This window comes from Bacillus sp. FJAT-49711, from assembly GCF_018343715.1.
GTDB lineage: Bacteria > Bacillota > Bacilli > Bacillales > Bacillaceae_C > Lederbergia.
Map to the genome: position 1 here is coordinate 1 of NZ_JAGYPL010000003.1, position 57671 is coordinate 57671.

Here is a 57671-nt window from a genome sequence, read left to right on the forward strand (position 1 = left end):
ATAACCGTCTTTCAACCTTTCCCCATGCAGGGAAAGAAGTTATCCGGTATTAGCTCCGGTTTCCCGAAGTTATCCCAGTCTTACAGGCAGGTTGCCCACGTGTTACTCACCCGTCCGCCGCTAATCTTTAGGAGCAAGCTCCTAAAGATCCGCTCGACTTGCATGTATTAGGCACGCCGCCAGCGTTCGTCCTGAGCCAGGATCAAACTCTCATATAAGTAGTTGATTTAGCTCATTAGCTGGTCTTGCAAAAAAATAATTTTTGACGTTTTGTTTCGTTCAGTTTTCAAAGATCAAACATATTTGGAGCGGGTGAAGGGAATCGAACCCTCATCAACAGCTTGGAAGGCTGTGGTTTTACCACTAAACTACACCCGCATTATATAAAATGGCGCGCCCGAGAGGAGTCGAACCCCTAACCTTTTGATCCGTAGTCAAACGCTCTATCCAATTGAGCTACGGGCGCATTTATAGGAAGTTAATTACTTTCTCTTTAATATGGAAAGTTATTTTGCCGGAGGCATTAAAGGTAGGTTATTTTCGCTGTTGCGAAAAAACCTTAGTGCGGTCGAGAGGACTTGAACCTCCACGGGGTTAACCCCCACTAGGCCCTCAACCTAGCGCGTCTGCCATTCCGCCACGACCGCATTTTTCAAAAGCGCATGATCTATCTTATCATCACAACAAATGCTTGTCAACATTTTTTTATTATACATTTGGCTGGGCTAGCTGGATTCGAACCAACGAATGACGGAGTCAAAGTCCGTTGCCTTACCGCTTGGCTATAGCCCAATCATTCACTTTTCGAACAATAAAAATAGAATCGAAGGTTATTATAATAACATACTTTGGATTCTATGTAAAAGGAAAAGTCTTCTTTTTTTAATGGCGGTCCCGACGGGAATCGAACCCGCGATCTCCTGCGTGACAGGCAGGCATGTTAACCGCTACACCACGGGACCATTAAATGGAAAGATAGTTAAAGCAATAATACAAATGACCCCTACGGGATTCGAACCCGTGTTACCGCCGTGAAAGGGCGGTGTCTTAACCGCTTGACCAAGGGGCCAAAATTAATAATGTAAGTATGGCGGAGAAGGAGGGATTTGAACCCTCGCGCCGCTTACGCGACCTATACCCTTAGCAGGGGCACCTCTTCAGCCACTTGAGTACTTCCCCATTTGTCCAGCTTCAAAGCCCAGCCCCTCGAGATTACGAAGGACAGGATGTCCTAGTGCAGGCGAAGCGACAGGCCGTCGCTGGTTGAGCCTGCCAAGTCAATTCCCTGTGGTGGTTAAAGTACTACCTCCTCGGGAATGTCAGGGCTAAACGGGCTTTTCCGCTTTTCCACCAACTCCGCAGGTAGGATTCGAACCTACGACCGATCGGTTAACAGCCGATAGCTCTACCACTGAGCTACTGCGGATTAATGACTCTTCCGATTATAATAAGGGATGTACTAACTGTCAATAGTTCTAAAACAAAAAAATTCATTTAAATAAAACTACTTCCTTATAGGAACGAAAACTATTCGGCTTTTTTCATAACTTCTTCTAACTTTCCACTACATTTACCACAGACATAACGATTCGTATTGACCCTTCGCTGTCTACGATAACCTTGACCGCAGCTCATACATTTATAAAAATATGTTTTCAATGAAGTTTGTCTTTTTTCACCCTGACTCAATGGCGAGCAATGCCTCGGTGCTCCTACCTGCTGCATTAAAGCCCGAAAATCCTTATCGCCGTGCTTATAGCCTTTTCCTTCTATATGTAAATGATAATGGCATAATTCATGTTTTACGATGCCTACCAATTCATCAAAACCATGTTCATCATAATAATGACGATTTATTTCAATATTATGGGAAGAAAGCATATATCGCCCACCTGTGGTACGGAGCCGAGGGTTAAAAAACGCAGAATGTTTAAAAGGCTTTCGAAAAAACCTTGCTGAAATTTCTTCAGTCAATGACTGAAGTTCTTCATTTGTCATTTTTCCCCCTCCAATATTATTCGAACGAGACAATCCATTTTACCATACAATATGGGGAAACGAATATTCAATAGGAGGATTATTCGTATGCCTACTTGGTTTCAAAGTCAGATTCAAAAAGCGTTTCTCGAAAAAAATAGATATCAAATTAAATTACTTAATCAATGCTGGTTTTTTTATAGAAAAAACACTGCTAATTGAGAATAGCAGTGTTTTCTTTTGTACCCTAGAACTTAAACTATGCGCCTATTACTTCACCTATTTTTTGAGCATGGTGAGTGAAAGCCTTCCTTTTTTCACATCTACATTTTCAACCCATACTGTTACGATATCCCCTAGAGAAACTACATCTAAAGGATGTTTTACAAAGCGGTTGCTTAGTTTGGAAATGTGTACAAGTCCGTCTTCTTTCACACCAACGTCAACAAACGCTCCAAAATCAACGACATTTCGAACGGTTCCTTGCAATTCCATCCCAGGCTTTAAATCTTCCAGTTTAAGTAAATCCTTCTTTAAAAGCGGCTTTGGCAACTCATCGCGCAGATCACGTCCCGGTTTCATTAACGCATCTACAATATCTTGAAGTGTTAAAACTCCAAGTCCTAACTCTTCCGAAATAACGCTCATGTCCATTTCTTTCAATGAATTCCCAAGCTCTTCAGTTCCGATATCACTTGTTGAAAAACCAAGCCTTTTTAAAAGTTTTTTCACGCTATTATAGTTTTCAGGATGAATCGGTGTTAAATCTAGCGGCTCCTCGCCGTCTAAAATTCTCATAAATCCGATAGCCTGTTCATATGTTTTGGCTCCAAGGCGAGGAATACCTGATAATTGCTTACGATTGTTAAACTTACCGTTGTCTTCTCTAAATTTCACAATATTATTAGCGACCGTTTTGCTCAATCCAGAAACATATTGCAAAAGGGAGGAAGAAGCAGTGTTTACATTAACTCCAACTTGGTTTACGGCGGTTTCTACCACAAACGTTAACGATTCATTTAATTTTTTCTGAGAAACGTCATGTTGATATTGACCAACACCGACTGACTTTGGATCAATTTTCACTAATTCTGCCAATGGATCTTGCAATCTTCTCGCGATTGAAACGGCACTTCTTTCCTCTACTTGTAAAGCAGGAAACTCTTCCCTTGCTAGATCAGATGCGGAGTAGACACTCGCTCCAGCTTCATTCACAATGATATACGCAATATCCAGTTCGTTCTCTTTAAGCACGTCAACTGTAAACTGTTCGGTCTCTTGTGAAGCAGTTCCATTCCCGATGGCGATGAGCTCCACACCAAATTTCCGAATAACATTTAGCACTTTTTCCTTTGCTTCAGCAAGTTTAGCCTTTGGTGGGTGTGGATAGATGACATCGATATAAAGCATCTTGCCTGTTTCATCGACTACAGCCAATTTGCAGCCGGTTCGATAAGCGGGATCGACCCCAAGGACGACTTTTCCTTTTAATGGGGGCTGCAATAGTAACTTTCTTAAGTTTTCCGAAAAAATATGAATGGCTTGATTTTCCGCTGCCTCAGTTAATTCATTTCGTATTTCTCTCTCAATAGCTGGTTCAATTAATCGTTTATATCCATCCTCGATTGCTTCTTTAATTTCCGCTGCGGCAATTGAATTTTCTTTTTCAAGCACACTTTTATGTAGAAATGAAAAAATTCGTTCCGTATTCGATTGGATAGAAACACGAAGTATGTCTTCTTTTTCCCCACGGTTTAAAGCAAGCACACGATGTGGAACGATTCGTTTAACTGGTTCTTCGTAATCATAATAGTTTTCAAAAACCTTTTTTTCATCTTTTTCTTCGTTTTTTACAACCGCAATGATTTTTCCATTTTGAAATGTTTCTTTTCGAATCCATTCACGAAATGAAGCATCATCAGAAACCTGCTCGGCAATAATATCCTGTGCCCCTTTTACGGCATCCAAACTAGATAATATCTGCTTTTCCTCTGAAATGTATTTTTCAGCCTCAGCTTCCATACTTCCACTGACAGGAAAACTTAGCATCCATTCTGCTAATGGTTCAAGCCCTTTTTCCTTCGCAATCGTTGCTCTTGTACGTCGCTTTTGTTTGTATGGTCTATACAGATCCTCGACTAACTGAAGTTTATCCGCCTTATTAATTTGAAGTTTTAAATCGTCCGTTAACTTACCTTGTTCTTCAATTAATCTGATCACGTCTTCTTTTCGCTGCTCTAAATTTTGCAAATACGTCCAACTGTCCATAATCTCTTTAATTTGCACCTCATCAAGTGCACCGGTCATTTCTTTACGGTAGCGGGCAATGAAAGGTACAGTATTGCCTTCTTCTAGTAATTGAATCACACTGTTAATTTGTTTTTTAGTTAATTGAAGCTCCCCTGCTATTTTTCGAAGCAAAGTCTCTTCTTTATTTGCCATTTCAATCACGGTCTTCCCTCATTTCTTTCTTGTCTTACTCTATATTAACATAACGGTCTAAAAGCAAAAAACCCTGCTCATTAGAGCAAGGTTCCAACAATAAACGACATATCGTCCGATGTATTCACTTGTTTTGCTTTCAAATGAGCAACCAAAGCGGGGATAGATTGACAGCCGTTAAGTAAATCTTTTGTATTCACATTGACAAATCCATCCGTATGGATCAAAAACTTGGACTTTGATTCATACGAATATTTTTGTGTCCGATATTTTTGCGGTCTACCTGACAAGTAGCCAGTGACGGGCATTGGATATATAAGTTTTCCAGCAGGCGTGTACATATAGAAACGTATATTGCCTACACAACTGTATTCAAACTCTTTTTTCTTAAAATCCACTTTAAAAATAGCAACAGCAGCTCCACGTTTTCTTAGCAGTACTTTATTACAAAAATCCATTAGAGTGTCGACACTTTCCTCCGGATTTGACCTAACTACAGATACTGCCGCCTGAGAAGCTTCGTGGGCATACTTGCCACTCCCTAGCCCGTCGGCAAGTGCACAAAGAACGTAATCTTCATTCAATGTTAGATAAAAGCTATCGCCGCATAACACGTTACTATCCTTTGCAGTTTGGAAGGCATGCACTTCTGAATATTCATTTTCAAGATGAATCATAAGGGAAAGCTCTCCGTATTTAAGGATTCTGCATAAATAGCTTCTCGCAATTTCTTTATGGCCCGTCTTTGCAGTCGTGATACATGCATCTGCGAGATATCAAGCATATCGCCTGCCTCTTTCTGGCTCATATTTTCCAGATACGTATATTGAATGATCATTCTTTCCCTGTCCGATAATACATGGAGAACTTTATCAAGGACAAGTCTTTGATTGACTTTCTCGTAACCTTCGTCGACATTTCCGACAATGTCTAATAATGTTACGGTACTCCCGTCCGCATCCGCCTCAATTGAGTGATCTACAGATAAGGCCTGGTAGCTTTTCCCCATCTCCATTGCTTCCAAAATCTCCTCTTCGGAGACCTCCAAGTATTCTGCAATTTCATGAATTTGTGGTGATCGCTGCAGCCTTATCGTAAGTTCTTCAACTGTTGATTTTATTTTTGGACCTAGTTCCTTAATGCGGCGCGGCACGTGAACACTCCACGTTTTATCTCTTAAAAAGCGTTTTATTTCACCAATAATCGTTGGGATGGCAAATGCTTCAAAGGTCTTCCCATATGACTCGTCATACCGACGTATTGCACCAAGCAGGCCAATAATTCCTACTTGAAAAATATCTTCATGAAAGGATTTTCCTTTTGAATATTTACGAGCAATGGATTCAACCAAATTTTTATAGTGAAGAACTAGGTTATTTTGTGCTTCCTCATCTTCGTGAAGTTGATATGCCTTAATCCATTTATTGACTTGAATTTTCACCTGATCAGGTTGAGATTGTTTCGACATTCCTCTCCACCTGCTCTCCTTCGAGGTATTTGGTCATAAACACCGTTACCCCTTCGTTATGATGAATTTTTACCTCATCCATTAAACTTTCGATTAAATAAAGTCCTAGACCCCCTTCACGAAGAAATTCTATTTGGCTGTTCTCGTTGTAAGGACCCATTTCATCACGTGCTTTATTCAAATCAAAGCTTTTGCCCGAATCGGCTACCATCACTTCCAGTCTATCCTGATACAGGCCGAAGCCAACGACAATTTCCCCGCCCTCGTCCTTTTTATATGCATGCTGTACAGCATTCGTAATTGCCTCGCTTACAGCGATTTTCAAATCATCTATTAAATCATATGTAAACCCCATTCGGCTTGCAATTCCAGACAATGTTAACCGAATTACGCCTACATACTCTGGCATTGCGGGTATCTTCATTTCGATGTAGTCAAAAGCTTCCCTCATTACACTCCACCCTCTACCTCGGTATTGATGTTCATCACATCAGCTAATCCAGTTATTTCAAATAACCGTTTTAAACGATCAGACAATCCTGTTAAAATTAAATCCCCATTTACTGACTTCAATGTTTTAAACAAACCGACAAACACGCCTAGGCCCGTACTATCCATATAGGAAACGTCTGTTAAATCGACAAACATTTTGACCTCAGCTTTTTCCGCGTAGGGTTGAAGAGATTCCTTCACTTTAGGAGCAGTATAAGCATCTATTTCTCCTTCTAGTTTTGCGTGTAGTGCACTCCCTGTATCGGTTAAACTTATCGAAATATTCACAAACATCCACCCCTTTTAAAACATTTATATTGCTTTATTATACATACCCTCTTAAATAGCAATAAAACATTTTATTCCGTTCTTTTTAAAATAATGAGTGTAAAATCATCTCTTAGCTCAAATTCCTGAAGTCGTTCAAAATCCTTATAAATATTTGTTGCCATTTCTTGTGAAGGCAAATGTATGTATTTTTCAATATACCCGAGTAAATCCTCACGCTCTATAAATTTTTCTTTTGTACGGCATTCAGTCACTCCATCAGAAAGAAGAATGATCATATCACCTTTAGAAACGTTTAATTCATATTCCTTGTATTTTGTTTTCTTATCAATCCCGAGAAGCAAGCCTTTACCACCTAAATCTTGAAAATTCTGATTCTCTGATGAGTAAAATAGTCCAGGTTCATGTCCCGCAGATGCGTAAAGAAATTTATGATACCATGGATTATAGACTCCATAACACATTGTAATAAACATACTAGGGTCGACATTTTGTTCAACTACTCGGTTGAGACTTTCTAGTATTGCACCTGGGCTGTGTCGATTTTCCGGAAGACTGTCCATCGCATATTTTATCATCGACATCGATAACGCGGCCGGAATCCCCTTCCCGATTACGTCTGCGATCGCAATCCCTAAACATTGATTTTCATCTTTCACAAAATGATGATAATCACCATTCATCTGTCTTGCCGGCACACTAATAGAACCAATATCAAGCCCATCAACTTTTGGGATAGATGTTCCAAGTAAAGTTTGCTGCATACTAGCCGCGACTTCAATCTCACTTTTCAAAGCCATTTGTTCTGTTCGAAGGCTTTGATGTTCTCGATAAGACAAGCCATATCCAATCATGACTTCTAGTAAAATATCGAAGGAATCACTAAAGGTTTTTTGAGTAAGGATGTTTTCCATCATTATCGTTTTATGAAGACTAATAATTTCTTCCGGAGCGATATGATGTTCAATTAATTTCCTGCTTAATTTTTGTGCTTGATAAAGACTCTGTTCATTTTGATCCTTTAAGTAGTTATTCATGATGTCTTTATATTTCGATTGAATCGTATCCCTGAAATCCATACCAATCCACTCCTTCTAACGGAGCCATTTGACTGCAATTATTTCAGTGCCCTCATTTAGTTTTGATTGAATATCAAATTCATCCATCAGGCGTTTAACACCAGGCAGTCCGGCTCCCAAACCTCCAGATGTTGTGTAACCATCTTCCATAACTCTACGAATATCAGCTATTCCGGGACCGTTGTCCTTCGCAATAATTTTCAACCCGTTTTTGCTGTTTTGCTGCTCTTTAATAATACATACCTCGCCTTGACCGGCATAAAGGAATATATTACGGGCCAATTCGCTAATCGCAGTCGTGATTCTCGCCTGGTCCACTGTCCCAAATCCAAGCTCTTTAGCCACATTTCTGCCTAATTGGCGAACTGCTACGATGTCCCATTCATTTAATATTTTTACGCAGGACTGCAGTTCCATAGGCTAGTCCCCCAATTCCTGTTCTAATTTATCCAAACCATTTTCTAAATCGAGGGCCGTGACAACATCCTCCAAGCGAATGCCTAATTCAATTAGAGTGATCGCAACAGCTGGCTGAATGCCCGTAATGACAACTTTTGCTCCCATTAACTTGGACATATTAATTACATCACCTAATACCTTAGCAATGAATGAATCGATAAAATCAATAGATGTAATATCGATTACTACACCACGGGCACTTGTTTGATGAATTTTATGCAATAGATCCTCTTGAAACTGCAAAGCTGTCTGATCATCCAATTCCCATTGGATTGAAACGAGCAAGCAGTCTCGAAGCTTTAAAATTGGTATTCTCAAGCTGACCCCTCCACCGTCACCATTTTTCTATTTGTAAAACCGAGTGCCTTTTCAATGCCTTTCCGCAATGTACTTGTCGTAATGATCTGATCTAGATCAATTCCTAAGTTTACAATCGTCTGGGCTATTTCAGGCCTAATTCCGACAATCATGCACTTAGCTCCTACAAGTCTAACGGCATCAGCTGCTTGTATAATATGATGTGCCACCATCGTATCTACAACAGGGACACCGGTAATATCAATGAGCACAACATCCGCTCTATGTTTAACAACGCCAGTTAGCAAGTTCTCCATTATCAATCTTGCTCTTTCCGTATCAATTGTTCCGACAAGCGGCATAATGGAAATCTTTTCAAAAACAGGAATTAACGGAGCTGACAATTCTTGCAATGCAATTTTTTGCAATGAAAAAGTTCTTTCCCATGTTGTTGAATATGTTTCAATCATTTCATCGTAAATTGGCGTTAACCATTTATCTAAACCAATTAGCAATTCATTTGCTTGCTCATGGTTTAAATTACTTTCCGATACCATTTTTTCATACAAAATATTGCTTAATGTTCTTAGACCCTTTGTTAAAAAGGTTAAGGGCCAGCCAATTCGCACAACATTTTCCGCAAAGTTCCCAATTTTATCATAGTATTTTTCATTTGAATCTAAAATACTCGAAATGAGAAGTTCCAAAAATTCTTTACTAGTATTATAGAATACTTGATCAGAGATAATATTAATTGCTCGCTCATCACTAATATTTTTCATCTCATCCATCCATAATTCTAGAATATCATCTTCTCGTTTTTTAATAAAATTTACAATTTCCTTATTCAATACCCCATCTCCTTTTTGTCGATTGAGTTTTGTATTCAATTTTATCAATAGTTGGCGTATAAAGACAATTACTGTCACTTACATCTTACATAATTAGGTAAAAAGATATAGGCAATTCGAAAATATTGTATGAAAAAAGCGCATCTGCCAAAAACAGAGCGCTTAAAAATCTATGAGTCCAAGACTAATTTGCAGGGCCTCATCCACCTTTTCCATCATTTCTTCATCCAGATGAGTGATTTTATCTGTTAAACGTTGCTTATCAATCGTTCTGATTTGTTCAAGCAAAAGGACTGAGTCTCTTTCAAATCCGTATTTTTTAGCATTAATTTCCACATGGGTAGGCAGCTTTGCTTTTTGAATCTGCGCTGTTATGGCAGCAACAATTACAGTGGGACTAAACCGGTTGCCAATGTCATTTTGGATAACTAGTACAGGTCGGACACCGCCTTGCTCCGATCCTACCACTGGAGATAAATCGGCGAAATACACGTCACCACGTTTAACGGCCAAGGACTTATCCCCCGCTGACGAGACGTTCAACTGTGTTTTCTGCCTCATATTCCGCCTGAATTGCTTCCGACGCAATCGCCAAATTAATTTTGGCCATTTCCATGTAGCCGCGCCTCATCGACTCAACAATTTGGCGCTTTCTTCTTTCACGAAGATACATTTTTGTAGCACGATAAATAAATTCATTGCGATTTACATTTTCCATTTCTGCAAAACCGTCCATTTCAGCAATCAATTGCTGCGGCAATCGAATAATAATTTCCGTTGTTGCGCTGGATTCAGACAACGACTACACCTCCACCATCACTACAAGCCATTTCATTCATTGATTATCATACCATCAAACACGTTCCCTGCAAAGAGTAAATTAGCCTTCCTTCCTCTTTAAGACACATACACTTTTCTTAGTATCCTCCTAGAAAACGATTACTAATACATACTTTTCTCCATTTTCCGTAAAACTCCTGCTTTTTTTCGATAAATTTTTAAAATGTTCGCAAAGAGAGTGCTAAGCACCGAAATAATTACCGAACAATTCAGACTTGTTCCGAAGTTGTTTGAGTGCCTGGCACTCAAACAACTCTCATACAACTCTCATACAACTTTCATACAACTTTCAAACGATTCCCCGGCCTTTGTATATGCGAGGGACGCGGTTGGTGATTGTGCAGGTGATTTCGTAGTTGATGGTTTCGAGTTTTTTTGCTACGTCGTCTACGGAATTGAAGTGGTTTTTTTGTTTTCCGATTAGGGTGACTTGTGTTCCGACTGGCATTTTTCTTGGAAGTTTGATCATTGTCTGGTCCATGCAGATTTTTCCAACAATGGGTACCAGTTCTCCATCAGCTATGACTTTGAAGCCTCTAAGTTTACGTATCCATCCATCAGCATATCCAATTGGGATAGTGGCAATCCATTCATCTTCGCTAGCTGTATAATCTGCACCATAACCAACTTTTTCCCCTGCTTGAAGTTTTTTCACATGCACAATTTTAGTGTGGAGAGAAAATACCTCTTTTCTCGTAAAAGGAAGAAGATCTTTTATTTCTTCGGAAGGAGTTAATCCATACATAGCAATTCCTATTCTCGCCGTATTAAAAAAAGAATCCGCATGACAGAGCGCCGCCGCGCTATTCGCAGCATGGATATAAGGAGGAAGTGCCTCGAGACAATGTAAAAAATACTTGAAACGGGAAAGTTGTTTATTGTAATAAGCTTCATCAAGCTGATCCGCGGTGGCAAAGTGTGTAAAAATACCTTCTAAAATAAACTGGCTTGATTGACGCAGCAAAGCATCTATTTGGCGAAGCTCATCTTCTTCCGTTACTCCTATCCGTCCCATTCCAGTATCACATTTTATATGAACGCGAAGTTTGCACTCAGGAGGAATTACCTTTTCCGCTTCTTTAATCCAGTCTTTTTGAAAAACAGTAAGTGAAATATTATGAATAGCAGCTATCCCTGCATCTGCCGCTCTCGTAGCTCCTAATACTAGGATTGGAGCTGTAATTCCTGCTTCTCTAATCGCTATTGCTTCATCTAAAAAAGCGACAGCTAAACCGTGAACACCTGCAGCCAGCACTGTTTTTGCGGTCGCGATAACACCATGACCATAAGCGTTAGCTTTAACAGCCGCAAAAATATTCATGTTCTCAGGAAGATATTCACGAATCTGACTAATATTAGAATGTAAAGCATCTAAATCTATCTCTGCCCAGGTTTCACGATAAAAAATATTCTTTTCTTCCATGACGGTCACTTCCCATACGATGTTCAATAATATTATTGATTATCAAACTCTAATAGGAATATGTCAATATAGAAAAGTGAAAGCGCCTGTTCATCGACGTACCGCCCCACAGGATGCGGGTCCGTCGACGTCGCCAAAGGACGTGGCGGGTTTTAGTCGACGTTCCTTTTCTGGCCCAAGACTTGAGATAAGGGAAACACGATGAGTCAAAGGCGAATAGATGTTGGCTTATCGTAGGGAAAAGGACAAGAAGTTTGCTAGTCGATAGGCACTGGAGCTAGACATAAATGACGCAAAAAGAAAAACAGACCGATTCGGATGGAAAAGGTCTGCCCGAATGCAATTCTTATTTGATAGATCCACCTTGTACTGATTGTGCAACCATAACCATTTCATCCGGTGATAGATCAGAGGAAAGCAGAACATAATTGACGCCATCTTCACTCCATGTAATGGAGTCTTCCGTCATGGCCCCAATGGAAAATCCAAGATCAACCATTTCTCCGCTTATATCGATCATTTCCATAGAGGTTGTCGGAATGACTTCAGCCATTTCTTGTATAAGTGTAAACGACTTTTCGCCACTATAGGTCAGTAAAACCCTTTTACCATTTTCGGTATCGTATGCTGATTCTTCCTCGAAAGTAATTCCAGGAATTTCAGCCATCGAATATTTAACAGTAAATTCACTGTCAGTATTGTTGGACATGACCGGAATTTCCAGTTGTGCACTTGTCATATTCTTTTTCGTATCAAATGCACCTTTATCAAATTTCGGACTAAATTCTACATTGGAAAATTTAACCGTTACTACTGGATTTTGATTCGTGTCCATCACTTTCACACTAACCGGCTCAAGCGATCCCTTTTTAAAAGTAATTTCTTGAGTAGGAAGCATCTTATTATTTTGGTAACGTGTCTTTGTTGTAAATACATAATGATCCTTAGTTGCTTTAAACTTAGCCTCTTTATCCTCTTTTACATCTCTCACTAGAGATTCATACAAATAGGCTTGGCTGCTGTTTTGCGGCCATTCACTTTGGAACCGATAGCTTTTGTTTAAAGCTGGGGTCAAAACATATACACCACTTTTATTACGAAGGATCATCTGACTTTGTTCTTTTTTAGCATTTTTCAAATGAACTCGATAATCACCTGGTTTATTATGCCAAACATCAATCTCGTAGGTTTGTGGTTCATTCCCAACTGTTAGTGTCATTTGAGCTTTTGCCTTGTATCCTTTTAAATCACCTACCTTTTTTTGCAGCCCTTTTGTCACATCCTCCTGCGACTTTGCTCCGCAAGCAGAAAGTACAGCGATGGAAGCGAGCAGCAACCAAAATAGCCGTAACCCCTTTCTCATTCCTTCAACCCCTTTTTTGTCTCATTTGACCATGAAAAGAAGAGAGAAAGCCGGCTGCTGGGAAATTGTCCAGTACCATTGTTTTAATCCGCGAGCCGTTCCGCACAACGTGGCAATCCATCCCACAGCCAAAACCTTGTCTCTCCTAACGCACTAAAAATATATGAGACAAACCCTGACAATAGACCATAGAATTTCATGCATAGATTTTATTCTAGTCTAGTGTTTCAATAATGACTTGCGCAGCTGCATATGATTTTGTATGACTTATGGATAAATGCACGCGACCAAATTCAGGTTTTGTGATAACAGGCTTTCCTTTTTCGTCTGCCACAATTTCAATTTCTAAAAATGAAAGTTCACTTCCGATCCCAGTACCACGAGCTTTAGAGTAAGCTTCTTTTGCAGCAAATCGTCCGGCTAAAAATTCCGGCTTTCTTTTTTCATTTAAGGATTCATAAACATCTAGTTCTGTATTCGTTAAAATTCGCTTTGGAAATCGAGCCTGCTTCATGCGCAGCTGCTCAATCCTGTCTATTTCTACTAGATCCATCCCTATTCCAATGATCATGTCAAACTTCCCTTCTAAAAAAAGTTATATAGCGTATAAATTAATAGTTGCCCTCTATTTGTCATTCGCGTATGTTTAGATTTATATGCTAAAATTAAAAAAGGATATTCTCCAAAAGGAGCGATCGGCATGTTTGTTAGAACTGAAAGTTTCGGGCAATTTCTTAAATTGTATTCGATTGTTTCTGCTATTATCGCAATTCAAATCTTAATATTTATTATTATGCATACACCCATCTTCCCCCACAACTGGATACTAGAATTGCTGGCGGGAGTGAATCTTCTCATTCAACAAGGGGAATATTGGAGACTCATTACCCCTATTTTTGTCCATGTTGGGTTCTCCCATTTATTATTTAATTCGTTTTCACTTGTGTTATTTGGTCCGGCGCTAGAAAAAGCACTTGGTAAATTTATGTTTACCCTTGTCTATTTAGCTAGCGGTGTAGGCGCGAACATTGCGACTCTTTACATTCAACCTCCATACTATACACATATCGGGGCAAGCGGGGCAATATTTGGACTGTTTGGGTTTTATCTAGCTGTTATTATGGTTAAAAAAGATTCTATGCCCATTCAAGGAAGACAAGTCATTCTTCCGATCGCTATCATCAGTGTCATCATGACATTTTTCCAATCAAATATTAATATTACTGGCCATATTTTTGGATTAATAAGCGGATTTCTTATTGGTAGAATCCTACTTCATTATCGCTCCATTCGTTTTTAGCCGGTTGTGCACCTTGTGAATGAAAGCCATAATTGCATAATAAAAAAGCCTTTGGAAGCAATATCACAGCGATCCAAAGGCTTTTCAAGTTTCAACATTTCCACTAAAAGTAAAAGTTCTGGCATCCAACTCTAAATAGCGCCGCGCTGTTTTCTGCTATATCCTGATGCTAATATATCTTTTGATTTTTCCAATAGGTAAGGAGATGAGAGGAGTGGTTATAATTAAAAATATTTATTAGATTCGCGTAACTCCTCATTTCCTGTAAATCAAATGCGATACTTTCTCTTGTTTTGACGAGAAATCAAATGATAGAAAATAAAAGGAGATGCTTGCATGAATTTTTGTAACTATTACTATTTAGCCGGTCGATACCATTCGTAAATTTCTCGTACATCTTCTAAATTCAAATGTTTTACGGTAAAATCAGCAGATCCCCCACTCATAACGGAAGTTTCAATCGTAGCAAGATCCGCTCTTTTTTGAAACCAGTTTGCGGACATGCCTAATGACTGCATGCGATTTTTTCTCATAAATGTCGTATGTTGATCAATTCCCCTGTATCTTAATGCAAGCTGAGTTTCGCTAAGATTCCAGCCCGCAGATTTAAATTGAAGCAAACCTAAAATCCATGCACCACCGACTAATAAAGTGGCTATTAGGCTATATGGCCATAGCCAAATTGATAGTACACCTGTTAAAATGGCAGCAGCAAACATTTTAATAAGGAAGAAACGTCTCTTGGCACGCTTTGGCGCACTAATAAAATCAACATCAAACATATAGTCTGATAGTGTATCTTGCAGTATTCTTCCAATGTTCTTTTTCTTTGCAACGGGGATGATAAGACCTTCCGTATTTTCATCTAAAATAGAGCCCCCTGCATACTCGACGGAGACACTGGCATATCCAAACGGTTGTCTTAGTAGACTTTCCTTTATCGTTACTGCTTGAACTCTTTTAATTGGAATTGTCGTTGTCCTTTTTTCCAATAGACCTCTCGTAATAACAAGATCATCCCCGACTTTTTCCAGTGTAAAATCATTGTATTTTAAATATGCCATTACAACAGATACTAGCCAAGCAAGGAGTAAACCCATTACAACGAGTATGGCGATGATAGTGTATCCAGCTTTTGCAACATGCTCCATCTCTTTAAAAATCTTATCAAATGGAATAAGTTCATCAAACTGGCTGCCAAATCCAAGAACGGCGAATACAACTACGCCGACACGCCCAGAAGTAGATGCAAAAAATAAAAGTTGTTTAGGTGAAATTTTATATAAAATAGATTGCTTTGAAATCTCTTCAACAATTTCATCGGAAGTTTTTTCTCTATTCTTTGATTCTGTTATAATCCTTCTAAGTGCCAATGCGTCTTCTTTTTTGATTGCACTCATTTCAGCTTCCGACTTTTCACTATTTCCCCCTGCCGTTTCCACTTTTACTTTTACAAGTCCAAAAGGGCGATGGAAAATACCTTCAGAAAAGTCTAGACTTTGGATCCGTTCAAAAGGAATATAGCGTTTCTTTTTTACGAATAATCCATGTTCAATCCGGAGTTCCATATCTTCCACTCTATAAGTATAGCGGTACCATTTAATAATTCCTGAGGCTATCATTAATAAAAATATTAATATAAGAATAAGGTACGGAACATACTGCAGCCACGGACCGAATCCTTCAATTTGAATTCCATCTTTCATATCATCCCGAACAATGAAGACAATGAAATAAAAAACGATAGGAATAATCGTTTCTTTCACATTTTTCAAAACCGATAAAACGATTGTTATAGGATGGAGTCGATTTGGATTAGACATCATCTTCAGCCACCCTTGCCAATTTTGAAATGGCATGTCTTAATTCCTCTGCTTCTTCTAAATCAACCGCTGGTATTTCATGCCTTGTTGCCGCAGTGGAAATTTCAATTGTCGCCAAGTTGTATTTTCGTAATATCGGCCCTTGAACTGTATCTACATGTTGAACTCTGACCATTGGTACGAGTGTTCTAGTTATGACAAAGACTCCATGTTGAAGTTCAATTTCTTGTTCCCGCACTTCATATCTCCAACGTTTCCACCGTATGGCCGGAACAATAAAAATATTCATAATCGTTAAAATCAACACTAATATACCAGCTGCAATGGTAATCCAAATTGGCCAATCAAATACATAAACTAATGCTCCTAGTCCAATAGCAACAATCCATAATATTAACGAATATATGAATCCGGTTATTTTCCATACTTTTAACCCTAGTATTGAGATTTGTTTTGCCGGTTGTTTTATATCCATTTAAAAACCCCCTTGTCCCTTTTATTTACGTTTTACATAATAAAGAGTTTCAATTTCATTTTTCCGCAGGTGCCTATAGAGGAAGCATAAGAGCGCAACTTCCTATTGTATGTATTCAGGCAGCGACCTGCCCGCTTCTCCAACAAAATGTATGTCACAGCTCTATCCTATCCCATATTCTGCAGCATTTGAAAAAAGCAAATGTTTTTTTGAAGCAAAAAATTCTGCATTTCTATAGCCTTAGGAATTATACGCCTGCAGCTAAACTTTATCACAGAATGGGGTATTTCCGAGAAAACCATCCACAAGGATCTTATTTATCACTTTCTAAACAAATAAAAAAGCAACCGGCATTTCACGTTTGCACCGATTGCTTTTGGAAAATCATAAGATATGTGAACTTATGATTTCGTATGATCGCTTACGCCTTTTTTAGCGAGTTCTATATGGAAGTCAATCGTAGTTTATGGTCTTCTTCCACTTGGTCTTCGCTGAGGTTTGCGATTTCCTTTGTAAGGCTGCTGTCCAGATTTTCCGCGTCTATTACGGTTGCCGCCACCACTACTATGGCTTCCACCTTTAAATTGGTCGCGTTTTTGTGGCAATGGACGTTCCTCAGTAATATGAACTGGAGTCTTATCAGGCTCTTTCGTCAAAACTTTTAAAGCTGCTGCAATAACCGTTACGGCATCTTCATGCTCCGTAAGCAACTCATTAGCAGTTGCTTTGTACTCATCTAGGTTGCCTTCTTTAATCGTTTCCTCAAGCTTCTCCATCGTAATGCGCTGCTGCCCTTCAAGAGCTTCATCCCAAGTTGGCGGACGCATTGGCTGCATACGTTTCCTTGTTGTTTGTTCTACAATACGAAGATAACCCATTTCACGAGGGCTGACAAACGTAATGGCCATTCCTTCTTTTCCAGCACGACCCGTTCTTCCGATTCTGTGTACATAACTTTCAGGATCTTGTGGAATATCGTAGTTGTAAACATGTGTTACTCCCGAAATATCCAATCCTCTTGCAGCTACATCCGTTGCGACAAGCACATCCACTTTTCCTTCTTTAAATTTCTTTAATACGGATAAGCGTTTTGCTTGGCTAAGATCTCCGTGAATTCCTTCAGCCGTATACCCTCTTACAGTTAAAGCGTTCGAAAGCTCGTCGACTCTACGCTTCGTTCTGCCGAAAACGATGGCTAGCTCAGGTGATTGTGTATCAATCAATCTTGCAAGGACATCAAACTTTTCTTTTTCAGGTACTTTAATAAAAAATTGTTCGATTAAAGGTACTGTCATTTCCTTAGCCTGAACGCGTACAGTTTCAGGAGACTTCATGAAACGTTCTGCAATCCTGCGAATCGGATCCGGCATTGTCGCTGAAAAAAGAAGCGTTTGTCTATCTTCAGGAACCGTTTCTAAAATAGACTCAATATCATCAATGAATCCCATATTAAGCATTTCATCCGCTTCATCCAAAATAAGCGTATGAACATTACCCAATTTCAACGTTCTGCGATTAATATGGTCCAGAATTCTCCCTGGAGTACCAACGATAATATGTGGACCTTTCTTCAAAGCTCTAATTTGACGTTGAATATCGGATCCTCCATAAACTGCCAAAACCCGTGCTCGAGCGTCCATGCCAATCTTATATAATTCTTCAGAAACTTGTATGGCAAGCTCCCGTGTAGGTGCGATAATTATTCCTTGTACATGTGGGGATTTCACATCAAGCTTTTCAATAAGCGGAATTCCAAAAGCAGCTGTTTTCCCCGTACCAGTTTGAGCTTGGCCAATTAAATCCTTACCTTCCATACTTAATGGAATGGTTTTTGCTTGTATAGGTGTTGCTTCTTCAAAGCCCATTCTATTGACTGCTTTTAAAAGAGCAGGGCTTAAATTTAAATCTGCAAACTTCGTCAATGCTACTCAATCTCCTTTGAATACTTCAAATTGAGACTTTTGTCTCTCCCGGATTTTCCCAGGTTATCTGCTTAAAAAGCAATTGTTTCTTAAAAGAACTGCCGTGAAAAATTGTAAACGATGTTGATTATTCTATCATTAAACGTTTTTGAATACAATTGTAGTCTTAACGCTTTAAACGATCTTTTTTATTTTCCTCCATACAGTCGTTCTTTATCCAGACATATTAAACAAGCACAGATTTAACTGCTTCCTCTAGTTTTACACCCCTTGAAGCTTTAAAAACGATAAGTTCATCGCCTTCAATTTTCTCTGTCAATGTGTCAATTAGCTTTCCTTTATCCTCAAATTCGTACACTCTGTTCTCTGGAAAGCGCATTTTTGCACCGGCAGCTATATATTTCCCTAGTGGACCATACGTAAACACATATTTAATTTTATTTGGATCCAAATCTTCCCCAATTTGCTTATGGAATTCCTCTTCCTTTTCACCAAGTTCTAGCATATCGCCTAATACAACAATTTTTTCACGATCCTCGGCCAAATTTTCAACCATAGAAATGACAGCTCTCATGGCAGTTGGGCTAGCATTATACGCATCGTTTAAAATACGCGTTCCTTTTATACCTTCATGCCATTCCATTCTCATATTTGACAATTTTACTGATTTCAAACCTTCTTGAATAGAAGTTAATGGAATCAAAAATTCTTTCGCAGCGAGAATCGCCGCCAGCGCGTTCATTATATTATGCTTTCCTGCAATGGGAAGAAAGAATGTTTCATCAGAAAGTCCAGGAACGATAAAGGAGCTTCCATTCTCTACGATATTGATTTCCTCTGGATATAAATCATTTTCACGTGTTTCACCAAACGTACACGTATGGAACTGTTTAAGACTGCTAATTTTTTTAATCAATAATGGTTCATTGCCGGGATAAATTAATAAACCGTTTTTCGGAAGTCCATCAATAATCTCCAATTTCGCATTGGCAATCGCTTCACGGGAACCCAGATCCTGCAAATGTGCTTCTCCAATATTTGTAATAATGGCTGCGTCTGGCTGTGCAATTTTCGTTAATAATGAAATTTCCCCTTTGCCACTCATCCCCATTTCAAGAATGGCAATTTCAGTTGTTTCATCCATACCTAAAATTGTTAAAGGCAGGCCAATATGATTATTAAAATTCCCATCTGTTTTATGCACTTTGAACGTTTCTGAAAAGACAGCTGCGACAATATCTTTTGTTGTTGTCTTTCCGTTGCTTCCCGTGATCCCTATTACTTTTGCAGCGGTCTGCTTGCGATAGGAATGTGCTAGATCTTGCAGGGAGCGAAGCGTATCTTCAACGATTAAAACAGGCTTATTTAAAGGCGGATTTGGCACATCCTTTTGCCAAAGGACGGCTGCGGCACCTTTGGCAAATGCAGCATCTACATATTTGTGTCCATCATTAGCCTCTCCCTTTAACGGAACAAATAAAGTTCCCTCCATATTCTGCCTAGTATCAAATGACACTCCTCGTATTTCAATATCTTGAAATGGTGCTATATCATTATCCACTTTTATCATTGTTGCCAACTGCTCTATTGTACGCTTTATCATCATAAATCCCCCCAACATTACAGCTGTCCCAAACTCAATTTCACGAATGGGACAGCCTGTATTGAATTTCTTTATTAAATGCCCGCCTTGAGTGCCTATCGACTAGCAAACTGCATGCACTTTACCCTACGATAAGTGAATTTCACCTTTTTCTAATTAAAACGTATGAATAATACTCTGTTTTTCCTTATGGCGCTCAACAGCAAGTTTAACTAAGCGTTCAATCAATTCTGGGTATTCAACTCCTGTATGCTTCCATAAAAGGGGAAACATACTGAACGGAGTGAAACCAGGCATTGTATTTACTTCATTTATAATGATGCGCCCTTCTTCCGTTACAAAAAAGTCAGCTCTAGCAAGTCCAGAGCAATCGAGGGCTTTGAAAGCCTTGATGGCCATTTTCGTTATTTCATTATAATGGTGTTCGGGAATGTCTGCAGGGATAATTAATGCCGTATCACCATCAGAGTATTTAGACTCATAATCATAAAATCCTTTATTTGGAACAATTTCTCCGGCGACTGAGCATTCCGGAAAATCATTTCCGAGAACGCCTACTTCTATTTCTCGGGCCGAGACACCTTCCTCTATAATAATTTTCCGATCAAATTTAAATGCATTTACAAATGCTTCAGCCAATTCATTACGATTTTCACATTTACTTATCCCTACACTGGAACCAAGATTAGCCGGTTTGACAAAACAAGGATAGCCTATTTCCGATTCCACGTGATCATAAGAACTTTCTCGATCCAAATCCCATGAACTGCGAATAAAAGAAACATATTTCACTTGATCTAGACCCGCTTGTGCAAATATATTTTTCATGATGACTTTATCCATGCCTGCTGAGGAAGCAAGGACGCCATTTCCAACATAAGGAATATTTAATAACTCCAACATCCCTTGTACTGTTCCATCTTCACCATTCGGACCATGCAAAAGCGGAAATACGACATCATAGCTCCCTTTATGCGCAGGCGAAATTTTTGTACTTAATGCATTAGGTCCTACTTCTTCTCCTGCATTATGGAATTCTAATTCCTTCACATTATCAACAGGACCATTTAATTCCGGGCCTTTAATCCAATTACCTTCATTTGATATAAAAATAGGATGAATAGCAAATTTATTCGTATCCAAAGCTTTAATAACTGCCTTGGCTGTTTGTAAGGAAACCTCATGTTCTGCCGATTTTCCACCGTATAATAAACAAATATTCGTTTTCATAATAATCCTCCATGAAATGCAGATGTTATTTATTTTACCATGAAGAAGGGACATAATCTAAATGAATTCTTCTGATTTTCTTTTTATAGTATATGGGCGAAAGCTTCATTGGTGCTCTATCAAATAGTCAAGAAAAGCACAAGTATCTGTTCAGCGACGTACAAACTTTTTAAGCTTCTGACGAGATAAAGGAAACACGGCGAGGTTGGAAAAGCGCAAGGCCCCTGGAGTTAAACAATAAAAACTTCCTTCGGCATAAAGATCAAATAAAATTTCATCCTTCCTTTACTAAAAAAAAACGTGGAACCACTGTTCAGTGAGCCCACGCTTTGCCGTTTCCCGTTTACGATGATGAGTACGCCGCAAAAGCTTGCCATTCACCCGTTTTACGATCAAAAACAAGTTTTCCATCAGCTTTTCTTTCACCAAGCATTTCGTATTCCTCGTACATAGCATCCATATCAAAAAAGTCTCCGATTACCCATACTGGAACCTCTATCGTAAACCTATTGCGGACAGCTTTTTCAATAGAAATAACAATTCCTTCTTTCATAAAATCAGCATAAGGATGAAGGATTTCTTTTGGTATTGGAGGAATACTTTTCTTTTTCACTCTAAAAAAGAGAGGCTTTTCCTTTTGATTATTTATTTTACCGACTATTGCTGAGCCTAGCATTGTAAAAAAAGGATCCCAATCCTTATAGTAGGTCTTATTAAACCAACCATCGTCTCCAGCAAGATAGGCAAAGTTATTTCTTAGTTTTCCATAAAAAGGGAGTCTTAAATGTTCTTTACGATGCCCCAAATAAAGGATTTCAGCTATTTCCTGTCCACTTAATAGATTTAAATGTTCCTCATCATTAAAATCTATCCAGCAAAAATCGCCATAACTATGTACATCTTCTTCAAGTAGATTTTCAATCATTTCCTCATCGATATATTCCAACATTGTATGCATATTATAGTGACTATCCTTTACTTTATGACGGATTAATAATGCATTTGGGATTTGATTAGGAATACCGGAAATAAATTCAACAAATTCAATTCCATATGAAAGAACAAAATGGTCATTATTATTCATATGTACATAGATCAATTCGCGATCCGATACATGTTTTTTCAAGAAAAGCCCTCCATTGCTAATCAAAAGGTTGTGTATGGCTCCATCTTTGAAGTTGATTCTATCATAACAGATTTTCACCATTATTTAAGGAATTCCATAATTGTTTTATAAAATTTCGTCTGAAACGATAATTGTTGCCGCTTTGTGGGTAAAGTATGTATATCTTACTGGAATTAATATAGAGAAAACCAACCTATTCAATTCCATTAATAAAGGAAATTTGCTAAGGAGGTGAAGTCCTGCTTCATAGAAAAAATTGAAGCATGGCGCTCCATTGATAGTCATTAATATACTTCTCGTTATTCTTTTAATTGCATTAACTGCCTTTTTCGTTGCATCTGAATTCGCCATTGTCAAAGTTCGCGGTTCACGCATTGACCAACTGATCGCACAAGGTAATAATAAAGCCGTCACAGCGAAACGGCTGCTTTCTAACCTAGATGGATACTTATCGGCCACTCAACTTGGAATTACAGTTACCGCACTAGGATTAGGGTGGTTAGGAGAACCAACTGTTCAAGTACTGCTTACACCCATATTTGAAAAGTTCTCGGTTCCGGAATCACTCGTCAGTATTCTATCTTTTATTATTGCCTTTAGTACAATTACCTTTATTCATGTTGTAGTCGGCGAATTAGCTCCTAAAACATTCGCTATTCACAAAGCAGAAGAAATTACACTTGCAGTAGCAGCTCCTCTCATATTATTTTATAAAATTATGTACCCTTTTATTTGGGCATTGAATGGTACAGCTCGGTTGATTGTAGGATTATTTGGTATAAAACCCGCTTCTGAAAGTGAACTAGCCCATTCAGAAGAAGAATTAAGGATCATACTGTCAGAAAGCTTAAAAAGCGGAGAAATAAACCAATCTGAATATCGATATGTAAATAAAATTTTCGAATTTGATAATCGGATTGCCAAGGAAATCATGGTGCCAAGGATTGAAATCTTAAGTATAGATAAATCCGCTTCGATTGAAGAGATAATTGGCACGATACGGGAGGAAAGGTTTACCCGCTACCCAGTAACAGATGGTGATAAAGATACAATCATCGGAATTGTCAATGTAAAAGAGTTCCTCTCCGATTGCATCGGCGGCAACTGTATGGGGAACGAGCCAATCATGCCTTACGTAAAGCCAGTTATTAGAGTGATTGAAACAATTCCAATCCAAAGCTTACTCGTCAAAATGCAAAAGGAAAGAACACATATGGCAGTTTTATTTGACGAATATGGAGGAACTGCAGGAATCATTACGGTTGAAGACATCCTCGAAGAAATTGTCGGTGATATTAGGGATGAGTTCGACACAGATGAAATACCAAATGTCCGTAAACTATCAGATAATCACTACTTACTCGATGCTAAAATGCTTATTGACGATGTAAATAATCTATTGGGAGTGCATCTATCTGGGGATGATGTCGATACAATTGGTGGTTGGCTCCTGACTCAAAAGTATGATTTGCAAGAAGGGGATACACTTACTGCCGATCAGTATAATTTCCACGTTCATACGATGGAAGGATCACATATTAGTGTAGTGGAAGTAAAGAAGAAGGAATAAAAAAACACTTTAGGATCTTCTCCTTAAGTGTTTTTTCTTCTTTTTTCAACATTTATTTCCCAAGAAATAAACACTATATCCAATCGTACTTTTAAAAGAAATAAAACAAGCCACGCATGCATTCCTGTACATACCTGACTTGTTTGCCTTTAAGAGTGAAGTTCCGAATAATTTTGGATAGACTTGACATCCTCAAGTATCTTGTTAATCTCAAGCCTTGATTTCGTTTTGGAAATCTTAACTCCGATCTCTGTCAGACTACTTATTACTTTCTGAAGCTGATCATGATCTCTTTGCAAGAAAGATCACCTCTTTAAGATTTGACATCTTATTCATATTCTACCTTAAATTCCACTCACTGTATATCGTTTTTGAAGAAGAGTAATCAATTTGTCAACTTTTTTGCTTTACTGTTATTTACTATACCCAGCGATAGAAAGAATAATCCTCTTTTAAAAGAATTTTCCTTTTATGAACATAAGCGGAAGACGTTGGAGCTAGACGTAAACTTATTTCTTAGAAAGCTATCAACAAAGTTTCCAATTTATCATTCATTAACAATAAAAAAAGAAGCAGTCGTCAGTTAGACGACTGCTATCCCTTAATGGTATCTCTTTAAGATAGACTCTAGCCTCAAAGCCAATCCAAGACTTCCTTTTACTTTTAATCTTCCCATCATATAGGCAGTTGTACTGTTTAATCTCCCAGACAGTAACTCTTTAAAATCATTAAAATTCATTATGAGCGTACACGGTGATTCATTGGTCGCTCCTTCCACTACTTCCGCTATTCCATCTTTCAAAATAAGTTGATAAACGCCGTTTTGCTCACCAGCTATTTCGAATTGGTAAACAGCATTAATATCTTGTAAAGGTTCACGTTGTGCATTCATTACTTTAGAAACTCGCTGCAAAATGTCATTTAAGCTTTGATTTTCAAATGTAATTTGCATATTTCCCCTCCAAAAATTGTCATTATTTTCTATTATACCATTTTTAAAAATTCTGACAATATAGAGAGGATTTAATTATTTTTTTCCTGACAAAACAGTAAGCGGACGGAATAAGGCAATCCCTTTTCTTTTCTTTTTATTTCTTGAATTCTCGACCATTTTAAATAATTGCTGGTCCCGTTCTCTCTCTTCTATTTTTTCTGCTAAACTTTCAACTTGTTTTGTCAGTGCCCGATTCATTTCAATCAAAGAGGCTTGTTGCATTTCCAAATCTTTCATTTGCTCAATAAATTCATTTAGATCCTTATTTGTTTCAGTTGCAGGAATTTGCTTTTTAGGAGTAATTCCAACTGCTTTTTCAGCCGCAAGTTCAACAGATAACTCTTCTTTTGTCATCAGATCCATCATATTAGAAATGATTTTTATATCAGCGTGCTTAAAGATTCGACCGTTATTCGTCCCACGTTCAAATCCGTATCCATTGGCCTCCAATAATGCTGCATACTTTCTAATCGTACTAGCCCCAATGCCAAGTGTTTTCGCTGCTTCGGAAGAAAAAATGTGCTGTTCCACCGTATCCCTCCTGTTTACATGTTATTAATACATTTCAACAGGAAAGGATGCATGTCCTTTCACTAATCATGTAGATTGGAAAGAGGTTTTGTCATACTCTTCAAATAAGTTTCGAGCATAATTTCAAATTAAGAAACTTGTAAAGCCTTCGTTACGAAATACAAGAAGCTGCTATTACTCACATTTGATTCTTTTGTAAAAATGATAAAAACCATACGGCATGATTTTGTTCATCTGCCGCTGCTCTGCGAAATAGTTCCTTAATAAAGGGATTTTTGGCCTCATCAGAAATCTCTAAATAAAAGTCTACTGTTTTTTGCTCATCTTCAAATGCAAATTGAAGTCCTGCTAAATAGTGATTCGGACATTCTTCGCTAATATGAGGCTGTGGCTGCTCATTCGTAATTAGCGTGTATATAGCGCAGATTTTATTAAAATGCCGAATTTCGTCATTTCGGATTTCCTGAATACGCTTTTTTTCCTTATCTGTCGACGCCATATCGATTAATTTTGCATAACAGTGGATTGCACTATACTCCCCATTGATTGCCTGGGCTATTTTTTCAGTCAAACCTTTATCTTCTTGGAAATGATTCAATTTAAACACCAGCCTAAGTGATCATTTTAAATTAGACTATGTTTTATTTATTTTTGTGTTCCATTATCTACAGCGAATTAAGAACCTCTTTATTATCATTTTTTGAGCTATTCACAAGGGGATTAACTGAATAGGCTTCCATTTCTTCAGCAGGAAAAGAAATGAGAATTTTTTTCAAATAATATTCATCACTAATTGAACGATCCAGCCATACCTTCTCTGATTCTTTCGTTAAGATTACAGGCATTCGATCATGAACACCTTTTAATACAGCGTTCGCTTCTGTCGTTATGATAGTACATGAATGAATAATCTCTCCATTATTCTCCCATCGATCCCATAGTCCCGCAAAACCAAACGATTCTTTTGATTTTAGCTGGAATCGATACGGTATTTTATTTGTCCCTACTTTTTTCCATTCATAAAATCCATCTGCTGGTATGACGCATCTTCTTCTTTTTAAAAGATTTCTAAAGCTTGGTTTCTGATCGATCGTTTCAGCTCGTGCATTGATCATTTTATAACCAATTTTCGGATCTTTGGCCCATGAAGGCACTAATCCCCATTTTAACATCCCCATCTTATTTCCAGCATCTGATCTCACAATTGCAAGTACATTCTGGCTTGGAGCAATATTATATCGTTCCACCCATTCTATCTCTTCAAAATCCATCAATTCGAATCTAGCTGCCAAATTTTCTCTTGGAGCGAATAAACTGTATCGTCCACACATTTCAATACACTCCATTCATTGATTTTGATCCTCAAGATTTGTTTATAAATAACTATTTGAGGAAATTATACAATATTAGGTCATATTAGTGAAAAGGAGCGATCATTATAATGAAGGTATTAGTAGTGGGCGCAAATGGACATACCGGACGGTTGCTCGTACAATATTTAGCTAACAATAGCGATCATCATCCATATGCGATGGTGAGAAATGAAGACCAGGAAGAAGAACTTATGGAATTAGGAGCAGTTGAAGTGATTGTCGCCGATTTGGAAGCAGATATTAGTCGAGTCACGAACGGGATGGATGCCGTAATTTTTGCAGCAGGCTCTGGATCAAAAACAGGTCCCGACAAAACGATATCTGTTGATCAAGAAGGAGCCATCAAATTGATTGATGCAGCAAAATCAAGCAGTGTAAAACATTTTGTCATGTTAAGCTCCATCGGCGCAGACGATCCGCAAGGGCCCATCGAACACTATTTAACTGCAAAGCGAATAGCGGATGATCATTTAAAGAACAGCGGACTAACTTACACCATTGTAAGACCCGGACGACTAACACATGACAAGGCTACAGGTAAAGTAGAGCTAGCGGAAAAAATTGAACTAATGGATGACCGGTCCATCCCTCGTGCAGACGTTGCTCATGTTCTAGCTGCTTCGCTCGAGATTAATAATGCGGGAAATAAAGTAATGGAGATTTTATCCGGAGATAAGGAAATAGAGTCAGCGATGGAAATGCTGTAAAATGATTAAAATCCCTTACAATTATAAGTGAGGGATTTTATATGTTTTATCGATTATAAAGAAGGTTCTTTTCGTGCCCGTCCTGACTTAATCAGCCATAGATGAACGAAAAACTCAATGACCGTTAGAAGTGCAGCCGTAATTAAGGCACCACCCATCGTAACATCTGCACCCGCAAAGAAATATGATAAAAAATAAATAATGAGGGCGGATATTACAAAATCAACTGTATTACTGATCCAGAAAGTTCCCTTTTGTAAAATAGCGATCTCCATCAAAAAGCCGACTACGGCCAGTGTTAAACCAATGATGATCGGCTGATATACATTTGGAAAATTAACATTTGTTAAAAGGTTAGCCGATATGATTAGAATAATGGGACAAACAATTAATTTCATAATTAGGTTCAGCATCAGACAGGCCTCCAAAATTTCCTATTAAAGAAAGGATGCCAATTATCATAAGAAAATATGCAAATTGGAGTAAATGGAGAAAACAAAAAGCATTTCTGAAAGAACCTTCAGCTCTCTAGAAATACTTATTCCTTACACTCTACTATCATTGATTAGAAAGCAACTTTTTTCTTCTTAAAAAATCTCTAACCTCTTCTTTCTCAAGTCCCATCTTTTTCGCTTCTATGATAAGCGTTAACCATTCTTTATCCATTTCAATTATGTAACTTTTCAATTCTCCCAAGTCCATACCCCCTAATGTAATAAAACACTCTCCCTTAGTACCTATGGCTAACTTGTTTTTTTGATATAGAAATTGTGAAATGTTTACAGTTTTTATATTAGCGATTCCCACGCATTAAAAGTGTTACTTTTTGCCTATTCAAATAAAGTAACGAACGTGCTTTTTCTATGAAAATCGTCACTTTTCAAGGAAATAGCTTAAGATGAGACATCCAAATTTTCTACAAGATGAAAATATTACTAGGATTTTGTGATCCAATCCTACTTTGAGTCGAATATTTTTTGAAAATTCCCATGATACCTTAGACGGATATCTTTACGTTTCCAGAAAAGCATTGCCCCACCAAATAGGATTAATAGTCCACCAAAAAACAAAATATTGTAATTGTTTGTTGCTGTGTTTGGAAGCTTATTAACCATTTTTGGGTCGATCGTTGTTTCAGTAATTGATGTGTCTCCACTATTTGGGGCATTTTCAATCGGTGCAGCTATATCTTTTATACCTTCTGCCAGAAAAGTTATCTCCACCTCAGCTTTAGCACCTTGAAATGAATTATCTAAATGGGTTGGCATTTTCACCTCAAATAATAATGTATCTGAAGACCCTACTGACAATTCCAGTGGAGTAAAACCAGTGAAATCTTTTAATTTCCCTTTGAATAAAGTTTCCGATTCTTTTTGAACGAGTAAATCTAGCTCTTCAAATAGTCCTTTCGTAGACTTTGATTTTCCTATTTTAGCAATATATTTAAAATCTTGTTTTCCATTGTTCGATATTGTGATATTTCTGGGGATCCAGTCTCCGGGTTTTAGATTTTCAGTGTTGAAAAGGATGCCATTGGATGTCGTTTTAATACTAATTTCTTTTCCAGCTGCTGAAATAGATTTAATGCCTATAAAAAGCGGGCATACCATTATGCTTATAAGGAGAATGATTAATCCTATAATATTTAATTTGTTTTTCTTAGACATGGCAATACCTCGCTATTCGTAGATTTAGGAAAAGGCGGGAGAAAGTTCCCGCCTTTTGACTCATTATCTGATTGATCCAGTAGTTTGTTTTGCATCGAATGTCCACTCAAGTTTTAAAGAGTCATCTTGGAAGACGTTTTGATCAGCCTTATTGTCAACAAACTCAAACATAACCGAAAGGGTATCCGATTTTCCAGCTTGCAAACCACTTGATTCCCCACCAAGAAGCCATCCTAATACATCACGTTCTACAACATCTTTTTTACTAAGATTCTTTAAAGTTGTTTCGTGTACTACTTCCGTTCTTTTATCATTGTTAATTAGGAATTTAACTTTAATATGCTCGCCGAAATCTGCACCAGCGTTATCCCCTTTTGCATCTGTTACTGTATACTTGGAAGTCAGTAATACTTTGGATACATCAAGACTTCCAATGTTATTTAGCTTAAACGTTCTTGTCATAATATCTCCAGGCTTTAAGTTACCTACATCAATTATTGCATTATTAGCACCGTTTGCAGTTACATTGATATCTAGAGTACCAGCTGCAAAGCTGCTATTGTTTACTTCCACATCATTAAAGTAAGCAAATGTTCCTCCTCCAACTAAAGACAATCCTAGTGCTGCTGATGCTAATCCTAAACCTAATTTCTTTTTAATACTCATTTCATTTTTCCTCCTTACCCTTTTTGGGTATGTATATTTTTTTATATTGATCCTTGCTGTTTGCAAGGAGGTCAATCATATTAAGCTGATTTCTCTTTGATGTCTTTTTTGCCTACTTTAGGATCTAATTCCCTTAGCGCTGTCAAAATACTGTATCCAGCATAGCCAAGCAACAACACCCCTGGGCCAATCAATAAAATGGCACTGCCCTCTTTTGATTGAGCAAAATTTATGAAATATCCTATATACGGAATGGTGAAATCTGCATATTTTGCAACGACATTATCGGATAAAACTAAGTCCATATCTGCAGCATTGTTGTTATCTCCCTTTGTTTCATACATAACATGTTCGCCGCTCGTATTAACTCCGATGATGCGATGAGTGATTAACATTTCTTCATTTGCTTGGAAGGTTATGATGTCCCCTACTTGAAGATTTGTTCTTGCATCCTCATCCAAAGGTTTTACTGCAATGACGGAGCCGGTCATAAAGGTAGGCTCCATTGAACCGGATAGAACCGTTTTGAGCTGGTAGCCAAACGCCTGTGGTTCCCCACCGGATGCCTTAGATGAAACAACTAGGAAAACCATGACAAGCAAATTCATAAATAAGATCGCGGTAATTATGTTGCTACATATTTTTAATGTTTTTCTCATTTCTCCACCTGCCTATATATCACTATTTTCAGTTTCAGAAGAGGAATCTTCTTTAACAGTATTGTTTTCCTGCTCTTCGACATCTTCCGAATCCTTCGGTTGTTCTTGCTTTACATCAGTTAAAGAATTCTTTGTTTCCTCAGATGTCTCTTCTTGCATAGGTTCTTTTGCTTCTGTTCCTGTTCCTGATGGTTCTACTTCTTCCTGGTTTTCAGATTTTATCTGTTCTTCTTCACTTTTGAGCTTTTTCTCAGTAAGCTTTACAGTGATCGCATCGCTCCATAATATGCCTTTCCCAGGGTGGTCTTTATGTTGATAAGCTTTAAACATATATTTACCTGGCCTATCAGGAGTAAAAGTCAACGCTATTTGTTCTCCCATTTTTAAAGGTTTAAAAGTTAGATTAGATACTACAATTCCTTCTTTAGGATTTCCTTTTTCTTTGAAATAGACTTCATATGAACCAGTTGTTTGCATATCCGATCCAGTATTTTTTATAACAGCTGATATTACTTCTCCGTCATATTGAGCACTTACAAATTCCAAGGAACTGCAATCCCAATCTCCATGGTTGTTACTAGAGCATCCATCTTTATCCTCAGTCTCCCATGTGCCTGCTTGTATCGACCCTTCCAAAGACTTAACATTTGAAAAAAATGCATTCGTTTCTCCGGCAAGGATAGCTGCTATTCCAATGCATAAGTAAACTACAATTACTAGTTTTAATAGAATGCTATAATGCCCAGTCTTCTTCCTATATTTTTCTACTCTGCGCAGTCGTATTGGAATTCCTCCTTTACCGTTCTAGTTCTTTATTGAGTTTATTGTGTTCTTTTTAAAGAACTATTTGATTTGAGTATAGGTCAAAAGAATTAAATTGAAAACCGTCAAATTTCGGCGTATTTTCTTTATAAAGAACATTTAACTTTAAAAACCTCCTTTTATCTCAAGATTCCTCATTATTTGATAAATTATAAAGAACCTTATGTTCTTTATTAAGAATAAACTAAAAAACAAAAAAGCTGCCTCGTTCTTAAGACAGCTTTCTTTTCACTTTTATTTTATTTCACCGAGCTTTTTAAATTCACAATAACGATTTCTGGTCTATTTAAAACCCTAAAAGGAATGATACTATTTCCTAAACCTCGGCTTACAATCATATGCGTGTTTCCTTTTTCGTGAAGCCCCGAAGTATACTTAGGAAACCATCCCTGACCCGGTGCAATGAGACCCCCAATACCCGGGATACGAACTTGCCCTCCGTGAGCGTGGCCAGTAAAAACAACATCTATATGTTTAATCGCATATACATCAAATACTTCTGGCCGATGAGAAAGAAGTAGTTTGAAAGAATCCTTCTGATCATCTAGTAATATCTCATCTAACGATTCGGCTATAGTCTCTTCTGGTGGTGGAATTGCTTTTATTAGCGGATCTTGAACACCAGCAATTAGCAACGATTCGCCCGCCTTTTCTATTTCGACGGTCTCGTCCATTAGAACATGAACTCCTAAATCCATTAACGCCTTTGTAATCTCATCAATTTTATTAACTGCTACTTCGTGATTACCCGTTACATAGAACACATCCGTAAATGGTGTGATTTGCTCTACGAAGTCAAGACTGTTCTGTAAATCATATCGATTACTATCAATAAAGTCACCTGTAATAAAAACAAAATCAGGATTCAGTTTCTTTACTTTTTTCACAAGACGAGCTTGCTTTTCACCAAAAGTAGCATCATGCAAATCTGAGATCTGAACAATTTTTATACCATCAAATTCCTTTGGAATCCGTTCAGATTCAATTTCATACTCAGAAGTTTGCAGCCAATAATTATTTATGTATAAAAAAGCCCATACAAAAGCGATAAAAAGGATTAGTTTCAGTAGTTTACGTTTCATTGTCGCGTTCCTCTCAGGAAAAAATAACTCTAGCCTTATCATAACATTTTATTTCTATGAAAATAGATGTATGACAAAGAAAAGCGGAAGACGCTTAAACAAAAAAACAAGCCCCTCTCTTAAAAGAGAAGGGCCCTGCTTATTTATTCCTGCTGTTCTTCTTTGTTATAATAATCTACTGCATACATCGCGCCTTCCCCTACCATTCTTGTATCGCCCAAATCATGAGGGTCAGGGTTCCCAGCCTTATCTAATAGGTCTTGGCACGCACTAGGGTTTTGGTCACATAAAAAGTCTACCACTCTTTCTTTAGCCGTTCGGTAAAGATCCATCACCTTCTCCCTATTTTCTTGTTTTGATAAATAGGAAGCACCGGCAATTCCAAGTCCTAACAATAACAGTGGATTTATGCTTTTAGACATTAGAGTTGCCTCCTTTTCTGTCTTTGCATTATATTTACCCACTATTTTTAAGGTAAAAACATCAGGAGACGACTGTTCGTTTTTTCGAAGCTGCAATAATATTCTTAATTGCGTCTCTTTCACCTTTGTGCAGCAGATCTACTATTTTACTGCCGACAATTACTCCATCACAATATTCACCTAGTTCCCTTACCTTCTCAGGGGATGATACACCGAATCCAGCGAGTACAGGCACGGAAGAAAACTCTGTTAATTGTTGTAAATATGACGCTAGCCCATCCTCATATTTGTTTCTTACTCCTGTTATCCCTTTAACCGTAACCGCGTAAAGAAATCCTTCAGTTGCTTTAGCTATCTGTTCAATTCTATTGCGGGGGCTTGTGGGTGCAACTAGATGAATTAACGCTAGATCATACTTAGAAAATATTGGCGCAACCATTTCATCTTCTTCAAAAGGTAAATCAGGTATAATTAAACCGTCCACCCCGACTTCCTTGCAACGCTGCGCAAATTTTTCGATTCCATATGAAAAAATCAAATTGAAATAGGTCATGAGGACAATTGGAATTGATCTTTCTTCTTTCCAACCATGCAAACTTTCCAGTACTCCACTCAGTGTCGTCCCGTTTGCCAATGCTCTTAGCCCTGCCTCTTGGATGACAGGACCATCTGCAACTGGATCGGAAAAAGGAATTCCAAGCTCTACTACAGTAGCACCGCTTTTTTCTAGAAATAAAATTTGTTCATGTAAGTTTTCTAAGCCGCCGTCACCAGCCATAATATATGGTACAAATGCTTTATCTCCATTATCTAATACCTTTTTAAAAGCTGCTTCCATTTTTGCTTTACCCATTGCTTACACCTCCAATTACATCTCTAACAGCTTCCACGTCTTTATCTCCTCTTCCGGATAAACATATGACAAGTGTTTCGGATTCTTCCATTTGTTTTGCAAGCTTTAACGCGTAAGCTACTGCATGCGAGCTTTCTAATGCTGGAATAATCCCTTCTGTTTTCGCAAGTAATTGGAATGCTTCTAACGCTTCTTTATCCGTTGCAGATGTATATGTTACGCGTCCAGAATCTTTTAAATAGGCATGTTCAGGCCCTACTCCTGGATAATCAAGACCTGCGGAGATCGAATGGGCGCTTTGAATTTGACCGTGTTTGTCTTGTAAAAGATAGGTTAATGTACCGTGCAACACCCCAGCTTTTCCGTCCGTCAAGACAGCTGCATGCTTCCCTGTTTCAATACCTGATCCAGCTGCTTCCACACCGTATATTTTCACTTCTTTATCTTCAATGAACGGATAAAACATTCCCATTGCGTTGCTTCCTCCGCCAATGCAAGCAACAACAGCGTCTGGAAGTTTGCCTTCTTGTTCGAGCATTTGCTTTTTTGTTTCACTTCCAATAACACTTTGGAAATCTCTTACAATTCTTGGGAAAGGGTGAGGTCCGACAACTGAACCTAAAATATAATGGGTATCTTCTACGTTTGCGACCCAGTAACGAAGTGCTTCGTTAACTGCATCCTTTAGCGTCCCACTTCCTTGTGTAACACTTCGTACTTCAGCTCCTAAAAGCTCCATCCTAAACACATTCAATTGTTGGCGGCGAATATCCTCTTCACCCATGAATACGATGCATTCCAATCCAAGCAACGCACACACAGTTGCTGTTGCCACGCCATGTTGGCCTGCACCAGTTTCCGCTACCACTTTCTTTTTCCCCATGCGAAGTGTAAGAAGCGCTTGGCCAATCGTATTATTGATTTTGTGAGCACCCGTATGATTTAAGTCTTCACGTTTCAAATAAATTTTTGGACCAGCCCCGATCTTCGTTAAATTTTCAGCAAAATATAAAGGGGTTTCTCTACCAATATATTGTTTTAAATAATGATCCATTTCTTTTTGGAATTCCGGATCAGCGATCGCTTTTTCATATTCGTCTTCCAATTCCAATACTGCTGTCATTAAGGTTTCGGGAACAAACCGCCCCCCGAATTGACCGTATCTGCCTTTAATATCTGGTGATGTGTAAACTGCCACTATGTTCACGCTCCTCTAATTTTGCTGCTGCTATAAACTCTTTGATTTTTTCCGAGTCCTTTACTCCGTTTGTTTCAACGCCACTAGAAACATCCACAATGGCTGGTCTGACGTTCGATACTGCTTTTTTTACATTTTCACGATCAAGTCCACCAGCTAAAATGATTTTATCTTTCGGAATAGCTAAATTTTCAAGTAGATTCCAATCAAATGGAATCCCACTTCCGCCACGATATTTTACACCCGGGCTATCTAATAAGAAATAATCGCAATCATATTTTGCTAGTTTATTAAGATCCTTTTGCTCTTTTATAGAAAAAGCCTTAATAACGGGATACGGCAAGCTATTACAAAATTCAGGGTTCTCGTCTCCGTGCAGCTGGATATAATCGAGATTGGCCGTTTTAACAGTACGAATGATATTTTCTTGTGATTCGTTAACGAAAACACCAACTGATTTGACATGTTCCGGCATTTGTTGAATAATGTCTCCAGCTTTTTCAGGTGAAATTTTCCTTTTACTTTCTGCAAAGACAAATCCGAGATAGTCAGCCCCAGCCTCACTTGCAGCCAATGCAGCTTCTTCTGACATAATGCCGCAAATTTTAACTTTCAATTACTTCACCGCCTTCGTAAGCGGAATTCGTATTTCATTCATCGTTTCTGTGATATTCGCTGATTTCATTAACGTTTCCCCAACTAAAATCGCTTTTGCTCCAGCTTGAGAAACTTGTTCTACATCTTCCTTCGTGCGAATTCCACTTTCACTTACAAGGAGACAATTTTCACCTTTTAATACTGTGGCTACTCGCTCCGTCACTCCGAGATCAACCTCAAATGTTTTTAAATTACGATTATTAATCCCAATAATTCGTGCGCCAATTCGAAGGGCCATCTCTGCTTCTTTTTCATCATGAACCTCGAATAAAACATCTAGTTGTTTAGATCTTGCATAATGATATAGTTCACGCAGCCTCTCTTCTGGAAGCGCCGCCGCAATCAGCAGAATGACACTGGCTCCATGGTCCTTCGCAACATCAATTTGTACTTCATCAATCATAAAATCCTTGCAGAGTAAAGGGAGGTCAACCGCTTCTGAAACAGCGGAAAGATCAGCCATCGACCCTTTGAAAAATTGCCGATCTGTTAAAACGGAGATTGCACCGGCACCAGCCCCGGCATACGCTTTAGCCTGAGCAATAGGATCAACTTCATCATTGATCACACCTTTTGAAGGAGAAGCCCTCTTCACTTCAGCAATGACGCTGATCTTATCGAGATTTTTAAAGCTTTCATATAAGGAAGGTCTTCTTTTTTCATTGATTGATTGTTGTACACTATAGATTACTTTTAACTCCTGGACTTCTATCTTCTTCTGTTCAATGATTTTTTCTAAAATCGTCAATTTATAGCACTCCTTGCTTCGTATGTTGACTTCTTTCAATGAGGTATTCTAATTTGGATAAGGCAGCTCCGGAATCAAGGCTTTCCTTTGCCTTTTCGATTCCTGATTGAATGGAATCTACATTTCCATTTGCATAAATTCCTATTCCTGCATTTAACAATACTGTATCGCGAAATGGTCCATCATCTCCGCGAAGGACGCTCATCATAATATGCGCATTTCGTTCAGCATCCCCACCCATAATTTCCTCATTGGAATAAGTCGGGAGACCTACATGCTTTGGAAGTAAGGTAACAGAGCTTAACTCTCCATTTTCAAGAATCACGAGATGATTTTCACCAGATAGTGAGGCCTCGTCTAAATATCCCGCCCCATTGATGACGACCGCTCTTTTTCTTCCAAGCTGTTTTAAAACTTCACCCATCAGCATCAACTTATCACGGCGATAAATTCCTAATAACTGCGTATCCAATTCAACTGGGTTCGTCAATGGACCAATCAAATTAAAAATCGTTGGAACTCGAAGATCGCGTCTAACTTTCATAACAGCCTTCATAGCTGGATGTACGTGGGGAGCGAATAAAAAGGCAATCCCGTTTTCGGCAAGAAGTTCCTCCGTTTCTTCGGGTCTATTATCGAGGGAGACCCCCAAATATTCCAATACATCTGCACTTCCTGTTTGACTAGAAACACTTCTATTTCCATGCTTCGCAACCTTGATTCCAGCACCAGCGATGACAAAAGCTGAAGTCGTACTAATGTTAAAGCTGCTTGAACCGTCTCCACCTGTTCCGCAATTATCCATTACTCTGTCCTTCATCGATAAAATAGCCGGTGATTTTTCTCGCAAAGCATGGACCAATCCTGCTATTTCATCTGCCGTCTCACCCTTTAAGGCGAGTAGTCCAAGCAATGCTCCTGCCTCGCTTTCGGAAATTTCTCCCGAAAAAAGCTTTCTCGCCGCTTCTGTCATTTCCGTTATCGTTAAATGTTCTCCGACCATCAATTTTTGTAAATATTGTTTCATGTCCATGCTCCTCTCAAAATTGAATATAAAAAAGCCCTCTGCAAACACATAAAAACTTTGTGTTTACAGAGGGCGATCAGTCGCGGTGCCACCTCTATTGAAGATTTCATCTTCATCTCATCAAGTACAGGATTGTAAAAAGTGATATGAATTGCCCACTTTTAAAAAAAAGATCCGATACTTTATCCTTTTAACGGAGGAAACCGGATTTCCCTACTACTGAATTCAGGAAATCTCTCTTAAGCCCATTCCACAAGGCCGCTCGTACCGGATTCCCACCATCACCGGCTCTCTTTTACTAACGTTCCAAGTGTACTCTTCTTAATCAACGATTTACATTTTTCTTTTAAAAAGGTTATTTTCTTAAAAGCCCAAGAGCCGGCTTTTACAGTTCTGCAGTTCTTATTAAGCTAATAGCTCTTTCCCATTTAATTATCCTTCAGGTTAAGATCTGTTATCTAGATTTACATCAGGGAAAAGAAGCTTTTAAAAAAATACAAAAAGGGCCCTCATCCAAAGGACGAGGAACCCGTGGTACCACCTTCATTAGCCAAAAAAATCAGCTCACTTTACAGCAACAAGCAGACATGCTTATCACCTGTCTTACTAACGCGAAGACCTAGCGCCAAAGCCTACTTACTTTTTGTAAAAGTTTCGGTTTGGAGGCTCAGAAGCCCATTCACCATTTCTGCACACTGGTTTGCACCTACCACCAGCTCTCTAAAGTGCGACAAAACAGCTACTCTTCTTCGTCACTGCCTGAAATATTCATGTAGTTTGAATTATTTATCATCTTAGCTGTTTAAAAAAAGAATGTCAAGATATTATTTAAAAATTTAATTTTTGATTTTTGAAATAAAAGCTGTGAATGGAATTTATTATGATCTAAACTTTGAGACAATATCAACATAACTGTGGCCGCCTCTTTTACTAATTAAAGGCTCGATGGTTGTTTAATCGTGACCGTGCGCACCTCTTTTTCTGGATTGAGGTCACGATAAACAGTTAATCGTGACCATGCACATCCCTTTTTAATATTTAAAGGCACAATTAACGACTAATCGTGACCTTTGGAACTGCTTTTTCACATTTGAGGGCACGATTACCTATTTAAAATAACCTGGCCATCACTTTTTTCACGATTGGTGTATGATTGGGACTTTCAACCGGATAGGGTGAGAAATTATCATAAAGCAAAAGGACCCTTCATTGCACTATCATCATAATTCTTTTGAGGACTTCGATCCCCTTTTATCCTGCTCATTTTTTTCTCGTTCTTCGACAAGCTCGTCCGATATATCATCGATTGGCATGAGCAATTGATCACGCTGGGCCTGCTTTTCTGAATCTCCCTTGAATGCCTTGTCTTTATCATTCCGTTCATCCAGCGTCTTCGCTCTATCAATTTTGTTTTGAGTTGGCTCGTGACTCATCTTCATCCCTCCACTTTTACTCTTCCTTTTTCCTACATAAGTGGGAATGAAACATTTACTTTTGAGGGGGTTCTACTTCTATTTCGCCGCCAAACAACTTTTCTTTTGAAAAACCCCTGCCAAGTATTTCAGATGCGTTTAGAAAAATAACAAAAGAAGTCGGTTCTTGTTCTTGAAGAACTTTCTTTAAATACACAGCTTCCGACTGCTCAACAACGCATAAAATCATCGTTCTTTCCTTATTCGTGTATCCACCAAGGGATTTCACTTTCGTTAGGCCACGATCTATCTCTTCGCGAATAATGCGTTGAATCATTTCTTCTTTTTCCGTTATGATCAGCACGAGTTTAGTAGGAGATGTTTGCAACTGAACAAAATCAATGACTTTACTTGTCACATATATAGATATCATTGCAAATAAAGCAAGCTCCAGATTGAATATAAATGCTGATGCGGTGACCACAATTCCATCGACGAGCAGCTGAGAAAAACCGCTCGATAACCCTGTGTATTTTTTTAATAACTGCGCTATCATCGCTGTTCCGCCAGTAGAGCCCCCACCACGATAAACTATTCCGAGGCCGACTCCAAGCATAATCCCCCCATAAATCGCACCCAGCATAGGTTCTTTAATATGAAGATCCATCCCTTGCGATAACCAAATGGAAAACGGAACAAAAACAGTGCCTACTAATGTCTTAGCACTAAAATCCTTCCCCAAAATGAGCAGACCAATAATAAATAAAGGTAAATTAATGCTAATCTGCACGAGTGCAGGGTTCCAGCGAAATACTTCAAATAAAAGGGTACTGATACCTGAAACGCCGCCAGCCGCCAGCTTAGATGGAAGTAAAAACATATTATATGAAAGACCTACGAGGGTTGCCCCAAACATGATTTGCACATATTCCCATACTCTCATATTTCGAGATTTTCTCTTCATCACTTTTACACCTCTCTCTTGATTGCCATATTAATTTTAGCAAAAAAGAGAGGATTTACCCTTTTTCTAAAAAGCAAGATATTTTAGATTCGATAAAAGAGTTTCGTATTTTCATATAATCTTTTATACATGAATGAAAGGTCTTCATTTTTAAGCTTTGAAATCATCTTAACTGATTCATGAATCATAGCTGGGTGGGTCATCTTTCCAGAAAATTCCCCTTCAAAGCGCCACGGTCCATCCGTTTCTACCATCATTTGCTTCAATGAATAATTGATTACGAGCTGCTTGATTTCTTCTTCGTATAAAACATCGGGCGTAACGGAGATAAAATAGCCATTTTTCAACATACGTTCAATCGTAAGCGGATCCCCTTTAAACCAATGGAAATGAGCCCTCTTAATATTATGCTTTTCCAAAAGATCACATACGACGGGGGCATCATCGTAAACTGCATGAAGTACGACAGGCTTGTCCCATTTTTTTGCAAATTTTAAAAACTCATTTAGTAAGTCTATGTAAGGTTCTAGTGATATCGTGGGATTCTCGCTACGCAAATAATACGGCAAACCAATTTCTCCGACAGCTGCCATCTCATCTCGGTTTTCTGACATCCAGTCTAAAAGTGCAGCCACATCACGATCTGAAGGTATTTCCTGTTCAGGGTGAAAACCAAATGTTGGCTTCACTTGAGAATATTGTTTCGCCAACTCCAAATTTTTCTTGCAAGACTCCAAATCAAAAGAAACAGATATCAGATTAGAACAATGAGTTTGGTCCAATTCCTCCATGATCAAACTGATTTCTTCTTCCTTATAGTGGTCTAAATGAATGTGTGCATCGATAATTCTCTTCATCCTTATGCCCTCCCCACTGCCTGATAAAGTTCTTTTTTCAGCTTTAAAAATTCATCCCTTAATAATAAATCATTCACTCTTGGACGTTTGAAAGGGACGTTTATCTCATGAATGATCTTAGCTGGATTGCTCGATAATACGATAATACGATCTGAAAGAAACAACGCCTCATCGATATTATGTGTCACGAATAAAATCGTCTTTTTAAATTCTGCCCAAATGGACAGAAGCCATTGGTGCATTTCAAGTCGAGTAAAATCATCTAATGCGGAGAATGGCTCATCCAGACATATCAATGATTGAGGACTTAGTAAAGCTCTAATAAATGCGACACGTTGTTTCATCCCGCCTGATAATTCATTTGGCAGCGCATGTTCATAACCGCTTAGACCTGCTCTGGAAATCATGGCCACTGCTTTTTCAACGTCTTTTTTCTCATGTAATTCCTGCCCTAGCAATACATTTTCCAATACGGTTCGCCAAGGAAATAACGCGGGTTGCTGCGGCATATAGCTAATAAACCCACGTTTGCCAGTTATATGTTTTCCGTCAAGCATGATCGAACCTTCATCGGGAGCGAACAAGCCGCCAATTAAGTGAAATAATGTACTTTTTCCACTGCCAGAAGGACCTAAGATTGTGACAAGTTCGCCATCCCGTACTTTTAGGCTCATATCTTCCAATACTTTGCGTCCATTAAAGCTTTTGGATAAGTGATTAATATCTAGAATTCCCACAATGTCACGCCTCCCTTCGCCACTTAACAAGCCATTTCTCACATAAAGAGATGACACCAAAAAACACCAAGCTGAAAATCATAATGATAAAAATAGCAACAAAAACACGCTCCGTGCGAAAGGATGAGGAAGCGAGTGTCATATACACGCCAATACCTTTCTTCGCTCCTAGCCATTCCGAAATTACCGCTCCCATCACACTGTATGTAGCGGATATTTTCAAGCCCGAAAATAAAGAAGGTAGTGAGTTAGGCCATTCCAATTTTGCAAACATTTGTGTTTTAGAAGCACCTGCCATCAGTAAATAATGTTTCATTTCAGGTGGTGTGTTTCGAAAACCTCCGAGTGCGGCTATCGTAACAGGGAAAAAACATACGAGAGTAATGACAATAATTTTTGGCAACATTCCAAAGCCAAACCAAATTACAAGCAAAGGTGCCAATACGATAATTGGTACATTTTGCGAAAGAATTAAGAGTGGATAAACAGCTTCCTGAACTTTAGGAAGTAGGTGCAATAGAATAGCAACAAGCAACCCAACTGAACACCCGATAATAAATCCTCCTATCGAAAGTCTGATAGTAGATAATAAATGCTCAGCGAAACGATCGAATCCGATGATCATTTCTTTCAATATTGCTGTAGGGGCAGGCAATAGCCAACCTGGAATATTGACGATTTTAACAACCATTTCCCAAATAAAGAGTAAAGAAAGGAGCGCCAACGCAGACCTCCATCCTTTCATAAAAGCTCTCATCAGCTGTATTTCTCCGTCAACTGGTTCATCGTAATGCCAGTAGGCTGGTATAAAATTTTCACTTGAGAAATGACATTGCTGCTGCCCATTGCGATCATTCGTTCATTCATTTTTTCTATCACTTTCATTAACTCAGTCAATTCGCCTTCCATCGTCGTTTCGAGAGGATGAACCTCGTATTTTACTCCTGATTCATCAATCACTTTGATTGCTTCATCTACATATGGAATAACACTTTCTCCATTTTTGGTTTTCGGGATGATCTGTATGCTGATTAGTGAGTTTGCCATTTGCACTTCCTCCTATTTGGGTAAAAATTCATTCGTATATGCTTTTTCTACATCCATTTCTTTTTCAAGAAGTCCCTTTTCGAGCATCCAATCCATATAATTTTTCCAGACTTCTTGTTTTTGCTCTCCCCAGCGAGCTGCATCATCCTGATACTTTGAAGCTAGCCATTCCTGACTTTTCTTCACAAGCTCAGGGTCAAGATCAGGAACATCTTTTATTAAAATATCAGCAGCTTCGTCAGGATTATCGATTGCAAATTCATAACCTTTTGAAACAGCGGCCATAAAAGCTTTTACCGTATCTGGATTATTCTCAATCATTTTCTCATTCGTTGAAATAACCGGTGTATAATAATCCAGTTTATCCGAGTAATCTGTCAAATAAATCATATTGATTTTTTCACCGCGAAGTTCAGCTTCGACTCCGGTCCACGCATAATAAATCCATGCAAAATCAATATCTCTTTTAACAGCCGTGAAAAAGTCAGTATCTCCCATATTCACAATTTCCAGCTTGTTAATATCAGCATTTTCTCCATCCATGAGAGACGCGAGCACAGCTTGTTCAACTGGCGCACCCCAACCACCATATGTTTTCCCTTCAAAATCTTTCGGGGAAGAAATATTTTTCTCAACTGGTGAAGCAAACCCTGAAGTATTATGCTGGATGACCGCTCCGATTGACACAATTGGAACATCCTGCACGCGAGCTTCCGTAATACTTTCCTGATAGCTTATCCCAAATTCCGATTTTCCAGATGCAACCAAATTATCGGCACCTGCTTCTCCAGGCATGATAATGTCAACATCCAGCCCTTCATCTTTAAAATATCCTTTTTCTTTTGCCACGTATAAACCCGTATGGTTTGTGTTTGGTGTCCAATCCAACACGACTGTTACCTTTTTCAAACCGGCACTGTCTTCTTTTTTCGCGCCCCCACAGCCTGTGAGCAACATTAAAACAAGCAAACTAGTTAACCATTTTTTCATTCTACTTTTTCCCTCCGTTACTGGAAAGCGAACCTTAAAAACGAAAAAGATGCCCAAGGTTAAGGAACCTGGGCATCTGAAAGAACATTCATTATGTATGAATGAATTCATGTTCCCTTCGCTGGTATGAGCCAGAGCAGGTTCAAAGGGTCAGCATCTAACGGATGCACTCTCAACCGGCCACACCGGTACCCCCACATTCCATATGATTTTTTCATTACTAGTATAGCAGAGTTACTGTTTATCGCAAAATATTTTCCATAGCTTGTTCCAATATAGGATATTCAAATGTGTATCCATTCTGCTCAGCTTTTTGAGGTATCGCACACTGTCCACGTAAAAGCATCTCACTCATTTCACCGAGCAATAATTTCATTGCGAAACTTGGTACTGGCATCCAATGCGGGCGATGAAGCACCCTGCCAATCGTTTTACCAAATTCTTTATTTTTTACTAGATTCGGTGCCGTCACGTTAATAGGACCAGAAATAGATTCGTTTTCAATCGCAAAAAGCAATAATCCTGCCACATCGGCTTGATGTACCCAAGGGATCCATTGATTACCTGTGCCAACAGGACCACCTACTCCCATTTTATAAGGGAGTGCCATAAGGGGAAGTGCGCCTTCTTTTCCAAGAACGACGCCTAACCGAGCAAATACAATACGAACACCTAGCCTTTCTGCTTGTGCAGCTTCTTCTTCCCATTTCCTTACGACGCTAGCTAAAAAATCACTAGCTTGCGACTTTGATTCTTCCGTAAAAGTTTCCACATCTGACATTCCATAATAGCCGACTGCTGATCCGTTTACGAGCACCTTTGGTTTGCGATCTAGTTTTTCTATGAGTGTAACGATTTCTCGTGTAGCATGAATCCGACTTTCAATAATCCGTTTCTTTTTCTCCTTCGTCCATCTGAACCCATTAATGGATTCACCAGCCAAGTTTATGATTGCATCGACATTTTTCATATATATTTCCGGCTCGCTATTTGGATTCAACCATTCTACTGCTCGTAAGCCATTCGATTCAAAAATCTTTTCTTTATTTCTAGTTAGGATCGTTATTTTATGTCCTTCCTTCAAAAGGCGTGCTTGAAGTGCTTTTCCAACAAACCCGCTTCCCCCTGCAATGACAATGTGCATTTCATTTGCACCCTCCCGCTCAATCTCATTACCAAAATCATACAGTATGTATGCGCATTCAACAAGATGAAACAAGATGGAAAATGTATTGGTGATTATAAATATACTTTTATATGAATAAAAATGTACTTGATTTAGGAGAAAACATGTTTTATTATTTACCTAATGATTATTAGGTGGTGAATATTTTGACTAAAGACAAAATTTTGGAAGCGGCGATTCATCAGTATTCGCTACATAACTATCATGGGGCGACGATGGAGAAAATTGCAAAAGAGGTTGGAATCAAACCCGCCTCCATTTACTTTTTCTATAAAAACAAAGAATCGTTATTCGCAGCAGCGTTTCAAAAGTTATTGGAAAGTCATTTCGTACGCATGCAAACTATTTTGGAGGAAGTACGCGAAAAACCAGTCTTGGTCATTTTCGCAACGTTAATGAAAGGGACAGTCGAATACCATAAGAGCAATATGAATGAAACGAATGCGTATATTTCACTCGTCACATCTCCACCGGCAGAAATTAAAAAATTCCTTCATGATCATATGATTAAGTTTGACACGTGGATGATCGAATCTTTACATCACCTAATTAAACGGGACTTTCCCGAAATATCTGATAAAGAAACGATTAACTTAACAAGACAATTTATTTTATTACTGGACGGAATTTTTTGGGAAATTAATTTATACGATGATGACGAATTGTCTATGCAAATTGAACAAGCTTTACACATTTTAGAGATATTATTAGGGGGAAATAAAAATGCAAAATGATTACGCAAGAGAAGCAGTCCCTGAGAGTGAAAGAAAAAAATGGTTATCCATCAGTCTCGTCTGGATTGCAGTAGGAATTGACTTATCTGCCATGCTATTTGGGGCAGAGCTTGGAAATGGAATGAATTTTAATGACGCGTTGCTGTCAGTCATAATCGGGTCTGCCATATTGGGAGTACTCGCAGCTTTTTGTGCTTACGTAGGTGCCGTTACGGGACTTTCCACTTCGATGATTTCGAGGTTTACATTCGGAATTTCCGGAGCAAAATTTGTTTCCTTCTTTATCGCAATTTCATTATTGGGCTGGTTTGGAGTTCAAGCCGGATTTTTCGCTGAGAACGCATCTGCAGCGATTAAAGGGGCATTGGGTTTAGAACTTCCTATGCCACTGCTTGCTGGGATTGGCGGGATCTTAATGATGACGACCGCCATTATTGGATACCGTGCGATTGAAAAACTTAGCTCTTGGTCCGTCCCTTTACTATTAATTCTTGTTATTTTAGCTGTTATTTTAGCTATTAAACAATTTGGTCTTAGTGAGCTAAAAGCACCTGTCGATAATGTATTTTCATTTGGTATGGCGATTTCTCTTGTTATTAGTATTTTTGTAACAGGGGCAGTCATTTCTCCAGACGTCTCCAGATGGGCAAAAACAAAGAAAGATGCCGTGTTAGCTTCCTTCTTTGGCTTCTTCTTCGGAAATAGCTTCATGATTATTGTAGCAATGATTTTATCTAGAATTATGGACGAAAGCAGTTTAACGACGATTATGATTACAGTCGGACTAGGAATACCAGGAATATTAGTACTCATTCTTGCACAATGGACAACAAATACGAGCAATGCTTATTCTTCCGGATTAAGTCTTTCTGTCATTTTTACTCGTACAAATAAAGCAGTCCTTACCTTAATTGCAGGTTTAATTGGAACATTTCTCGCTGTACTTGGAATTTATGATTATTTTATTAATTTCTTAAGCATCATGACATTGTTTATCGCTCCGATTGGTGGAGTTTATACAGCCTATTACTATATTGGCGGAGCAAAGCTTTTTGATACTTTAAACGACAAAGCATTTAAATTCCTGCCGTTAACGGCTTGGGCTCTTGGTACATTGATCAGCTGGTTTACAACAGAAGCCCCAATAGGTCTGGAGCTTTTCACGTTTACAACGATCCCATCCTTGGACAGCTTTGTAATTGCATTTATCTTCCAAGCAATTTTCATACTAATCTTTAAACAACGTGGACAGAAAGGTGCGATCTAACATGAAGTGGTTGAATGAAGAAGATATTGAGAATATTGCTATCGGCGCCGCGGTTCTTGGAACGGGCGGCGGAGGAGATCCGTATATCGGAAAAATGATGGCTCTCTCTGCCATTAAAAAATATGGTCCTGTACAAGTGATTACTGTTGACGAATTAACAGATGACCAATGGGTGCTTCCTGCATCAGGAATGGGTTCGCCAAGCGTTTTAGTTGAAAAAATCCCTTCATTTGAACAATTGGCCGCTCCTTTAAAAGCTTTTGAAAAAGTAACTGGTAAGAAAACAGATGTTGTAATGCCGATTGAAATTGGTGGAGTTAATTCACTCATCCCTGTTGCGGTAGCTGCTATGAACGGCATTCCCATTTTAGACGGAGATGCGATGGGACGAGCTTTTCCTGAAGCGCAGATGGTTACCTTCCATTTAGATGGATTAAAGCCGGAATTTGTGACAATTGCGGACGAACAAGGAAATACAGTAACAATTGAACCTGCAGATGGATATTGGAGTGAAAAGTTATCTAGAAATGTAACAATTTCAATGGGTGGATCCTCTATTGTTTGTGATTACGGAATTTCTGGAAAGCAAGCGAAGAAAAGCGTCATCCCTGGAACGTTATCATTAGCTAGACAAATCGGTGCACTTTTGAAAGAACAGCGGACCGCTTCTGTTCACCCTATCGTTCAGATGTTGGATATTCTCGGCGGATTTAAGCTTTTCAAAGGAAAAGCCATGCATATAGAGCGTGGAATTCAAGGTGGTTTTACTCGTGGTGAAGCCCATTTTGAAGGTATTGATGAAAATGCAAATCAGTCCTGCACGTTGTTCTTCCAAAACGAGCATCTTCTTGCAGAAGTGGACGGAAAACCAATTGCGATGGCACCGGATTTAATTGCCGTGTTGGATGAGGAAACAGGAATGCCGATTACGACGGAAGGATTGAAGTATGGCGCCAGAGCGGTCATCGTCGCTTTCCCTTCACATGAAAAATGGCGTACTCCGATTGGGATTGAAACGGCCGGGCCGCGTTATTTCAAATACCCATACGATTATATTCCTCTAGAAACACTAGTAAAGGAGCATTCATCCAAATGATTAGACTCGGAATAGATGTAGGCGGAACGAATACTGATGGCGTCATTTTAAATAGCGAAAATAAAGTACTTGGAAGTTCCAAAACAGCAACAACAAAAGATATTTTCACTGGAATCCAAAAAACTATCAAAGCACTTTTGGAAACAACACATATCAATGCTGATGAAATAAAAGTAGCGACACTAGGGACAACTCATTGCACGAATGCGATTGTTGAAAGAAAAGCTTTAAACAAAGTTGGGATCGTCCGAATTTGTTTACCCTCTGGATCAACGGTTCCTCCACTATTAGGCTGGCCGGAAGATTTAGTTGAGAAGCTTGAAGCCGTGACAGTGCTTGTCCACGGAGGATATGAATTTAACGGGTCACCGATTTCTCAGCTTAACTTTGATGAATTAAACCAAGTTGCAGAACAATTTCGCGGAAAAGTTGATTCCATCGCAATTTCAGGTGTATTTTCTCCTGTTTTGGGTGATCAAGAAAAAGAAGTTGCAGCCTTCTTCGAAAAAGAATTGTCAGGTATTCCAATTTCTTTATCTAGTGAAATTGGGACAATTGGGTTGATTGAAAGAGAAAATGCGACTATTTTAAATGCCGCTTTAATGTCTACCATTAGCCATGTGACAAAAGGTTTTGAACGAGCATTAAACGACGAGGGAATCAACGCAAGCATTTATCTCGGACAAAATGACGGTACATTAATGACGAATAGTTTTGCCCAGAAGTACCCTATTTTCACAATTGCTTGTGGACCAACTAACTCGATTAGAGGTGCAGCACACTTATCCCAAGAGCCGAATGCGATTGTTGTGGATATTGGTGGTACAACGACGGATATTGGTGTTTTATCTAATAGTTTCCCACGTCAAACTTCATTAGCTGTAGAAGTAGGCGGCGTCAGAACAAACTACAGGATGCCGGATATTTACTCCATCGGTTTCGGCGGCGGAACTCGTGTATTTCTTGAAGGAGATTCATGGAAAATTGGACCTGAAAGTGTCGGATATCAATTGACTGAAAAGGCACTTGTGTTTGGCGGCGATGAATTGACAACAACGGATGTTGCGATTGGCGCTGGGTATATGGAGATTGAAAATACGGATGTTACACGAGTTGCCGATACTCCATGCGATAAGATTTATCCCGACTTCGTGAGCATGGTTGAAAACGCAATTGATCGTATGAAAACTAGCTCCGAAGATCTTCCAGTTGTTTTAGTTGGAGGCGGCGCAGCACTCATGCCTGAAACATTAAAAGGGGCTAGTCGAGTCATTCGTCCTGAACACGCAAGTGTCGCAAATGCCATTGGCGCGGCACTTGGTGATATTAGCGGGACGGTAGAAAGAATTTACACGCTTGAAAACCGAAGTCATCAAGAAATTTTAGAAGAAGCTAAAGCGGAAGCGATTCAAACTGCGATTGATGCTGGAGCTAACCGAGACAAAATTGACATTATCCAATTAGAAGATTTTCCTCTCGCTTATCTGCCAGGAAACGCTATCCTTGTAAGGGTGAAAGCTGCAGGACCACTTTTTGTATAGAAATACGGGGCGTCATCATTTGCGTAATGATGACGCCCCGTTTTTTTATTTAACCAAAAAATAAATCGAGGATATTTAATCCTGTAGATGACTGCTTATTTTGAACCTCTCACGGCTAAAGTCGTAAGATTCCTAGGTACAGAAACCCATTGGCTTCTAATGGATTAGGCTATCCCCACAGTTCCTGCGGTTAATCGCAATGCTTCATTGCGAAGATTGATACTTGCGTTAAGATCACGTTGATGAAGGCATTCGCATGATGGGCAAGTCCACTCACGCAACGCAAGATCCTTAACGGCTTTATGTTTATGACCACAACGAGAACAAAGTTGACTGGAAGCAAAATTCCTTGCAACAAAGACTACTTGTTTTCCGTACCATTTTGCTTTATATTCCAACATCGTTCTGAATTGTGACCACGATACTTCACTGATTGCCTTTGCAAGATGGACATTTTTAAGCATCTTTTTTACAGCTAAATCTTCCATCCCAATCAAGTCGTGGTTTTTGACAAGATGGGTGGAGATTTTATGCAGCATATTCTGCCGTGAATTCGTGATTTTTTCATGGATCTTGGCGACTTTCACTCGTTGTTTATGCCAATTGGTGGAGCCTACTTGTCGCCTGGATAGGACGCGTTGGGCGTTGGCTAACTTTTCCTCTAACGCGCGAAAAAACGTTGGATTTTTGTATACGGTTCCATCTGATAGAGTGGCAAAATCTTTTAATCCAACATCGACCCCTATAGATGAACCTGTTTTGAGTAGGGGCTGTATATCCACTTCAACAAGAATGGAAACAAAATATTTACCAGCAGGGTTCCGCCGGATGGTGGCATTGATGATTCGCCCATGAACTTCTCGACTTTCCGCAAAGCGTACAAGTCCCAGTTTTGGGAGTTTTATATGTTTGCCCAACACGGCAATATTTCCATTTACATATTTCGTTGTGTAGGATTGAACGGGATTTCTTTTTGACTTAAAGCGAGGCTCATCATTTTGCTTTTTGTAATATCTTCTATAGGCTTCATGGACGATTTCAACTGATTTTTGCAGGGCGATGCTGTCTATTTCTTTCAAGAATGGATAGTGTTTCTTCAACTCTGGAAGAGCTTTAATCGACTTGTTTTTGTGGAAGAATTCTCCTTTCCAGTTGTTCCTAGGGAGTTGTCCGTTTTGAACCATTTCCTCAACCATATGCCAATAGGCATCTTTCCCTTTTTGTTTTCCTACAAAATAATTGTAAACAAATCGGCAGCAACCGATGGTTTTGGCGATTAGGACTTCTTGTGTTTTAGTGGGATAGATTCTGAACTTATAGGCTTTGTTCACGATCAAAGGATGCTCACCTCACCTTCTGATTTTGAATGTATTGCCGAATCTGGGTTTCTGTCTGTTCGCTAACGGTTGCGACAAAATAAGAAGGGTTCCAGAGATGACCACCCCAGAGTGTCCCTTTTAACTCAGGGAACTCTTTAAATAGCAATCTAGCTGAAACTCCTTTTAAATGCCTTGACTATCGGTGGGATAGAATGTTGGGGAGTGCAGTCTACTAAGAGATGAAGATGATCTTGATCGCTCTCTATGTCCAATATAGTAAAACCATTATCCGCTGCAATCTTATGAAGAAGTTCTTTTAACCTTACTTCAACATGGTTTACCAATACTTTATGACGATATATTACACACCATACAAGATGATATTGGATCGTGTATACATATCCTCTTGCTTTTTTTATTTCTGCCATATCAGTCACCTCAGATATCAGTGTACCATATGTTAGCACCTTTTTGTGATTGAGTTACGATTATACATGGTCTATATACACTTTGTATTTTTGCATATGTCAAATCGTTAACGTGACATGAGACACGCCCGATGGAAGCCGACTCATCTCATGATTGAAATCACAAGTGTTCTCGGCTATATCATAAAACTCGGAGTAACCACAATTTTTACAAAATACAACAGTGAATTGATTGTGTTGAATATCAAACATTTTAGATAATCCCGTTCCAGTCATGGCGACATCCTTTGTTCCTGCATCATTACTTCCACATTTTATACACCCTTTGCCAGGCATATTTGTTCTCCTCTCCAACCATCCCGTTTTTTGTATATTAATACGGTGAAACTTTGAAAAGGTTTCGGTGGGGAGGTATCAAAAAGAAATATTGGATTCATCGGGATTAGAAATAGTGGTTAGCGTGTATATAATGAATCAGTTTATTTTAAGGAGGAAAGGGAAATTATATTATGAATCGATTTATATATAATCACAGATTAATAGGTTGGATAGCGAGTGTGGCTATCGTAGTATTTGGCGAAGGTGGTGCCAAATACTTTTTTATTTAACTAATATGGGGTTGTGTTTTCCTTCTTGATAACAATCCACATATTTTTACTGTTGGTTTGACAGATCCCGAAACGGGATATAGTAATTTCACAAATACAACTCTCTTTTTAGGTATGATTTTTTATAGTTATTAGTATTAATGTTTGATTTAACATTAAGGAGGGGCTGAAATGGAAGATATGACAATTCCAATTACTTCAAGAAAAGACAAAAAGATGGCACCGCTCCGCCCATCCATTTCCATTCATAACATTTATGGTGATGGATTCATTTACAATTCAAAGTTATATTCGGAGGACTATCAGCATTTTTCAAAAGATATACTGAGCTTAGAAGCGTTGACCGGCAGAGAGATGACCGTTGTCGAAGATACACCGGTTATTTGTCATGAAGCAACAGCTACAAAACCTGCATTACGGTTGCTTGAAAAAGCTGGGCTGCATATTCCAAACAAGCTTTATACCTACCGAACAGAAGACGAATACTTAGCATTGTTGTCTCATCTGCAACACAATCACAAGAAATTAATTTTCCAATATCCTCACCCTAACCATGTAGCATCGTCTGAACTATTTTGGGTGGATCCCAAGATTCTCACTTATTTGTGTGATAAACGGAGTATCCCACATATAGTTCCGGTAGAACATGTACCTAAAAGAAAAATGATGAGTATTAAGGAAATTATGCAAAGGATGCCGAAATTGCCTTTCGTTTTGAAAACAGGTGATGGCCGCCCTACCTCAGGAGGATATGGTGTTTTGCTTGTAACAGAGGAGAAGCAGCTTCATGAACTAGGAAATGAATTTGGGGATTTATCAAATCTTATTGTTGAGGAATTCATTCCTAATGAGAAAAACGTATCTGTCCATTATTTTGTAGACAAGGAAGGGAAAATTAGCTTTCTTGGCAAATCAGAACAAATGGTGAACAAGGACGGCTACTTTCAGGGGAGCTGGATTACAATTGAGAAGGAAGAATATATGGCTCCCATCGTCAGAACGGGATATAAAGTCATGGGAAAATTGGCAGAGAAGGGCTACATTGGTGTTGCGGGTTTCGATGTGCTTATAAGCGATGAAAACTATTATTTTATCGATCTAAATATCCGCTTTAATGCTTCCACCTGCGGGCTCTTACTCTGCAGGGATATTTATCAAAATTACGGCAAGAAAACAGTACGGCTTACAAACCTTGAATGGAACGGCAATTTTGACCAACTGCTCTCTATTGTCGAAAAGTACCTTTTAAGAGAGCAATTTGTACCACTAAGCTTATTGGACGCTTCTTATTTTTCAATAGAAAAAAAGACTTCTAAGGTCGTTGGACTATGTATCGGTCATTCTGCATTAGAAGTAGAAAAGATCCTTAAGGAAATGGAAAAGGACAGCCTATTTTTAAAAGAGTAGAGCAGAGAACTACAAAATTAGCCAATGTTTTATCTTTTTAAGTCGCTTGCCTTTTTCAAAAGAATGTATCTGAAGCTAAAACAGCAAAATGCCTTTAGCTTCAGCCACTCTTTGATTAACTCTTTCTTCATCCATTATAATACAGGACTATATCTTCTAAAAAGATACACCATACTCCAAAGCTGTTTTTTTACTTTTTCTGTTTCGGAACTTCTTTCATGCCAATACCTTTATGATCCAAGTCGTTTTCAGCTACAAACTAGGTGATAGAAAACTCATATACACTCTTATTTAATTCAATACGTTTGACATAACTGCAACTATTTATTTCGGGCCATCTTCATTATTTTCTTAAACACAAAAATTGTCGCTATAATTGTAACCGCAGGAATAAAGACAGGTACTAAAAATATCATTGTCAAAAACGTAGAAACTTTATTTATGAAAATCTTTTTCGACTTCGCCCAACTAGATCCAACCAAAATACCTGCAATAAACAGCAGCCCAATCGTTACAGGATGAACTGTAATATCAAAAATCATTACTGCCCCCTCATTTGACTCGACACCCATCACCTTGTATATAAGGTCATAAAGCAAGTGTCCCTCTGTCGTTAAAGAAGTAGGTATATATATGTAATACAATATACAAAACGCCATTATTACAGGAGTAAATAATAGCATTTTCCATTCAATCTTTTCTTCCTTCTTTGCTGACTCCAGACGTTTCTCCTCCAGCAAAGTGTCAAAGCATCCTTGAGAACAACACTTCGCATATTGATGAACAGCACTTACTGATAGAGCTACCTGGAATTCTTTTTCACAAATTACACATCTCATACTGTCCCCCCGATCAAAGCAATCTCAGTATATTTTTTACGTTCGGGGACCTAAATAGTTTCAGCGAAAAAACTATATAAAGCGAGTCTCTACACTCAATTAAAATACTATCTTATAAAGATGGAATGGGGTATTTAGCAAGGTCCTTCTGTTATCAAGCAAGATCGCATGCTTTATACGAGATAAAAAAGTAAATATAAACGAGTAAATGTTTAAGACACAATATAGCAAAATCCCCGCAAACCTGCGGGGTTGTATTTCTATTGGCAAAGTTTTTCTAATTAAATATTGTTCTTAATGCAGAGTTGTACACTTCTTGAAAAGAGACACCATATTTCAAAGCTGCTTTTTTCACATCTTCATATTCTGGAACTTCCCTAATAACCTCTCCTTTTCTTATGGCCTGTTTAATTCTGATTTGGCCAAATGGTGTTTCAGCAGTTGTTATTTTCCGATCTAAAATACTGCGAAACCACGTATTTTTTCGAACACCTAGTGTTGTCGTTTCATTAAATAAGATTTCAGTCAGTTTTGCCTCAAGGTGCTCCGGTGCAAGGACAGTGATCAATGTTCCTGGGCGATTTTTTTTCATACTTATAGGTGTGTAATAAACATCAAGTGCTCCTTCGTTCAGTAACTTTTCCATTGTATAGCCGAAAGCCTCACCCGTCATATCATCCATATGACATTCGAGTATTGTAATCGTTTCTTGTTTTCCAACGATATGTTCATTTCCATTTCCCTCTAATAATTCGCCAACCATCACTCTTAATACATTCGGACGGCCTGGAATATTCCTTGTACCAGCACCATAACCGATCGAGGATATTTTCATTGCCGGCATTGTCCCGAAGGAATCTGATTGGCTGACAATTATTCCAGCTCCCGTCGGCGTTGTTAATTCGTAAGGTAAATCGCTTGGTGCTATCGGGACATTTTTCATCATGTCGAGTGTAGCTGGTGCCGGAACGGGATATACACCGTGGGATATACGGATTTCCCCTGACCCTAATGGCACATGGGACGTAATAATTCTTTCAATTTCTAATTCTTCTAAAGCGATGGCAGTTGCAATTATATCTACAATTGAATCGACTGCTCCCACTTCATGAAAATGGACATCCTCAATCGACATATTATGTATTTTTGACTCTGACTTCGCAATTGGTGCAAAAATTTGTTTGCTCCGTTCCTTCACCCGGGAAGTTAGCTCCGAATTATCAATAAGCTTAACGATATCCGCATATCGACTGTGATGATGATGGTGCCCGCCGTGTGAATGGTCGTGGCTATTATGGTGGTGTCCGTGATGCGAATCGCCACGATCATGGTGATGATGCCCGTTATCATGACTGTGTTCGTGGTGATGCACATGATTTGTGTGGCCGTGGCCATGTTCATGATGGTGATCGTGATGATGATGTATGTTCCCGTCATTCGTATGATGATGATCTTCATGTGAATGATGATCGTGTTCGTCATGTGAATGTCCATCATGGTGATGTGTGTGTTCATGGTGATGATGGTCATGATCATGGGAATGTTCTTCATCAAGGATTACATCAAATTTTATCGAACTAATTCCCTCTTTTACGACCCTCGTGCACTTAATTTCATAACCAGATACATTGATCTTCTGTAATTCCCTTTCAATTTTTTCAGGAGACGCTCCAGCATCAATCAAAGCACCTACCATCATATCGCCGCTAATCCCTGAAAAACAATCTATATATAAAGCTTTCATCTGATTTCTCCCTTCCCCGTAAACGCCTTTTCAACTGCTGCTTCTATCGTATTTGTTAAGGTCGCAGCAAAATAGCCTGCCCCAAAACCATTATCTATGTTTACTACTGAAACTCCACTTGCACAGCTGCTAAGCATAGCAAGAAGTGCTGCTATCCCGTTCAAACTAGCTCCATATCCAACGCTAGTCGGAACGGCAATGACAGGCTTGGATACAAGTCCGCCAACAACACTTGCCAATGCCCCTTCCATTCCAGCCACGACAATAACAACGTTTGCATTTTCTATTAAACATGCCTTATTTAACAATCGATGAATACCTGCAACACCAATATCATAAATTCGCTCCACTTTATTTCCCATTAGCTCAGCGGTAATGGCCGCTTCCTCAGCAATAGCTAGATCGGAAGTTCCCGCACAGACAACTGCAATATAGCCTTGTTTCCATTTCTCTTGGAATTTCGTATGAATCCAGTGAAAGGTACGTGCCGATTCGTGATAATAAAAAGTTTGATCAGGGTACTTTGAGCGCAGTTTTTCCAATACAAAAGTAGCTTTTTCAAAGCTAACTCTTGTTGCCAATACTTTATCATGGTGTTCCATCAGCTTAGAAAAAATCCCCAAAATTTGTTCACTCGTCTTGCCTTCTCCATATATAACTTCCGGGAACCCCGTTCTCGCCTCTCTCTGCAAGTCCAGTGTGGCATAACCCAATTCTTCTTGGGGTTTCAGTTTTTCCATCGCATCTTGAACGGAAAGTTCGCCGTTTCGTACAGCTTCTAAAATATGTTCCATTGAGTTCTTCATATAGACGCCTTCTCTTTTAAAACTTCATTCATACTTCCTGATCGGTATCCTTGTAAATCAAGGGTCACATAGGAAAAGCCGAATGTCTTTAATGCTCGAACAATTTTTTCGTGTAAGTCGATTACCTTTTTCATATCTTGTTGATCCACTTCGATTCTAGCAATTTGATCGTGATGACGAACACGAACTTGATATAATCCAAGGCCAAGTAGAAAATCCTCCGCTAAATCCAACTGATTGATTTTTTCTTTCGTGATTATCGTTCCATATGGAATTCTTGAAGAAAGACATGCAAAAGATGGCTTGTTCCACGTTCTCAAGTCCATTTCTTTTGAAAGCGTTCTTATTTCTTCTTTATAAAAATTCGCTTCTTGTAGTGGACTGCGAACACCTAATGCTCTTGCAGCTTGCATACCTGGCCGATGCTCTCCTAGATCATCCATAATCGATCCATCAACAATCGTGTAGCGATCACCGAACTCCGTCACTAATTCAAGAAGATGATTATATAATCCGTTTTTACAATGAAAACAACGGTTTGAATCATTTTTTACAAATTCAGCATCTGCCAGTTCATTGACCCGCGTTTCAATATGCTGGACTTGAAGCTCCGCGGCAAGACTTTTCGCCAACTGAAATTCACGATCCGGAAAGGTGTCGGACGCGGCTGTTACGGATAATAGCTTATCACCAAGGGCTTCCTTTGCAATGGCTAAGAGAAATGTACTATCTACTCCACCTGAAAAAGCAACTAATACATTTTCCATATCTCGTAAAATCTTAATAAGATTTTGCTTTTTTTCATATAAAATAGGATCCATACGCATCCTCCCACGCTTCTTTAAATATTTGCAATAATCGTTCATTCTGATTTTATCATTAAATCATGAAAAGAGACCATGTTTAGCATCTAAATGAATAAAACCCGTTCTAATTTCAGAACAGGAGAGTTTATTACTGTTTTAAGAACTTTGGAGCACCATCTGCATTCTTAATCCATATATGCTCATCACCATTTAGACCATCTTTTATCCAGATATCAGCTGTATTCTTCTCCGTGTTTTTACGAAGCCAAGTAAGATGAGGTCTGACAACTTGGGGATCTGCGTCTAGTTCATCCTTTGTTGGGAACGAGATTTGTTGTTGTTCTTTTGATCTTATATTGATTGCATAAAGTGCTGTAAACATCGTTGGAACAGGGCCTACCTTCCATTCCTTATTCTCTTTTGCCCGGGCGACAATTACCTCATCTGAA

The 57671-nt window shown here is 38.7% G+C and carries 63 protein-coding genes, 8 tRNA genes, 1 rRNA gene, 1 pseudogene, 1 riboswitch and 2 other annotated features (1 of these 76 running past the window's edge); of the genes and pseudogenes, 9 read left to right on the forward strand and 64 right to left on the reverse strand.

Features of this window, described 5'->3' with window-relative positions; all coding sequences use genetic code 11:
* From KHA96_RS13970 to KHA96_RS14015, 10 genes are all read right to left on the reverse strand, one after another.
* Positions 1-218 (reverse strand): 16S ribosomal RNA (locus tag KHA96_RS13970); the annotation flags it as partial.
* 86 nt (positions 219-304) lie between these two features.
* A tRNA-Gly gene (locus KHA96_RS13975) sits at positions 305-378 on the reverse strand.
* A gap of 11 nt (positions 379-389) precedes the next feature.
* Positions 390-466: transfer RNA gene (locus KHA96_RS13980), tRNA-Arg, on the reverse strand.
* Positions 467-563: 97 nt separating this feature from the next.
* Positions 564-647, reverse strand: a tRNA-Leu gene (locus KHA96_RS13985).
* Between the two features lie 70 nt (positions 648-717).
* Positions 718-792: transfer RNA gene (locus KHA96_RS13990), tRNA-Gln, on the reverse strand.
* 94 nt (positions 793-886) lie between these two features.
* Positions 887-962: transfer RNA gene (locus KHA96_RS13995), tRNA-Asp, on the reverse strand.
* Positions 963-997: 35 nt separating this feature from the next.
* Positions 998-1069: transfer RNA gene (locus KHA96_RS14000), tRNA-Glu, on the reverse strand.
* A 19-nt stretch (positions 1070-1088) separates the two neighbouring features.
* Positions 1089-1179, reverse strand: a tRNA-Ser gene (locus KHA96_RS14005).
* Between the two features lie 175 nt (positions 1180-1354).
* Positions 1355-1426, reverse strand: a tRNA-Asn gene (locus KHA96_RS14010).
* A 101-nt stretch (positions 1427-1527) separates the two neighbouring features.
* The gene (locus KHA96_RS14015) at positions 1528-1998 is read right to left on the reverse strand and encodes a SprT family protein (RefSeq protein WP_213129971.1); all 471 of its coding nucleotides are present in this window, start codon (positions 1996-1998) and stop codon (positions 1528-1530) included.
* Between the two features lie 87 nt (positions 1999-2085).
* Between KHA96_RS14015 and cmpA the strand changes: the two genes are divergently transcribed.
* A complete protein-coding gene (gene cmpA / locus KHA96_RS14020) occupies positions 2086-2199 on the forward strand; it encodes a cortex morphogenetic protein CmpA (RefSeq protein ID WP_213129972.1) in 114 nt (37 codons plus the stop codon).
* A gap of 57 nt (positions 2200-2256) precedes the next feature.
* On the opposite strand, the gene KHA96_RS14025 is transcribed toward cmpA, so the two are convergent.
* The 14 genes from KHA96_RS14025 to acpS form a co-directional block, all read right to left on the reverse strand.
* Positions 2257-4419, reverse strand: coding sequence for a Tex family protein (locus tag KHA96_RS14025; protein ID WP_213130605.1), 2163 nt, complete (start codon positions 4417-4419; stop codon positions 2257-2259).
* A gap of 80 nt (positions 4420-4499) precedes the next feature.
* Positions 4500-5096, reverse strand: coding sequence for a PP2C family serine/threonine-protein phosphatase (locus KHA96_RS14030; protein WP_213129973.1), 597 nt, complete (start codon positions 5094-5096; stop codon positions 4500-4502).
* Positions 5093-5887, reverse strand: coding sequence for an RNA polymerase sigma factor SigB (gene sigB, locus KHA96_RS14035; RefSeq protein ID WP_213129974.1), 795 nt, complete (start codon positions 5885-5887; stop codon positions 5093-5095). The genes KHA96_RS14030 and sigB overlap by 4 nt, the downstream gene beginning before the upstream one ends.
* Entirely contained in the window at positions 5865-6338 is a 474-nt protein-coding gene (gene rsbW / locus KHA96_RS14040; RefSeq protein WP_213129975.1) for an anti-sigma B factor RsbW, read from the reverse strand. Before rsbW ends, sigB begins: the two co-directional genes overlap by 23 nt.
* Positions 6338-6667, reverse strand: a complete 330-nt coding sequence (locus tag KHA96_RS14045) for an anti-sigma factor antagonist (protein ID WP_481748242.1) — start codon at positions 6665-6667, stop codon at positions 6338-6340. The genes rsbW and KHA96_RS14045 overlap by 1 nt, the downstream gene beginning before the upstream one ends.
* Before the next feature lie 71 nt (positions 6668-6738).
* Entirely contained in the window at positions 6739-7746 is a 1008-nt protein-coding gene (locus KHA96_RS14050; protein ID WP_213129977.1) for a PP2C family protein-serine/threonine phosphatase, read from the reverse strand.
* A gap of 15 nt (positions 7747-7761) precedes the next feature.
* Entirely contained in the window at positions 7762-8163 is a 402-nt protein-coding gene (locus tag KHA96_RS14055) for an anti-sigma regulatory factor (RefSeq protein ID WP_213129978.1), read from the reverse strand.
* 3 nt (positions 8164-8166) lie between these two features.
* Positions 8167-8523, reverse strand: a complete 357-nt coding sequence (locus KHA96_RS14060; RefSeq protein WP_213129979.1) for an STAS domain-containing protein — start codon at positions 8521-8523, stop codon at positions 8167-8169.
* The gene (locus tag KHA96_RS14065; protein ID WP_213129980.1) at positions 8520-9353 is read right to left on the reverse strand and encodes an RsbT co-antagonist protein RsbRA; all 834 of its coding nucleotides are present in this window, start codon (positions 9351-9353) and stop codon (positions 8520-8522) included. Before KHA96_RS14065 ends, KHA96_RS14060 begins: the two co-directional genes overlap by 4 nt.
* A gap of 162 nt (positions 9354-9515) precedes the next feature.
* Positions 9516-9866, reverse strand: a complete 351-nt coding sequence (gene ndoA, locus KHA96_RS14070) for a type II toxin-antitoxin system endoribonuclease NdoA (protein ID WP_213129981.1) — start codon at positions 9864-9866, stop codon at positions 9516-9518.
* 4 nt (positions 9867-9870) lie between these two features.
* Positions 9871-10152, reverse strand: a complete 282-nt coding sequence (locus KHA96_RS14075; protein WP_213126417.1) for a CopG family ribbon-helix-helix protein — start codon at positions 10150-10152, stop codon at positions 9871-9873.
* 330 nt (positions 10153-10482) lie between these two features.
* Positions 10483-11616: an alanine racemase gene (gene alr / locus KHA96_RS14080; RefSeq protein WP_213129982.1), complete on the reverse strand. Its 1134-nt coding sequence runs from the start codon at positions 11614-11616 to the stop codon at positions 10483-10485.
* A 346-nt stretch (positions 11617-11962) separates the two neighbouring features.
* On the reverse strand, positions 11963-12979 hold the full coding sequence (locus tag KHA96_RS14085; RefSeq protein WP_213129983.1) for a LolA family protein: 1017 nt from the start codon (positions 12977-12979) through the stop codon (positions 11963-11965).
* Positions 12980-13193: 214 nt separating this feature from the next.
* On the reverse strand, positions 13194-13550 hold the full coding sequence (gene acpS, locus KHA96_RS14090; RefSeq protein WP_213129984.1) for a holo-ACP synthase: 357 nt from the start codon (positions 13548-13550) through the stop codon (positions 13194-13196).
* A 129-nt stretch (positions 13551-13679) separates the two neighbouring features.
* Here acpS and KHA96_RS14095 point away from each other — a divergent pair, with 129 nt between their 5' ends.
* On the forward strand, positions 13680-14279 hold the full coding sequence (locus KHA96_RS14095; RefSeq protein WP_213129985.1) for a rhomboid family intramembrane serine protease: 600 nt from the start codon (positions 13680-13682) through the stop codon (positions 14277-14279).
* A 356-nt stretch (positions 14280-14635) separates the two neighbouring features.
* Here the strand turns inward: KHA96_RS14095 and KHA96_RS14100 are convergent, their stop codons facing one another.
* The 6 genes from KHA96_RS14100 to KHA96_RS14125 form a co-directional block, all read right to left on the reverse strand.
* Positions 14636-16102: a PH domain-containing protein gene (locus tag KHA96_RS14100; protein WP_213129986.1), complete on the reverse strand. Its 1467-nt coding sequence runs from the start codon at positions 16100-16102 to the stop codon at positions 14636-14638.
* Entirely contained in the window at positions 16095-16577 is a 483-nt protein-coding gene (locus KHA96_RS14105; protein WP_213129987.1) for a PH domain-containing protein, read from the reverse strand. The genes KHA96_RS14100 and KHA96_RS14105 overlap by 8 nt, the downstream gene beginning before the upstream one ends.
* A 464-nt stretch (positions 16578-17041) precedes the next feature.
* A complete protein-coding gene (gene cshA, locus KHA96_RS14110) occupies positions 17042-18499 on the reverse strand; it encodes a degradosome RNA helicase CshA (RefSeq protein ID WP_213129988.1) in 1458 nt (485 codons plus the stop codon).
* A gap of 226 nt (positions 18500-18725) precedes the next feature.
* Positions 18726-20102 (reverse strand): UDP-N-acetylmuramoyl-tripeptide--D-alanyl-D-alanine ligase, encoded by a 1377-nt coding sequence (locus tag KHA96_RS14115; RefSeq protein WP_213129989.1) that lies wholly within the window; start codon positions 20100-20102, stop codon positions 18726-18728.
* 156 nt (positions 20103-20258) lie between these two features.
* Complete coding sequence (locus tag KHA96_RS14120; RefSeq protein ID WP_213129990.1) at positions 20259-21332, reverse strand: D-alanine--D-alanine ligase; 1074 nt, start codon at positions 21330-21332, stop codon at positions 20259-20261.
* A 343-nt stretch (positions 21333-21675) separates the two neighbouring features.
* Positions 21676-22458 carry a hypothetical protein gene (locus KHA96_RS14125; RefSeq protein WP_213129991.1) on the reverse strand — a complete coding sequence of 261 codons (783 nt, stop codon included), beginning with the start codon at positions 22456-22458 and terminating at the stop codon, positions 21676-21678.
* 274 nt (positions 22459-22732) lie between these two features.
* On the opposite strand from KHA96_RS14125, the gene KHA96_RS14130 reads away from it, so the two are divergent.
* Positions 22733-24028, forward strand: coding sequence for a hemolysin family protein (locus tag KHA96_RS14130; RefSeq protein ID WP_213130606.1), 1296 nt, complete (start codon positions 22733-22735; stop codon positions 24026-24028).
* A 149-nt stretch (positions 24029-24177) separates the two neighbouring features.
* Here KHA96_RS14130 and KHA96_RS23070 read toward each other — a convergent pair whose 3' ends face one another.
* From KHA96_RS23070 to KHA96_RS14150, 5 genes are all read right to left on the reverse strand, one after another.
* Positions 24178-24327: an Lmo0850 family protein gene (locus KHA96_RS23070; RefSeq protein WP_249315612.1), complete on the reverse strand. Its 150-nt coding sequence runs from the start codon at positions 24325-24327 to the stop codon at positions 24178-24180.
* Positions 24328-24629: 302 nt separating this feature from the next.
* A complete protein-coding gene (locus KHA96_RS14135; RefSeq protein WP_213129992.1) occupies positions 24630-24980 on the reverse strand; it encodes an SCP2 sterol-binding domain-containing protein in 351 nt (116 codons plus the stop codon).
* A gap of 75 nt (positions 24981-25055) precedes the next feature.
* A complete protein-coding gene (locus tag KHA96_RS14140; protein WP_213129993.1) occupies positions 25056-25553 on the reverse strand; it encodes a hypothetical protein in 498 nt (165 codons plus the stop codon).
* A gap of 178 nt (positions 25554-25731) precedes the next feature.
* On the reverse strand, positions 25732-26160 hold the full coding sequence (locus KHA96_RS14145; RefSeq protein WP_481748243.1) for a ferritin-like domain-containing protein: 429 nt from the start codon (positions 26158-26160) through the stop codon (positions 25732-25734).
* 58 nt (positions 26161-26218) lie between these two features.
* A complete protein-coding gene (locus KHA96_RS14150; RefSeq protein WP_213129994.1) occupies positions 26219-26884 on the reverse strand; it encodes an SOS response-associated peptidase in 666 nt (221 codons plus the stop codon).
* A gap of 110 nt (positions 26885-26994) precedes the next feature.
* Here KHA96_RS14150 and KHA96_RS14155 point away from each other — a divergent pair, with 110 nt between their 5' ends.
* The gene (locus KHA96_RS14155) at positions 26995-27633 is read left to right on the forward strand and encodes an SDR family oxidoreductase (RefSeq protein ID WP_213129995.1); all 639 of its coding nucleotides are present in this window, start codon (positions 26995-26997) and stop codon (positions 27631-27633) included.
* Between the two features lie 53 nt (positions 27634-27686).
* On the opposite strand, the gene KHA96_RS14160 is transcribed toward KHA96_RS14155, so the two are convergent.
* The 21 genes from KHA96_RS14160 to KHA96_RS14255 all read right to left on the reverse strand — a co-directional run bounded on the left by KHA96_RS14160 (position 27687) and on the right by KHA96_RS14255 (position 44585).
* The gene (locus KHA96_RS14160; protein WP_249315616.1) at positions 27687-28046 is read right to left on the reverse strand and encodes a DUF2512 family protein; all 360 of its coding nucleotides are present in this window, start codon (positions 28044-28046) and stop codon (positions 27687-27689) included.
* Positions 28047-28191: 145 nt separating this feature from the next.
* Positions 28192-28329, reverse strand: coding sequence for an anti-repressor SinI family protein (locus KHA96_RS14165; protein WP_481748244.1), 138 nt, complete (start codon positions 28327-28329; stop codon positions 28192-28194).
* Positions 28330-28589: 260 nt separating this feature from the next.
* The gene (locus KHA96_RS14170; RefSeq protein ID WP_213129997.1) at positions 28590-29300 is read right to left on the reverse strand and encodes an LPXTG cell wall anchor domain-containing protein; all 711 of its coding nucleotides are present in this window, start codon (positions 29298-29300) and stop codon (positions 28590-28592) included.
* 63 nt (positions 29301-29363) lie between these two features.
* Positions 29364-29966, reverse strand: a complete 603-nt coding sequence (locus KHA96_RS14175) for a TasA family protein (protein ID WP_213129998.1) — start codon at positions 29964-29966, stop codon at positions 29364-29366.
* Between the two features lie 80 nt (positions 29967-30046).
* Positions 30047-30625 carry a signal peptidase I SipW gene (gene sipW, locus KHA96_RS14180; RefSeq protein WP_213129999.1) on the reverse strand — a complete coding sequence of 193 codons (579 nt, stop codon included), beginning with the start codon at positions 30623-30625 and terminating at the stop codon, positions 30047-30049.
* A gap of 12 nt (positions 30626-30637) precedes the next feature.
* The gene (gene tapA / locus KHA96_RS14185; protein ID WP_213130609.1) at positions 30638-31414 is read right to left on the reverse strand and encodes an amyloid fiber anchoring/assembly protein TapA; all 777 of its coding nucleotides are present in this window, start codon (positions 31412-31414) and stop codon (positions 30638-30640) included.
* Positions 31415-31686: 272 nt separating this feature from the next.
* Positions 31687-32529, reverse strand: coding sequence for a metallophosphoesterase (locus KHA96_RS14190; RefSeq protein WP_213130000.1), 843 nt, complete (start codon positions 32527-32529; stop codon positions 31687-31689).
* Between the two features lie 143 nt (positions 32530-32672).
* On the reverse strand, positions 32673-32951 hold the full coding sequence (locus tag KHA96_RS14195) for a hypothetical protein (protein WP_213130001.1): 279 nt from the start codon (positions 32949-32951) through the stop codon (positions 32673-32675).
* Positions 32952-33012: 61 nt separating this feature from the next.
* Positions 33013-33804: a tryptophan synthase subunit alpha gene (gene trpA / locus KHA96_RS14200; protein WP_213130002.1), complete on the reverse strand. Its 792-nt coding sequence runs from the start codon at positions 33802-33804 to the stop codon at positions 33013-33015.
* Entirely contained in the window at positions 33797-35002 is a 1206-nt protein-coding gene (gene trpB / locus KHA96_RS14205; RefSeq protein WP_213130003.1) for a tryptophan synthase subunit beta, read from the reverse strand. Before trpB ends, trpA begins: the two co-directional genes overlap by 8 nt.
* On the reverse strand, positions 34974-35618 hold the full coding sequence (locus tag KHA96_RS23075; protein WP_249315619.1) for a phosphoribosylanthranilate isomerase: 645 nt from the start codon (positions 35616-35618) through the stop codon (positions 34974-34976). The genes trpB and KHA96_RS23075 overlap by 29 nt, the downstream gene beginning before the upstream one ends.
* Complete coding sequence (gene trpC, locus KHA96_RS23080; protein ID WP_249315620.1) at positions 35619-36407, reverse strand: indole-3-glycerol phosphate synthase TrpC; 789 nt, start codon at positions 36405-36407, stop codon at positions 35619-35621.
* Between the two features lies 1 nt (position 36408).
* Positions 36409-37434 (reverse strand): anthranilate phosphoribosyltransferase, encoded by a 1026-nt coding sequence (trpD, locus tag KHA96_RS14215; protein ID WP_213130004.1) that lies wholly within the window; start codon positions 37432-37434, stop codon positions 36409-36411.
* 65 nt (positions 37435-37499) lie between these two features.
* Positions 37500-37772 (reverse strand) — a binding site (T-box leader).
* Positions 37773-37947: 175 nt separating this feature from the next.
* Positions 37948-38199 (reverse strand) — a binding site (T-box leader).
* A 455-nt stretch (positions 38200-38654) separates the two neighbouring features.
* Positions 38655-38867 carry a hypothetical protein gene (locus KHA96_RS14220; RefSeq protein WP_213130005.1) on the reverse strand — a complete coding sequence of 71 codons (213 nt, stop codon included), beginning with the start codon at positions 38865-38867 and terminating at the stop codon, positions 38655-38657.
* A 55-nt stretch (positions 38868-38922) separates the two neighbouring features.
* Positions 38923-39789 carry a YitT family protein gene (locus KHA96_RS14225; protein WP_249315621.1) on the reverse strand — a complete coding sequence of 289 codons (867 nt, stop codon included), beginning with the start codon at positions 39787-39789 and terminating at the stop codon, positions 38923-38925.
* 104 nt (positions 39790-39893) lie between these two features.
* On the reverse strand, positions 39894-40667 hold the full coding sequence (locus KHA96_RS14230; RefSeq protein WP_213130007.1) for a TatD family hydrolase: 774 nt from the start codon (positions 40665-40667) through the stop codon (positions 39894-39896).
* A gap of 2 nt (positions 40668-40669) precedes the next feature.
* Positions 40670-41404 carry an ABC transporter ATP-binding protein gene (locus KHA96_RS14235; RefSeq protein ID WP_213130008.1) on the reverse strand — a complete coding sequence of 245 codons (735 nt, stop codon included), beginning with the start codon at positions 41402-41404 and terminating at the stop codon, positions 40670-40672.
* A gap of 4 nt (positions 41405-41408) precedes the next feature.
* Positions 41409-42149: an ABC transporter permease gene (locus tag KHA96_RS14240; RefSeq protein WP_249315622.1), complete on the reverse strand. Its 741-nt coding sequence runs from the start codon at positions 42147-42149 to the stop codon at positions 41409-41411.
* 11 nt (positions 42150-42160) lie between these two features.
* Complete coding sequence (locus tag KHA96_RS14245; RefSeq protein WP_213130009.1) at positions 42161-42451, reverse strand: MTH1187 family thiamine-binding protein; 291 nt, start codon at positions 42449-42451, stop codon at positions 42161-42163.
* Between the two features lie 12 nt (positions 42452-42463).
* Positions 42464-43441, reverse strand: a complete 978-nt coding sequence (locus KHA96_RS14250) for an ABC transporter substrate-binding protein (RefSeq protein ID WP_213130010.1) — start codon at positions 43439-43441, stop codon at positions 42464-42466.
* A gap of 96 nt (positions 43442-43537) precedes the next feature.
* A riboswitch (TPP riboswitch) is annotated at positions 43538-43647 on the reverse strand.
* Between the two features lie 35 nt (positions 43648-43682).
* Positions 43683-44585 carry a TIGR01777 family oxidoreductase gene (locus tag KHA96_RS14255; protein WP_213130011.1) on the reverse strand — a complete coding sequence of 301 codons (903 nt, stop codon included), beginning with the start codon at positions 44583-44585 and terminating at the stop codon, positions 43683-43685.
* A 188-nt stretch (positions 44586-44773) separates the two neighbouring features.
* Here KHA96_RS14255 and KHA96_RS14260 point away from each other — a divergent pair, with 188 nt between their 5' ends.
* From KHA96_RS14260 to KHA96_RS14275, 4 genes are read left to right on the forward strand one after another with little or no spacing between them, the layout of a single operon-like run.
* The gene (locus KHA96_RS14260; protein ID WP_213130012.1) at positions 44774-45361 is read left to right on the forward strand and encodes a TetR/AcrR family transcriptional regulator; all 588 of its coding nucleotides are present in this window, start codon (positions 44774-44776) and stop codon (positions 45359-45361) included.
* Entirely contained in the window at positions 45351-46628 is a 1278-nt protein-coding gene (locus KHA96_RS14265; RefSeq protein WP_213130013.1) for a cytosine permease, read from the forward strand. The genes KHA96_RS14260 and KHA96_RS14265 overlap by 11 nt, the downstream gene beginning before the upstream one ends.
* 1 nt (position 46629) lies before the next feature.
* Entirely contained in the window at positions 46630-47724 is a 1095-nt protein-coding gene (locus tag KHA96_RS14270; RefSeq protein ID WP_213130014.1) for a DUF917 domain-containing protein, read from the forward strand.
* Positions 47721-49265 (forward strand): hydantoinase/oxoprolinase family protein, encoded by a 1545-nt coding sequence (locus tag KHA96_RS14275; protein ID WP_213130015.1) that lies wholly within the window; start codon positions 47721-47723, stop codon positions 49263-49265. The genes KHA96_RS14270 and KHA96_RS14275 overlap by 4 nt, the downstream gene beginning before the upstream one ends.
* Before the next feature lie 164 nt (positions 49266-49429).
* Here KHA96_RS14275 and tnpB read toward each other — a convergent pair whose 3' ends face one another.
* From tnpB to KHA96_RS14290, 3 genes and pseudogenes are all read right to left on the reverse strand, one after another.
* Complete coding sequence (gene tnpB, locus KHA96_RS14280; protein WP_213130016.1) at positions 49430-50602, reverse strand: IS200/IS605 family element RNA-guided endonuclease TnpB; 1173 nt, start codon at positions 50600-50602, stop codon at positions 49430-49432.
* Positions 50603-50609: 7 nt separating this feature from the next.
* Positions 50610-51012, reverse strand: a pseudogene (gene tnpA, locus KHA96_RS14285) (IS200/IS605 family transposase).
* Between the two features lie 99 nt (positions 51013-51111).
* Entirely contained in the window at positions 51112-51348 is a 237-nt protein-coding gene (locus tag KHA96_RS14290; RefSeq protein ID WP_213130017.1) for a zinc ribbon domain-containing protein, read from the reverse strand.
* Between the two features lie 443 nt (positions 51349-51791).
* On the opposite strand from KHA96_RS14290, the gene KHA96_RS14295 reads away from it, so the two are divergent.
* The gene (locus KHA96_RS14295; RefSeq protein ID WP_213130018.1) at positions 51792-53027 is read left to right on the forward strand and encodes an ATP-grasp domain-containing protein; all 1236 of its coding nucleotides are present in this window, start codon (positions 51792-51794) and stop codon (positions 53025-53027) included.
* Positions 53028-53347: 320 nt separating this feature from the next.
* On the opposite strand, the gene KHA96_RS14300 is transcribed toward KHA96_RS14295, so the two are convergent.
* The 5 genes from KHA96_RS14300 to KHA96_RS14320 all read right to left on the reverse strand — a co-directional run.
* Complete coding sequence (locus KHA96_RS14300; protein WP_213130019.1) at positions 53348-53866, reverse strand: hypothetical protein; 519 nt, start codon at positions 53864-53866, stop codon at positions 53348-53350.
* Positions 53867-54143: 277 nt separating this feature from the next.
* Complete coding sequence (larC, locus tag KHA96_RS14305) at positions 54144-55610, reverse strand: nickel pincer cofactor biosynthesis protein LarC (protein ID WP_213130020.1); 1467 nt, start codon at positions 55608-55610, stop codon at positions 54144-54146.
* Positions 55607-56416 (reverse strand): nickel pincer cofactor biosynthesis protein LarB, encoded by an 810-nt coding sequence (gene larB / locus KHA96_RS14310; protein ID WP_213130021.1) that lies wholly within the window; start codon positions 56414-56416, stop codon positions 55607-55609. The genes larC and larB overlap by 4 nt, the downstream gene beginning before the upstream one ends.
* Positions 56413-57237 carry an ATP-dependent sacrificial sulfur transferase LarE gene (gene larE / locus KHA96_RS14315; RefSeq protein ID WP_213130022.1) on the reverse strand — a complete coding sequence of 275 codons (825 nt, stop codon included), beginning with the start codon at positions 57235-57237 and terminating at the stop codon, positions 56413-56415. The genes larB and larE overlap by 4 nt, the downstream gene beginning before the upstream one ends.
* 133 nt (positions 57238-57370) lie before the next feature.
* Positions 57371-57671: the 3' end of a translocation protein TolB gene (locus tag KHA96_RS14320; protein ID WP_213130023.1), read on the reverse strand. It continues 914 nt past the right edge of the window; the window shows 301 of its 1215 coding nt (coding positions 915-1215); the start codon falls outside the window, past its right edge; the stop codon is at positions 57371-57373.

Coding starts and splice junctions, on each gene's coding strand:
- KHA96_RS14015 (WP_213129971.1), bottom strand. CDS start 1,998: ATGACAAATGAAGAACTTCAGTCATTGACTGAAGAAATTTCAGCAAGG.
- cmpA (WP_213129972.1), top strand. CDS start 2,086: ATGCCTACTTGGTTTCAAAGTCAGATTCAAAAAGCGTTTCTCGAAAAA.
- KHA96_RS14025 (WP_213130605.1), bottom strand. CDS start 4,419: ATGGCAAATAAAGAAGAGACTTTGCTTCGAAAAATAGCAGGGGAGCTT.
- KHA96_RS14030 (WP_213129973.1), bottom strand. CDS start 5,096: ATGATTCATCTTGAAAATGAATATTCAGAAGTGCATGCCTTCCAAACT.
- sigB (WP_213129974.1), bottom strand. CDS start 5,887: ATGTCGAAACAATCTCAACCTGATCAGGTGAAAATTCAAGTCAATAAA.
- rsbW (WP_213129975.1), bottom strand. CDS start 6,338: ATGAGGGAAGCTTTTGACTACATCGAAATGAAGATACCCGCAATGCCA.
- KHA96_RS14050 (WP_213129977.1), bottom strand. CDS start 7,746: ATGGATTTCAGGGATACGATTCAATCGAAATATAAAGACATCATGAAT.
- KHA96_RS14055 (WP_213129978.1), bottom strand. CDS start 8,163: ATGGAACTGCAGTCCTGCGTAAAAATATTAAATGAATGGGACATCGTA.
- alr (WP_213129982.1), bottom strand. CDS start 11,616: ATGGAAGAAAAGAATATTTTTTATCGTGAAACCTGGGCAGAGATAGAT.
- KHA96_RS14085 (WP_213129983.1), bottom strand. CDS start 12,979: ATGAGAAAGGGGTTACGGCTATTTTGGTTGCTGCTCGCTTCCATCGCT.
- acpS (WP_213129984.1), bottom strand. CDS start 13,550: ATGATCATTGGAATAGGGATGGATCTAGTAGAAATAGACAGGATTGAG.
- KHA96_RS14095 (WP_213129985.1), top strand. CDS start 13,680: ATGTTTGTTAGAACTGAAAGTTTCGGGCAATTTCTTAAATTGTATTCG.
- KHA96_RS14100 (WP_213129986.1), bottom strand. CDS start 16,102: ATGTCTAATCCAAATCGACTCCATCCTATAACAATCGTTTTATCGGTT.
- KHA96_RS14105 (WP_213129987.1), bottom strand. CDS start 16,577: ATGGATATAAAACAACCGGCAAAACAAATCTCAATACTAGGGTTAAAA.
- KHA96_RS14115 (WP_213129989.1), bottom strand. CDS start 20,102: ATGATAAAGCGTACAATAGAGCAGTTGGCAACAATGATAAAAGTGGAT.
- KHA96_RS14120 (WP_213129990.1), bottom strand. CDS start 21,332: ATGAAAACGAATATTTGTTTATTATACGGTGGAAAATCGGCAGAACAT.
- KHA96_RS14135 (WP_213129992.1), bottom strand. CDS start 24,980: ATGCAAATTACATTTGAAAATCAAAGCTTAAATGACATTTTGCAGCGA.
- KHA96_RS14150 (WP_213129994.1), bottom strand. CDS start 26,884: ATGTGTGGACGATACAGTTTATTCGCTCCAAGAGAAAATTTGGCAGCT.
- KHA96_RS14155 (WP_213129995.1), top strand. CDS start 26,995: ATGAAGGTATTAGTAGTGGGCGCAAATGGACATACCGGACGGTTGCTC.
- KHA96_RS14160 (WP_249315616.1), bottom strand. CDS start 28,046: ATGCTGAACCTAATTATGAAATTAATTGTTTGTCCCATTATTCTAATC.
- KHA96_RS14170 (WP_213129997.1), bottom strand. CDS start 29,300: ATGTCTAAGAAAAACAAATTAAATATTATAGGATTAATCATTCTCCTT.
- KHA96_RS14175 (WP_213129998.1), bottom strand. CDS start 29,966: ATGAGTATTAAAAAGAAATTAGGTTTAGGATTAGCATCAGCAGCACTA.
- sipW (WP_213129999.1), bottom strand. CDS start 30,625: ATGAGAAAAACATTAAAAATATGTAGCAACATAATTACCGCGATCTTA.
- KHA96_RS14190 (WP_213130000.1), bottom strand. CDS start 32,529: ATGAAACGTAAACTACTGAAACTAATCCTTTTTATCGCTTTTGTATGG.
- KHA96_RS14195 (WP_213130001.1), bottom strand. CDS start 32,951: ATGTCTAAAAGCATAAATCCACTGTTATTGTTAGGACTTGGAATTGCC.
- trpA (WP_213130002.1), bottom strand. CDS start 33,804: ATGGGTAAAGCAAAAATGGAAGCAGCTTTTAAAAAGGTATTAGATAAT.
- trpD (WP_213130004.1), bottom strand. CDS start 37,434: ATGAAACAATATTTACAAAAATTGATGGTCGGAGAACATTTAACGATA.
- KHA96_RS14220 (WP_213130005.1), bottom strand. CDS start 38,867: ATGAGTCACGAGCCAACTCAAAACAAAATTGATAGAGCGAAGACGCTG.
- KHA96_RS14225 (WP_249315621.1), bottom strand. CDS start 39,789: ATGAGAGTATGGGAATATGTGCAAATCATGTTTGGGGCAACCCTCGTA.
- KHA96_RS14230 (WP_213130007.1), bottom strand. CDS start 40,667: ATGAAGAGAATTATCGATGCACACATTCATTTAGACCACTATAAGGAA.
- KHA96_RS14240 (WP_249315622.1), bottom strand. CDS start 42,149: ATGAAAGGATGGAGGTCTGCGTTGGCGCTCCTTTCTTTACTCTTTATT.
- KHA96_RS14245 (WP_213130009.1), bottom strand. CDS start 42,451: ATGGCAAACTCACTAATCAGCATACAGATCATCCCGAAAACCAAAAAT.
- KHA96_RS14250 (WP_213130010.1), bottom strand. CDS start 43,441: ATGAAAAAATGGTTAACTAGTTTGCTTGTTTTAATGTTGCTCACAGGC.
- KHA96_RS14255 (WP_213130011.1), bottom strand. CDS start 44,585: ATGCACATTGTCATTGCAGGGGGAAGCGGGTTTGTTGGAAAAGCACTT.
- KHA96_RS14265 (WP_213130013.1), top strand. CDS start 45,351: ATGCAAAATGATTACGCAAGAGAAGCAGTCCCTGAGAGTGAAAGAAAA.
- KHA96_RS14270 (WP_213130014.1), top strand. CDS start 46,630: ATGAAGTGGTTGAATGAAGAAGATATTGAGAATATTGCTATCGGCGCC.
- KHA96_RS14275 (WP_213130015.1), top strand. CDS start 47,721: ATGATTAGACTCGGAATAGATGTAGGCGGAACGAATACTGATGGCGTC.
- KHA96_RS14290 (WP_213130017.1), bottom strand. CDS start 51,348: ATGCCTGGCAAAGGGTGTATAAAATGTGGAAGTAATGATGCAGGAACA.
- KHA96_RS14295 (WP_213130018.1), top strand. CDS start 51,792: ATGGAAGATATGACAATTCCAATTACTTCAAGAAAAGACAAAAAGATG.
- KHA96_RS14300 (WP_213130019.1), bottom strand. CDS start 53,866: ATGAGATGTGTAATTTGTGAAAAAGAATTCCAGGTAGCTCTATCAGTA.
- larC (WP_213130020.1), bottom strand. CDS start 55,610: ATGAAAGCTTTATATATAGATTGTTTTTCAGGGATTAGCGGCGATATG.
- larB (WP_213130021.1), bottom strand. CDS start 56,416: ATGAAGAACTCAATGGAACATATTTTAGAAGCTGTACGAAACGGCGAA.
- larE (WP_213130022.1), bottom strand. CDS start 57,237: ATGGATCCTATTTTATATGAAAAAAAGCAAAATCTTATTAAGATTTTA.